This window comes from Serratia sp. H1w (assembly GCF_000633355.1).
Classification (GTDB): Bacteria; Pseudomonadota; Gammaproteobacteria; order Enterobacterales; family Enterobacteriaceae; genus Chania.
The window spans coordinates 57,672-107,549 of the sequence record NZ_AYMQ01000105.1 but is presented as its reverse complement, the minus strand read 5'-3'; the positions used below and the strand labels follow the sequence as shown (position 1 = coordinate 107,549).

General features: G+C 53.2%; 52 protein-coding genes (1 of these 52 cut by a window edge). 17 read left to right on the top strand and 35 right to left on the bottom strand.

The window, feature by feature from the left end; translation table 11 throughout:
- The coding region (locus U869_RS32615) for a hypothetical protein (protein ID WP_232785387.1) at positions 1-212 on the top strand (212 nt) is incomplete at its 5' end.
- 176 nt (positions 213-388) lie between these two features.
- On the opposite strand, the gene U869_RS0123005 is transcribed toward U869_RS32615, so the two are convergent.
- Positions 389-1,279: an SIS domain-containing protein gene (locus tag U869_RS0123005; RefSeq protein ID WP_025120660.1), complete on the bottom strand. Its 891-nt coding sequence runs from the start codon at positions 1,277-1,279 to the stop codon at positions 389-391.
- Between the two features lie 394 nt (positions 1,280-1,673).
- On the opposite strand from U869_RS0123005, the gene U869_RS0123000 reads away from it, so the two are divergent.
- The 3 genes from U869_RS0123000 to rpe all read left to right on the top strand — a co-directional run bounded on the left by U869_RS0123000 (position 1,674) and on the right by rpe (position 4,474).
- Complete coding sequence (locus U869_RS0123000) at positions 1,674-3,263, top strand: PTS transporter subunit EIIC (RefSeq protein ID WP_025120661.1); 1,590 nt, start codon at positions 1,674-1,676, stop codon at positions 3,261-3,263.
- A gap of 78 nt (positions 3,264-3,341) precedes the next feature.
- Positions 3,342-3,785, top strand: a complete 444-nt coding sequence (gene rpiB, locus U869_RS0122995) for a ribose 5-phosphate isomerase B (protein ID WP_025120662.1) — start codon at positions 3,342-3,344, stop codon at positions 3,783-3,785.
- The gene (gene rpe / locus U869_RS0122990) at positions 3,782-4,474 is read left to right on the top strand and encodes a ribulose-phosphate 3-epimerase (RefSeq protein ID WP_025120663.1); all 693 of its coding nucleotides are present in this window, start codon (positions 3,782-3,784) and stop codon (positions 4,472-4,474) included. The genes rpiB and rpe overlap by 4 nt, the downstream gene beginning before the upstream one ends.
- 121 nt (positions 4,475-4,595) lie before the next feature.
- On the opposite strand, the gene U869_RS0122985 is transcribed toward rpe, so the two are convergent.
- The 5 genes from U869_RS0122985 to U869_RS0122965 all read right to left on the bottom strand — a co-directional run bounded on the left by U869_RS0122985 (position 4,596) and on the right by U869_RS0122965 (position 8,608).
- Entirely contained in the window at positions 4,596-5,558 is a 963-nt protein-coding gene (locus U869_RS0122985; RefSeq protein ID WP_025120664.1) for a transketolase family protein, read from the bottom strand.
- Positions 5,551-6,387 (bottom strand): transketolase, encoded by an 837-nt coding sequence (locus U869_RS0122980; protein ID WP_025120665.1) that lies wholly within the window; start codon positions 6,385-6,387, stop codon positions 5,551-5,553. The genes U869_RS0122985 and U869_RS0122980 overlap by 8 nt, the downstream gene beginning before the upstream one ends.
- Complete coding sequence (locus U869_RS0122975; RefSeq protein WP_025120666.1) at positions 6,384-7,766, bottom strand: PTS ascorbate transporter subunit IIC; 1,383 nt, start codon at positions 7,764-7,766, stop codon at positions 6,384-6,386. The genes U869_RS0122980 and U869_RS0122975 overlap by 4 nt, the downstream gene beginning before the upstream one ends.
- Positions 7,767-7,789: 23 nt before the next feature.
- Positions 7,790-8,071 (bottom strand): PTS sugar transporter subunit IIB, encoded by a 282-nt coding sequence (locus U869_RS0122970; protein ID WP_025120667.1) that lies wholly within the window; start codon positions 8,069-8,071, stop codon positions 7,790-7,792.
- 93 nt (positions 8,072-8,164) lie between these two features.
- Positions 8,165-8,608 carry a PTS sugar transporter subunit IIA gene (locus U869_RS0122965; RefSeq protein WP_025120668.1) on the bottom strand — a complete coding sequence of 148 codons (444 nt, stop codon included), beginning with the start codon at positions 8,606-8,608 and terminating at the stop codon, positions 8,165-8,167.
- Between the two features lie 356 nt (positions 8,609-8,964).
- On the opposite strand from U869_RS0122965, the gene U869_RS0122960 reads away from it, so the two are divergent.
- Positions 8,965-9,984: a LacI family DNA-binding transcriptional regulator gene (locus tag U869_RS0122960; protein ID WP_025120669.1), complete on the top strand. Its 1,020-nt coding sequence runs from the start codon at positions 8,965-8,967 to the stop codon at positions 9,982-9,984.
- 57 nt (positions 9,985-10,041) lie between these two features.
- Here the strand turns inward: U869_RS0122960 and U869_RS0122955 are convergent, their stop codons facing one another.
- From U869_RS0122955 to U869_RS0122900, 11 genes are all read right to left on the bottom strand, one after another.
- Positions 10,042-10,734, bottom strand: coding sequence for an oligogalacturonate-specific porin KdgM family protein (locus U869_RS0122955; protein ID WP_025120670.1), 693 nt, complete (start codon positions 10,732-10,734; stop codon positions 10,042-10,044).
- 221 nt (positions 10,735-10,955) lie between these two features.
- The gene (locus U869_RS0122950; RefSeq protein ID WP_025120671.1) at positions 10,956-12,245 is read right to left on the bottom strand and encodes an ABC transporter substrate-binding protein; all 1,290 of its coding nucleotides are present in this window, start codon (positions 12,243-12,245) and stop codon (positions 10,956-10,958) included.
- Between the two features lie 15 nt (positions 12,246-12,260).
- On the bottom strand, positions 12,261-13,388 hold the full coding sequence (locus tag U869_RS0122945; RefSeq protein ID WP_025120672.1) for an ABC transporter ATP-binding protein: 1,128 nt from the start codon (positions 13,386-13,388) through the stop codon (positions 12,261-12,263).
- Between the two features lie 13 nt (positions 13,389-13,401).
- Entirely contained in the window at positions 13,402-14,316 is a 915-nt protein-coding gene (locus U869_RS0122940) for a carbohydrate ABC transporter permease (protein WP_025120673.1), read from the bottom strand.
- Complete coding sequence (locus U869_RS0122935) at positions 14,309-15,199, bottom strand: carbohydrate ABC transporter permease (RefSeq protein ID WP_024485193.1); 891 nt, start codon at positions 15,197-15,199, stop codon at positions 14,309-14,311. Before U869_RS0122935 ends, U869_RS0122940 begins: the two co-directional genes overlap by 8 nt.
- Before the next feature lie 727 nt (positions 15,200-15,926).
- Positions 15,927-16,502: an NUDIX hydrolase YfcD gene (gene yfcD / locus U869_RS0122925; RefSeq protein ID WP_025120674.1), complete on the bottom strand. Its 576-nt coding sequence runs from the start codon at positions 16,500-16,502 to the stop codon at positions 15,927-15,929.
- Between the two features lie 142 nt (positions 16,503-16,644).
- Positions 16,645-17,196, bottom strand: coding sequence for a phosphodiesterase (yfcE, locus tag U869_RS0122920; protein WP_025120675.1), 552 nt, complete (start codon positions 17,194-17,196; stop codon positions 16,645-16,647).
- 103 nt (positions 17,197-17,299) lie between these two features.
- Positions 17,300-17,944, bottom strand: coding sequence for an RpiB/LacA/LacB family sugar-phosphate isomerase (locus tag U869_RS0122915; RefSeq protein ID WP_025120676.1), 645 nt, complete (start codon positions 17,942-17,944; stop codon positions 17,300-17,302).
- 45 nt (positions 17,945-17,989) lie between these two features.
- Positions 17,990-18,751, bottom strand: a complete 762-nt coding sequence (gene kduD, locus U869_RS0122910; RefSeq protein ID WP_025120677.1) for a 2-dehydro-3-deoxy-D-gluconate 5-dehydrogenase KduD — start codon at positions 18,749-18,751, stop codon at positions 17,990-17,992.
- Between the two features lie 302 nt (positions 18,752-19,053).
- Positions 19,054-21,117 carry a right-handed parallel beta-helix repeat-containing protein gene (locus U869_RS0122905; RefSeq protein WP_025120678.1) on the bottom strand — a complete coding sequence of 688 codons (2,064 nt, stop codon included), beginning with the start codon at positions 21,115-21,117 and terminating at the stop codon, positions 19,054-19,056.
- Between the two features lie 90 nt (positions 21,118-21,207).
- A complete protein-coding gene (locus U869_RS0122900; protein WP_025120679.1) occupies positions 21,208-22,773 on the bottom strand; it encodes an MFS transporter in 1,566 nt (521 codons plus the stop codon).
- Between the two features lie 404 nt (positions 22,774-23,177).
- On the opposite strand from U869_RS0122900, the gene U869_RS0122895 reads away from it, so the two are divergent.
- The 3 genes from U869_RS0122895 to U869_RS0122880 all read left to right on the top strand — a co-directional run bounded on the left by U869_RS0122895 (position 23,178) and on the right by U869_RS0122880 (position 25,944).
- Positions 23,178-24,344, top strand: a complete 1,167-nt coding sequence (locus tag U869_RS0122895) for an oligogalacturonate lyase family protein (RefSeq protein WP_025120680.1) — start codon at positions 23,178-23,180, stop codon at positions 24,342-24,344.
- 25 nt (positions 24,345-24,369) lie between these two features.
- Positions 24,370-24,693: a cupin domain-containing protein gene (locus U869_RS0122890; protein ID WP_025120681.1), complete on the top strand. Its 324-nt coding sequence runs from the start codon at positions 24,370-24,372 to the stop codon at positions 24,691-24,693.
- 639 nt (positions 24,694-25,332) lie between these two features.
- Complete coding sequence (locus U869_RS0122880; RefSeq protein ID WP_025120682.1) at positions 25,333-25,944, top strand: LuxR C-terminal-related transcriptional regulator; 612 nt, start codon at positions 25,333-25,335, stop codon at positions 25,942-25,944.
- A 99-nt stretch (positions 25,945-26,043) separates the two neighbouring features.
- On the opposite strand, the gene U869_RS0122875 is transcribed toward U869_RS0122880, so the two are convergent.
- On the bottom strand, positions 26,044-26,334 hold the full coding sequence (locus U869_RS0122875; protein WP_025120683.1) for a chorismate mutase: 291 nt from the start codon (positions 26,332-26,334) through the stop codon (positions 26,044-26,046).
- 309 nt (positions 26,335-26,643) lie between these two features.
- Here U869_RS0122875 and U869_RS0122870 point away from each other — a divergent pair, with 309 nt between their 5' ends.
- From U869_RS0122870 to U869_RS0122855, 4 genes are all read left to right on the top strand, one after another.
- Positions 26,644-27,654 (top strand): hypothetical protein, encoded by a 1,011-nt coding sequence (locus U869_RS0122870; RefSeq protein WP_025120684.1) that lies wholly within the window; start codon positions 26,644-26,646, stop codon positions 27,652-27,654.
- Positions 27,655-27,949: 295 nt separating this feature from the next.
- Entirely contained in the window at positions 27,950-28,579 is a 630-nt protein-coding gene (gene yfcG, locus U869_RS0122865) for a GSH-dependent disulfide bond oxidoreductase (protein ID WP_025120685.1), read from the top strand.
- Between the two features lie 166 nt (positions 28,580-28,745).
- Positions 28,746-29,123: a dihydroneopterin triphosphate 2'-epimerase gene (gene folX, locus U869_RS0122860; RefSeq protein ID WP_025120686.1), complete on the top strand. Its 378-nt coding sequence runs from the start codon at positions 28,746-28,748 to the stop codon at positions 29,121-29,123.
- Positions 29,124-29,150: 27 nt separating this feature from the next.
- A complete protein-coding gene (locus U869_RS0122855) occupies positions 29,151-30,056 on the top strand; it encodes a TIGR01777 family oxidoreductase (protein ID WP_025120687.1) in 906 nt (301 codons plus the stop codon).
- Between the two features lie 100 nt (positions 30,057-30,156).
- On the opposite strand, the gene hisP is transcribed toward U869_RS0122855, so the two are convergent.
- From hisP to hisJ, 4 genes are all read right to left on the bottom strand, one after another.
- Complete coding sequence (gene hisP, locus U869_RS0122850) at positions 30,157-30,930, bottom strand: histidine ABC transporter ATP-binding protein HisP (RefSeq protein WP_029987515.1); 774 nt, start codon at positions 30,928-30,930, stop codon at positions 30,157-30,159.
- A 17-nt stretch (positions 30,931-30,947) separates the two neighbouring features.
- Positions 30,948-31,655 (bottom strand): ABC transporter permease, encoded by a 708-nt coding sequence (locus U869_RS0122845; protein ID WP_025120689.1) that lies wholly within the window; start codon positions 31,653-31,655, stop codon positions 30,948-30,950.
- Entirely contained in the window at positions 31,652-32,338 is a 687-nt protein-coding gene (locus U869_RS0122840; RefSeq protein ID WP_025120690.1) for a histidine ABC transporter permease HisQ, read from the bottom strand. The genes U869_RS0122845 and U869_RS0122840 overlap by 4 nt, the downstream gene beginning before the upstream one ends.
- A gap of 97 nt (positions 32,339-32,435) precedes the next feature.
- Positions 32,436-33,218 (bottom strand): histidine ABC transporter substrate-binding protein HisJ, encoded by a 783-nt coding sequence (gene hisJ, locus U869_RS0122835; protein WP_025120691.1) that lies wholly within the window; start codon positions 33,216-33,218, stop codon positions 32,436-32,438.
- 154 nt (positions 33,219-33,372) lie between these two features.
- Between hisJ and U869_RS32265 the strand changes: the two genes are divergently transcribed.
- Positions 33,373-33,531: a hypothetical protein gene (locus tag U869_RS32265; protein ID WP_157834755.1), complete on the top strand. Its 159-nt coding sequence runs from the start codon at positions 33,373-33,375 to the stop codon at positions 33,529-33,531.
- Here U869_RS32265 and U869_RS0122830 read toward each other — a convergent pair.
- From U869_RS0122830 to pdxB, 10 genes are all read right to left on the bottom strand, one after another.
- On the bottom strand, positions 33,506-34,078 hold the full coding sequence (locus U869_RS0122830; protein ID WP_025120692.1) for a UbiX family flavin prenyltransferase: 573 nt from the start codon (positions 34,076-34,078) through the stop codon (positions 33,506-33,508). The two genes, U869_RS32265 and U869_RS0122830, sit on opposite strands and share 26 nt — an antisense overlap.
- Before the next feature lie 147 nt (positions 34,079-34,225).
- Positions 34,226-35,743, bottom strand: a complete 1,518-nt coding sequence (gene purF, locus U869_RS0122825) for an amidophosphoribosyltransferase (protein WP_025120693.1) — start codon at positions 35,741-35,743, stop codon at positions 34,226-34,228.
- Positions 35,744-35,764: 21 nt separating this feature from the next.
- Positions 35,765-36,265, bottom strand: a complete 501-nt coding sequence (gene cvpA / locus U869_RS0122820) for a colicin V production protein (RefSeq protein WP_025120694.1) — start codon at positions 36,263-36,265, stop codon at positions 35,765-35,767.
- A gap of 456 nt (positions 36,266-36,721) precedes the next feature.
- On the bottom strand, positions 36,722-37,465 hold the full coding sequence (dedD, locus tag U869_RS0122815; RefSeq protein WP_025120695.1) for a cell division protein DedD: 744 nt from the start codon (positions 37,463-37,465) through the stop codon (positions 36,722-36,724).
- Positions 37,466-38,731: a bifunctional tetrahydrofolate synthase/dihydrofolate synthase gene (folC, locus tag U869_RS0122810; protein ID WP_025120696.1), complete on the bottom strand. Its 1,266-nt coding sequence runs from the start codon at positions 38,729-38,731 to the stop codon at positions 37,466-37,468.
- Between the two features lie 155 nt (positions 38,732-38,886).
- On the bottom strand, positions 38,887-39,795 hold the full coding sequence (gene accD / locus U869_RS0122805) for an acetyl-CoA carboxylase, carboxyltransferase subunit beta (RefSeq protein ID WP_025120697.1): 909 nt from the start codon (positions 39,793-39,795) through the stop codon (positions 38,887-38,889).
- Positions 39,796-40,026: 231 nt separating this feature from the next.
- The gene (locus tag U869_RS0122800; protein ID WP_025120698.1) at positions 40,027-40,689 is read right to left on the bottom strand and encodes a DedA family protein; all 663 of its coding nucleotides are present in this window, start codon (positions 40,687-40,689) and stop codon (positions 40,027-40,029) included.
- Between the two features lie 80 nt (positions 40,690-40,769).
- On the bottom strand, positions 40,770-41,591 hold the full coding sequence (gene truA / locus U869_RS0122795) for a tRNA pseudouridine(38-40) synthase TruA (protein ID WP_025120699.1): 822 nt from the start codon (positions 41,589-41,591) through the stop codon (positions 40,770-40,772).
- Positions 41,591-42,601: an aspartate-semialdehyde dehydrogenase gene (locus tag U869_RS0122790; protein WP_025120700.1), complete on the bottom strand. Its 1,011-nt coding sequence runs from the start codon at positions 42,599-42,601 to the stop codon at positions 41,591-41,593. The genes truA and U869_RS0122790 overlap by 1 nt, the downstream gene beginning before the upstream one ends.
- 117 nt (positions 42,602-42,718) lie before the next feature.
- Entirely contained in the window at positions 42,719-43,840 is a 1,122-nt protein-coding gene (pdxB, locus tag U869_RS0122785) for a 4-phosphoerythronate dehydrogenase PdxB (protein ID WP_025120701.1), read from the bottom strand.
- A gap of 208 nt (positions 43,841-44,048) precedes the next feature.
- Here pdxB and U869_RS0122780 point away from each other — a divergent pair, with 208 nt between their 5' ends.
- A complete protein-coding gene (locus U869_RS0122780; protein ID WP_025120702.1) occupies positions 44,049-44,624 on the top strand; it encodes a common pilus major fimbrillin subunit EcpA in 576 nt (191 codons plus the stop codon).
- 16 nt (positions 44,625-44,640) lie between these two features.
- On the opposite strand, the gene U869_RS0122775 is transcribed toward U869_RS0122780, so the two are convergent.
- Positions 44,641-45,414: a helix-turn-helix transcriptional regulator gene (locus U869_RS0122775; RefSeq protein ID WP_025120703.1), complete on the bottom strand. Its 774-nt coding sequence runs from the start codon at positions 45,412-45,414 to the stop codon at positions 44,641-44,643.
- A 108-nt stretch (positions 45,415-45,522) separates the two neighbouring features.
- Between U869_RS0122775 and U869_RS0122770 the strand changes: the two genes are divergently transcribed.
- Positions 45,523-46,416, top strand: coding sequence for a DMT family transporter (locus U869_RS0122770; protein ID WP_025120704.1), 894 nt, complete (start codon positions 45,523-45,525; stop codon positions 46,414-46,416).
- 76 nt (positions 46,417-46,492) lie between these two features.
- Here the strand turns inward: U869_RS0122770 and U869_RS0122765 are convergent, their stop codons facing one another.
- Together U869_RS0122765 and tctD are read right to left on the bottom strand one after the other, a co-directional pair.
- Positions 46,493-47,905 (bottom strand): sensor histidine kinase, encoded by a 1,413-nt coding sequence (locus U869_RS0122765; RefSeq protein WP_025120705.1) that lies wholly within the window; start codon positions 47,903-47,905, stop codon positions 46,493-46,495.
- Positions 47,892-48,566 (bottom strand): transcriptional regulator TctD, encoded by a 675-nt coding sequence (gene tctD / locus U869_RS0122760; RefSeq protein WP_025120706.1) that lies wholly within the window; start codon positions 48,564-48,566, stop codon positions 47,892-47,894. The genes U869_RS0122765 and tctD overlap by 14 nt, the downstream gene beginning before the upstream one ends.
- A gap of 123 nt (positions 48,567-48,689) precedes the next feature.
- Here tctD and U869_RS0122755 point away from each other — a divergent pair, with 123 nt between their 5' ends.
- Both U869_RS0122755 and U869_RS0122750 read left to right on the top strand, forming a co-directional pair.
- Positions 48,690-49,670 (top strand): tripartite tricarboxylate transporter substrate binding protein, encoded by a 981-nt coding sequence (locus U869_RS0122755; RefSeq protein WP_025120707.1) that lies wholly within the window; start codon positions 48,690-48,692, stop codon positions 49,668-49,670.
- A 14-nt stretch (positions 49,671-49,684) separates the two neighbouring features.
- Positions 49,685-49,878 carry the 5' portion of a tripartite tricarboxylate transporter TctB family protein gene (locus U869_RS0122750; RefSeq protein WP_025120708.1) on the top strand. Its footprint extends 238 nt past the window's final position, so only the first 194 of its 432 coding nucleotides appear in the window; it begins with the start codon at positions 49,685-49,687; its stop codon lies beyond the right edge, outside the window.

The following is a 49,878-nucleotide window of genomic DNA, read 5'->3' as shown; positions in this document are numbered from 1 at the left end:
TACACATTGAATACATGACCTCTTACGAACGCCATACTTCTATGAATAGATTGGAACAACAACGCGCCAGATATATAGCACGAATAGAAGCCTTTGAGCGCGCTTTAGAAGCTGGGCAAACAACCCGCGTTGTTTCAGGAAAACCATCTGAAACCTCGGCCGTCTCCAATACAGCGAGTAAAGCGATCACTAATCGTTTAAGCAATGCTTAAACGATCGGTATTATGACATAGCGCTACAATTTAGCTGCGGCATTAGTCCTCAGTATCATTCCGATTTCAGATTAGCGTCTATACCTGAATATAACTCCGGACAGGCACCCTCTCATTTTTGGGGAGAGGGCTGGGTGAGGGGAAAATAACGTTAACTAGCAAGCATGCCCCCGAGGTTAGCTTTTCTTGCCATGCAACGGTTCCACTACTTGTATTCCCCGCTCCAGTCGCTGCTTATTTCCCTGATAATCCTGCAACAAAATGGCGATAAATAGCGTATCCAACAGATTAAGCTGAATGATCCTCGCCACCGCATTCTGCCCCAGCAACGGCCCGCTCATGGCCGGGCTGAAAATCGATAAATCCGCGCACTGCGACAGCGGCGAGGCATTATCGTTGGTAATGCATATCACCTTGGCATGACGGGCATTGGCAATTTCGACTGCCTTCAGCAGTTCGCGAGTCTCTCCTGATTGGGAAATCACGATCACCACATCCTGCTCGTCCAACTGACTGGCCACCATCAACATCAGGTGAAAGTCGCTATAGCTGTGGCTGATGATGCCAATACGCAACAGCTTGTGTTCAAAATCCAGGCATACCGACGCCGAGCCCCCCACACCAAGGATCACCACCCGCCGGGCGCGATAAATCAGGCTGGCAGCCTGCCCAATCACCTGAGTATCCGCGACCGACTGCGCCTCCTTCAGCACCTGGATACTGTTACTGAACACCTTATCCAGCACGGTATCCAGATTGTCATCGGCAGTGATCTCTTCCTCTTTTTCGTAGGGCAAAAAGTTGAAATAACTCACCAACGCGCTTCGCAGTTCGCGAAAGCCGGAATAACCAATTTTCTTGGCTACCTTGACGATCAAGGGTTCAGAGACATCGAGACACCCCGCCACTTCACGCAGCCCGGTAGCCTTTGTGATGTTGCCTTTGGTGATCAACCACTCAACGATACTGCGCTCTGTCGGATTCAGCGAAGAGAGCGACATTTTGATTTTAGCCCCGATGGCCAGTGCATTTTCGGTATCCGGTAACGCTTCCCGCTGATTTGCCATTTATTCCCGCCGCAGTTTTTGTCGATATACGCCAGTAGCTTACCACAGCCCCTCGCCGGACATGAATCCCTATCTACGCATTCACAGTAATAAATTCACAACCACTGACCATAACGTAAAATTTCGAACATCCCACAAAAACATCAGCCTTGGCAATCACTGTTCCAAGCTGGATTACCCCCCTATCTCGTCACGCGCGTCTACTGGAACCTACCCTGTATTCACAAAAGTTTTAGTTTTTGTGAAGTCGATCTCCTCAGGCTATTGCATTGATGATAACTTCACACCAATAATATATTCCGTGAAGTTCATGGTATTCCGGTTCAGGATGAAGCCACTTTGCTCCGGGAAAAAAATCACTATGCGATACCAGATCTGCTTTGAGGGAACATAAATGAAATCGTCATTCTTCGGTATTCTTCAGCGTATAGGGCACTCTTTTATGCTGCCCATCGCCCTGCTCCCCGTCGCCGGGTTGCTGCTTGGCATTGGCGCGTCATTCACCAACGCCACCACCATCGAATCCTACGGCCTGCAATCCCTGTTGGGTGACGGCACGATACTTCACGCATTACTGACCGTGATGAAAAGTGCTGGCAGCGTGGTGTTCTCCAACTTGCCCATGTTGTTTGCCATCGGCGTCGCGATGGGTATGGCCACCAAAGAGAAACAGGTTGCCGCCATCTCCGGTGCCGTCGGCTTCTTTGCCATGCACGCCACCATCAATGCCATGCTGCAACTCAACGGGTTATTAACTCCCGGAGCCTTGCCTGACGGATCGCTGGGAATGAGCGTGGGGATCAACTCATTGCAGATGGGCGTGTTCGGTGGGGTGCTGGTTGGCCTAGGCGTTGCTGCTCTGCACAACCGTTTTTACCGTATCGAGTTGCCGGCAACGTTTTCCTTCTTTGGCGGTACCCGCTTTGTCCCTATCGTTACCGCGCTGACTTACGTGGGTGTGGGTATCCTGATGTTCTATATCTGGCCAACGATCCAGGAAGGGATCATGCATCTCGGCGGATTGGTCAACCGCGCCGGTTATGCGGGCACCTTCATCTACGGCTTTATCGAACGTGCGCTGATACCGTTTGGCCTGCACCACGTGTTCTATATGCCATTCTGGCAAACCGGGCTGGGCGGAACCGAAATTATCGACGGTATCTCGGTCTCCGGCGCGCAGAACATCTTCTTTGCCGAGCTGGCCAGCCCTAATACCAAGGAGTTCTCAGTAGAAGCCACCCGCTTTATGGCCGGTAAATTCCCGTTCTACCTGTTTGGTATCCCAGGGGCCGCCTTGGCTATCTACCACTGCGCCAAACCTGAACACCGCAAGTTGGTGTTGGGTCTGCTGCTGTCCGCCACGCTGACCGCCGTGTTGACCGGAATCACCGAACCTATCGAGTTCTCATTCCTGTTCGCAGCCCCACTGCTGTATGTACTGCACTGCGTGCTGGCAGGCCTGTCATTCATGCTGTGCCACATCTTTAACGTCGGCGTTGGGCAAACCTTCTCCGGCAGCCTGATTGACTTCGTCCTGTTTGGCGTGCTGCAAGGCAACGCCAAAAGCCATTGGATCAATGCCATCCTGATCGGCATTCCACTGTTCCCGATTTACTACTTCAGCTTCCGCTTCCTGATCCTGCGCTTCAACTTCAAAACCCCGGGGCGTGAAGACGAAGGTCAGGAAACCAAGCTCTATACCCGCAAAGATGTCGAGGCCGCCAAAGGCAATGTGCCAGCAGCGGATCAGGTATCCGAGTTGATTGTTGCGGGCCTGGGTGGCAAAGCCAACATCACCAATATCGACTGTTGCGCCACACGGCTGCGCATCACCGTCGCCGATGAAAATCTGGTGGACGATAGCCTGCTTAAAAGCTCAGGAGCACGGGGAGTGATCCGCAGAGGCCAAGGGATCCAGGTAATTTATGGTCCACATGTGACACTGATTAAATCGAATCTGGAAGACAGCCTGCAAGGCGCTTAACCACTAAAAACTCCCATTATTAATGCATTACTGTGAATTTGTCGCTGCCGGTGAGGCAGCGATAACAGAGGATAAACGATGAAAATTGCCATTGGCTGTGACCATGTAGGGATCATTTTAAAACCCACCATTATTCAGCATCTGGAAGCGAAAGGGATCGAGGTGATGGACAAAGGCACTTATGGGGAACTGCGTACCGATTACCCGCTGTACGCCAAAGCTGTCGCCGACGCGGTGGTTTCGCAAGAGGCCGAGCTTGGCATCCTCATCTGTGGTTCAGGTATCGGTATCTCCATTGCCGCCAACAAGGTCAACGGCATCCGCGCGGTGGTATGCAGCGAGCCTTACTCGGCCAAGCTGTCCCGCCAGCACAATAACACCAATATTCTGGCCTTTGGTTCACGGGTCATCGGTGCCGAGCTGGCAAAAATGATCGTCGACGAGTGGCTTAACGCCCGGTTCGAAGGAGATCGTCATCAGAAACGCGTGGCAATGATCGCCGCACTGGAGACCCAGTCATGAGTAACGCATTCTGCCCTTCACTGATGTGTGTAGATTTCTCCCGTCTGGCTGAAGAGCTGGCCGAACTGGAAGCTGCGGGAGCCGCGATGTTCCACATCGATATTATGGATGGCCATTTTGTTCCCAATTTGGCGCTGGGGCCGGAAGATATCAAAGCCGTCGCCAAGCTGGCGACCATCCCTTATGACGCCCATCTGATGATGAGCAACCCGGACGCGTATATCGACAAGTTTGCCGATCTGGGCTGCAACATTATTTACGTTCACGCCGAAGCTCCGACGCATCTGCACCGAACCCTGAGCAATATTCGCCAGCGTGGCGTCAAGGCTGGCGTGGCCATTAATCCTGGCACGCCCCTGAGTTGCTTGAGCGAGGTACTCGATGTGGTCGATGTCGTGTTGGTGATGTCGGTCAACCCTGGCTTTGCCGGCCAGCCGTTTATCCACAATGCCATCGATAAAACCCGCCGCTTGCGCCAGATGCTGAAGGAACATCACAGCGGAGCAAAAATCGCCATCGATGGGGCTATCTCACCCGCTATCGTCAAAACGTTGGCTGCCGATGTGGATATGTTCATCTTGGGCACCGCCGGGCTGTTCCGCAAAGAGATGAACTACCAGCAAGCGATGCAGATATTGCAGGAGCAGGCAGAATTGGGGACACATTGCGCCGGGCAATACACTGCCTGATCCCCCTCACTCACGGGCGCAGCATGCGGCGCCCCTACACAGTAGCACTGATTAGCTTACCTACCTGCCCACGACCCCGGACTAACTCCCTCTCCCTGTGGGAGAGGGTTGGGGTGAGGGACTAGCCAAGCGCTAACAGTTCATCCGCTGCCGCCACAATATGCCTAGCCGTCAAACCATACTCCTGTTGTAAGAACTCCTGAGTGCCCACTTGCCCATAGCGTCCTTTTACCCCCACCCGCCGCATCGGCACCGGATACTCTTCCACCAGCACTTCCGCCACTGCCGAGCCAAGCCCGTTATGGATGCTATGGTTCTCGCAGGTGACGATTTTGCCGGTTTTCGCCGCAAAGGTTTTGATAATGTCCCGGTCGATAGGCTTGAGCGTGAACATATCAATCACCGCCGCGCTGATACCTCGCTGCGCCAACTCCTGCGCCGCCTGCAACGCTTCGGCAACCATAATACCGTTGGCAATCAGTGTGATATCACTGCCATCACGCAGCAGGTTGGCCTTGCCGATGGTGAAGCGATAGTCTGCAGGATAAATGCGTGTCGCCTGCTTACGGATAGTTCGCACCCAGTAGAAGCCTTGCAGCTCCACCAGTTGCTGCAAAATAGCCTGGAACATGGTGGCGTCGGTCACTTCCAGCACCACCGAATGTGCCAGACCACGCACGATCCCCATGTCTTCAAACGACATATGCGTCCCCCCGTTATGGCAGGCACTGACCCCGGCATCGGAAGCGATCACTTTGACGTTGTTGCGCTGATAGTCCAACGACATAAACAGCTGATCAAAACAGCGACGGCTGGCAAAAGCGGTGAAGGTATGGACAAAAGGCACCCGGCCAGTCAGTGACAAACCGGCGGCTACACCAATCACATTAGCCTCCATAATGCCGCAGTTGATGACCCGTTCCGGGTGATCCTGATGGACGCTATCCATCGCCATCGAACCCATCAGGTCGGCTTCCAGTGCAATCACCGGCGTACCGGCCTCGGCCTGCTGGCGGATCGCGCTGGCGTAGACCTTACGCATTTCGACAGCATCTTTTTCCAACGGCATGTCCAGGTTAAACATAACTAGCCTCCAGCTCGGCAATGGCCTTTTCAATTTCACTGCGCACATCTGACGTCAATCGCAGGTGGTGTGAGTTTTTCAGGTTCTCCAGATATGCCACGCCCTGCCCCTTGATGCTATCGAGGATCACCACCAACGGCCGCTGCTCACCACTGCGCTCCGGCAGCACGGCATCACGGATCGCCGCGATATCATCTCCGCGCACGGTTTGTACTTCAAAACCGAAGGCGCGGAATTTACCAGCCAGATCGAAGGGTTTGATCACCTCATCCAACGTCCCGTCCAGTTGCTGCTTGTTGTAATCAATAAACAGCGTCAGATTATGCAGGTTGTGGTGGGCGATAAACTGGAAGGCTTCCCAGCATTGGCCTTCGTTCAACTCACCATCCCCCAGGATGCAGAATACCCGGTTGCTGCGCTTCGCCAGTTGGTGTGACAGCGCCATACCGGCAGCGATAGAAACGCCCTGTCCAAGCGATCCAGTAGTGGCATCTACCCCACGGGTCAGCAAACGGTCCGGGTGACTGGGCAGCCGGGTGCCATTCTGGTTAAGCGTTTGCAGTTGCTCCAACGGGAAGTAGCCCTTAAGCGCCAACACGCTATACAGCGCCGGGCCAGCATGGCCTTTCGACAGTATGAAATAGTCACGCTCGGGCCAATCCGGGTCGCCCGGATCGATACGCATCACCTCGCCGTACAGCACTGCCAGCGTTTCGACCACCGACATACAGCCGCCGTAATGGCCAAATCCTAGTCCGGTCAGCGCCTTCAGCGTTTGCAAACGGATCGCGGCGGCCATGTGAGTCAAATCGGTCACGCTATTGCTCATGAGCTTTCCTCTTTATTTCGGGCTGGAGCACCTTTGCGTTTCCCCAGGTAGTTATGTGCGACCAGCAGGCCAAAAATAGCCACGATCGCCACCATGATCATTTCCTTGGTCATAAAGCGCGCCATATTGCCCAACACGATACCCACTACGCCAAAGTCCGCGTCGGAGAAGGTGGTGTTGGCAAAACCCAGCGCTCCCAGCACCGGTAGCAACAGCACCGGCAGGAAGGTAATCAACAGACCGTTGGCAAACGCACCCAGCATGGCACCGCGCCGCCCGCCAGTCGCATTACCGAATACCCCGGCCGTGGCCCCAGTGAAGAAGTGCGGCACCACACCCGGCAGGATCAGTACCATTTTCATTTGGCCGAGCAGGAACAGACCGGCCAAACCACCCAGGAAGCTGAACAGAAAACCAATCAATACCGCATTGGGGGCGTAGGGATAGACCACCGGGCAATCCAGCGCCGGACGGGCATTGGGCACCAGTTTTTCCGAGAAACCGGTAAAGGCCGGGACGATCTCGGCCAGGATCAGCCGCACCCCTTGCAGAATGATGAATACCCCAGCGGCAAAAGTGATCGCCTGAATAATCGAGTACACCAGGTAGTTCTGCCCACCGCTCAATTGGCTTTCGACGTACGCCTGCCCTGCGCAAATTGCCAGGATCAGGTAGATCACGATCATGGTCATTGAGATGGAAATCGAGCTGTCACGCAGGAAGCTGAGGTTTTTCGGTAGGTTCATCTCCTCGGTGGAACGTGAGCTTTTCCCTACCTTGGTGCCGATCCAGCCGGAAAGGACATAGCCCAGGGTGCCGAAATGGCCAAAGGCAATGTCGTCGTTACCGGTGATGCGGCGCATATAGCGCTGGGCGATTGCCGGGAAGAACGCCATGACCAACCCCAGCGTCAGTGCACCGGTGAATACCAGCTGTACACCCTCAAATCCAGCCACGGTAAGGATGATGCCAATCATACAAGCCATGTAGAACGTGTGGTGGCCGGTCAGGAAGATGTATTTCAGACGGGTAAAGCGAGCCACGACGATGTTGGCCACCATGCCAAACGCCATGATCAGCGCGGTAGATGCTCCGTACTTCTCTAACGCGATAGAAACAATGGCCTCGTTATTGGGGATAATTCCCTGAATATTGAACGCATGCTCAAACATGCCACCTAATGGATTCAGCGAGCCGACTAATACCGTCGCCCCACCGCCCAGTACAATAAAGCCCAGAATGGTTTTAACCGTGCCTTTGACCACATCAGAAAATGATTTCTTTTGCGCCAACAGCCCAATCAAGGCAATCACCCCGACCAATACCGCCGGGACCTTTAATATATCAACCACAAACTTGAGCGTTTCCTGGATAAACATATCCACCTCGCCAACGGGTTAGATTAAATAATCGAGTGGGCTTCGAAGTAAGCACGCAGCTTGACTTCAAGCTCATTAATATCAATGATATTGCTGATCACCACCAACTGTTCAGCGGGCACGCTCGCACTATCGGCAATATCTTTCGCCATCACGAAGATGTCTGCCGCACCCGGCGTGGCAGAGGAAAGATCGGAATGCTCTACCTCTGCCTCGATATTCATTTTCTTCAGCACCTTCTTGATGTTCATTTCCACCATAAAGCTGCTACCTAATCCGGATCCACAAATAGCCATGATTTTCATTATTATTACCTGCTGATTATTGCGTGTAGAGTAACGTCACCCGAAATAAATCGGATGCTTGATGTTGAAGCGCGTGGGTATAACGGTTAGCAATTAATAATTGGCGATAACGTCCTCAATTTGCCGTTTGGTTTGTGCCTGGAACAGTTTCTCCATGGCCTCGCTATCCGAAAATAATTCGGCCAGTTGCGAAATCAATTCAATGTGGCTGCTGCCGTCTGGAGCAGAAAGCATCACCACGACGAATACCGGGTCGTTATCTTCGGAATGAAAAGGCACCCCCTGGTTTACCTTCAACAGCGAAAGCCCCAGCGCTTTAGCCCCCTCCTCTGGTCTGGCATGTGGCATGGCAATACCCGGTGCCAAGACAAAATAGGGCCCCAGCGCCTGATGCTGACGAAAAATTGCCGTCAGGTAGTCGGCTGTGATCGCTTCACGTTGCAGCAGCGGCTGAGCACTCAGCGTTACCGCCTCTTGCCAATCGGCGACACGATCGCACAGTTGAATATGGTCGGCGTTCAGCCAGTCGTTGAGCACATCTCCTCCTTATGGTTTTCTCCCTTAAGCCGCCAGAGTTTCCGAGCCGATACGCGACGAAATCTGTTGGCTATGGATCGTTTGATGGCGCGTAGCCGTCATGGAATAGCCCGGCGACGATAAAACTTTAATCAACGGGCCGGGGTTAAACCGTGACCAAGCCCACAAAGATAGCGCTACCAAAAGGCTATCATCCAGATCTGTGATAGCGCTATCAAAATGATGGGGGCTGGAAGCGGACGACTCAGTTTTTTGATCGTTCACCAAAGGAACGGGATAGAATGGGCGAAGAATCAGGAATGTCGAACCCATTAGCTCATTTATGCGTGATGCGCGCATTTCAGTCAGGATCAGCAATGTCGATCGGTAGAAAACGACGCAGTACCGGCCGGGTAACCCTGGCCGACGTGGCCCAATTGGCAGGCGTGGGCACCATGACCGTCTCACGGGCGCTCCGCACACCGGAGCAGGTTTCAGATAAGCTGAGGGAAAAAATTGAGGCGGCGGTCAGTGAGTTGGGTTATCTCCCCAACCTGGCGGCCAGTTCGTTAGCCTCGGCGTCTTCTTATACCATCGCCATGGTGGTGCCGAGTTTCTCCGAGTCCGGCTGTGCGGATATGTTTGCCGGGCTACAGCGGGTATTACAACCGGCGGGCTACCAGATCATGCTGGCCGAGTCACAGCATCACATTGAGCGTGAAGAAACGTTGCTGGAAACCCTGCTCTCTTACAACCTGGCTGCCGCCGTGCTGTTGAGCGTGGAGCACTCAGAGAATACCCGCCAGGCATTAACCACGGCCAATATTCCGGTGGTGGAGATCGGAGCAATGCGCACCGATCCGATCGACATCAATATCGGCATCGATTACGTCGCCGCCATGTATCAACTGACCCAGACGGTGATTAACAGCGGCTATCAGAACGTTGGCCTGATGTGTGCCAATCAGGAACAGTGGATTTTCCAGCAGCATTTGCAGGGCTGGCACAAGGCGTTACTACACCATCACATGTCCCCTCATCGGGTCATTAATGCCGCACAACCCGCCAGTTTCAGCACCGGTGCACAACAATTGCCGGAGTTTTTGCTGGCCTGGCCAGAGTTGGATGCGCTGGTGTGTGCGTCAGATGAGTTGGCCTGTGGCGCGCTGTATGAATGCCAGCGGCGGCGGATCAAGGTACCCGATCAACTGGCTATCGTGGGGTTTGGTAACAGTGAATTCAGCCAGGTCTGCCAGCCACCGCTGACGACCATGACCGTGCCGCACAAAGAGATTGGTATCCAGGCGGGCAAGGCATTGCTGGCTCGTTTGAACGGCCAGGAGTGGCAGCTCGAAGGGTCGATTCCGTCTACGCTGTGCCGTCGTAGCAGTTGTTAGTTGTGATGATACCGGGAACCCGCTGACAAGACGGCATCCCCGGTATCTCAGCATTGCTTACCAGCTATAGTTGATACCGACACGGTAGCGCGTCTGGCGGTTATCATTTTTGCTGTCCTGCTTCACGTTCCCCACTTCAACATAAGGCTTCCAGTTTTTATCCCATTTGTAGGCCAGCTTGACGTTATGTTCATAATCGGTTTTGCCGTCGTCAAAAATAACCTTGTTGCTGCTCTTATAAACGTAGTTATATTCGGCTGACCAGTCCTTATAGAAGTTATAACCTAACCAGAAATCACCACGGTTGGTTTTCTCATCAAAATCTGCCCCTTTTGAGGTGGTACGCTTATATTCATAGCGATATCGACCCGCCACATAAAGGTCTTTGGTAAAGTTATACTGCGCACGCAGGTAAGGACGATAGCCATTATTATTACTGCTGGACTCGATCGAGAATCCCGGTTGCAGGGTGATCGCATCAAATTTATGTTGATAACTGACCACGGCTTCAGTTCCGTTACTAACATGCTCGTGGAAAGGTTTATCAGGCGTCGAGTCTGATGAATCCTGACGCCATTTCGCTTCCAGAGAGAATCCCAGGCCGTTATCGAAGCGATGGGAAACCAGCATGCGATCTTTATGGTCGCCTTTGCCGGTATCTTGCCATTCGTGGCGCAGATCGAGCGACATGGCCATTGCACTAAAGTTGGCTACAGAGGCTAACACCAGAGTCAATAATTTAAATTTCATTATTACTACCCTTATCATTTAATTATAAAAAAGATAGCCCCCCTGCTATCAAGAGGGGTTATAGAGTTATTTGAAATACTTATTATTTAAAAATGGGCAAAGCGTCATTGCTATTTAATACAAGTTTATTTTTTCTTACGGCTTCCCTGTTTGCGTTAATGAATATAATGATTAACAGATAAAATATGCCCCCACCCAAGATAAGATGGGGACAATGCTGCTTAGCGCATTGCGCGTTTCAGAATACGGTCGCCCTGGCGCTGGAAGTCAGCTGCGACTTCTGCCACCGTTTTTTTACCGTAATCGATATTCTGAATGGCATCCTGGAACAGCACCACGATCTGCGGATCGTCAAAATACGGTGAAGCGCTGATGGCATGCGGCAATGACAGCGCCAGTTTCAATCCTGAAACGGCCGGATCGCTATCCTGGATCACACCACTTTCGGTCAATTGGCTGACCGCCGCTTTACTTAATGGTACGCCCCGCTCCAGTTTCAGAGCCTCAACGCCTTCCTTGCTGTTGAGCAGGAAGTTAATCAACATTGCAGCTTCTTTTGGATGCTTACTGCTTTTGCCAATCGAGAACATCTGCGACGGCTTGAAGAATAGCCCCGCATCCTTGGCACCCGGCAGCATAGGATATGGGCCTAAAACCAACTTGGCCGGTGCCTTCAGGTTGTCGGAATATTTGTTGATGGTGGAGTTCCACATATAGGTTCCGCCCCACTCCCCGGCAATCCAGGGCTTCATCTCATACATGTTGTTTTTGCCAAACGAGGCGAAGTATTTCGATGATGGCATGACGTGACTGTCGACCATATTTTTATACATCTGGAAGAAGTCGACCCATTGTGCTTCGCTATAGGCAAACTTTTTCTGCGCTTCATCGATAATGTCGACGTTATATTTTTGGATCATGTAGGAACGTAGCAGCGCGAAAGTGTCCTGGTGCTCAAACACCACCGGGTAATATTTATCCCCCAATTTTTCTTTAAAGGTTTTACCCGCGGCGAGCAACTCATCCCAGTTATTCGGGTATTGCACACCGGCATCTTTCCAGGTGACGTCGTTATAATAGAAAACGCGCGAGGTGACCGAAATCGGGATGCCGTTCAGCTTGCCGTCGATGGTGGTCGTTTGCAGCTCTTTCGGGTCAAACTGGGTCAGGTCCAGATACTCGCTGACCTTGTTCAAATCGTAGAACCCGGTGCCCGTTTTAGAAAAGATCGGCAGCCAGTTCCAGTTGGTCTGCATCACGTCCGGCTCGGTGCCCCCGGCAATCTGGGTGGTCAGGCGTGAAAGATGGCCGTCCCAACCGGTATATTCGGATTTCACCTTGATATCCGGGTTCTGCTTCTGAAACTCCTCAATCGCTTTCAATGTGACCTGATGGCGGCCATTGCCTCCCCACCAGGACATACGTAAGTCAACCTGCTCAGCGGCAAAAGCCTGATGGGCAAATATCGCCATAGATGAGGCTACCAGAGTACGTAAGACTATTTTTTTCATGGTTTACAACCCCTGTTAAAGAGAAATGTTCTTTTCCGTTTTCGCATCAAAAATGTGGCACTTATCCATATCGAACCTGAAGTAAACCGGACGATGCAGGCCATTTTTCAGGATTGGTTTGACATCATCGGAAGGAATACGGCAGGTCAGTTCAAAATCATTCACCTTCAAGTAAACAAAGAACTCATGGCCCATATTCTCGACACGTACCAATTCCCCTTGGGAGTGGTTACCCTCAAACGGCGATTCCGAAATGGATATAAACTCTGGACGCACGCCGAAGAACACATCCTGCCCGACAAAGCTGATGACTTTATCCTGCTGATGCTGATTGAGCGTCAGGGTGTAATTACCGACGGTGAGGCCGATTTTGCCGTCTTGCTCAACCAGCTTGCTCGGCTTGATGTTCATTTCTGGCGCACCGATAAAGCCGGCCACGAACATGTTTTTCGGGAAGTGGTACAGGTTGTCTGGCGTATCCACCTGCATGATATGGCCCAGCTTCATCACGCAGATACGGTCGCCCATGGTCATGGCTTCGGTTTGATCGTGGGTGACATACACGGTGGTCGCCGGTTTGCCGCTCTTTTTCAACTGCTTGTGCAAATCGGAGATACGAATACGCATCGAGGCACGCAGCTTGGCATCCAGGTTGGACAACGGTTCATCGAACAGGAACACGTCCGGCTTTTTCACAATCGCACGGCCAACGGCCACACGCTGCGCCTGCCCACCGGAGAGCTGGCGTGGCAAACGATCCAGCAACTCTTCCAGCTCGAGGATCTTGGCGGCTTCGTTGACCTGCTCTTCAATTTGCTCTTTAGGTAGCTTGCTCAGCTTCAAGCCAAAGGCCAGGTTATCTTTGACCGTCATATGCGGATACAGCGCATAGTTCTGGAACACCATGGCAATACCACGGGATTTAGGAGCCAGGTTATTCACCACGCGATCGCCAATGCGCACTTCGCCACCGCTAATGGTTTCCAGCCCTGCCAGCATCCGCAGCGTGGTCGATTTAGCGCAGCCGGAAGGGCCGACAATCACCATAAACTCGCCGTCGGCAATGGTCAGATTGATGCCATGCACTGCCTTGTAACCGTTGCTGTACACTTTCTGCAGATTATTAAAAATGACTTCAGCCATGATAAATCCTCAATTAACCTTTAATTCCGCTGCTGGTAACGCCCTGCACAAAGTAGCGTTGGGCCAGGAAGAACACGATGATGGACGGCAGAATAGAGATGCTTGCCATTGCCAGGATTTCGTTCCACGGCGCACCTTCTGTCACGTCGATAGACATTTTCAACGCCAGCGCAATTGGATATTTATCGACGCTGTAGACGTAGATCAACGGGCCAATAAAATCATTCATCGACCACATGAACTGGAACAGCGCGACGGAGATAATCGCCGGTTTCAGGATCGGCACCACCACGTACCACAGCACCTGGAACGAGTTGCAACCATCGATCTGCGCCGCCTCTTCCATATCCCGTGGCACACCGCGCAGGAACTGGATCAACATAAAGACGAAGAACCCCTGCGTCGCAAATGCCAGTGGCAGATACAGCGGCAGATAGCTGTCCAACATGCCCATTTCACGGAACATGATGTATTGCGGGATCAACAGCACCGTGCTTGGCAGCAACATGGTGGTGATCAGCGTGGCAAACCAGAATTTCTTCCACGGGATCTCAAAGCGGGCAAAGCCGTAGGCGACAATGGTCGAAGAGATAATGGTTAATAACACCTTGGGGATCACAAACTTAAAGGTATTAAGCATGTAGTGGCCAAAGTTATATTCCGTACCGGTTTTCCAGCCGTTGACGAAACCATCCGAGGTCGCATTATCTGGCCACAGCCCCAGGGTGGTGAAAATCTCCTGGTTAGGTTTAAACGATGCCGAGAACATCCACACCAGCGGATAAAGCATCAGCAGACCCACCAGCAACAGCACTATGTAACGAATAGCGGCGCTGATTTTTTCCTTGCGCAATGTGCGCTGGACCTCAAGCTCCGCCATTTCCTGCGCATTGGACAGGGGTAATTGGTTCTGTTGCATGTCAGCCATTTTTGCCACCCTTGTCTGCCGAGTAGAAGACCCAATACTTCGATGATTTAAAGGCGATTGAGGCAAACAGGGCCACAACCAGGAACAGGATCCACGCCAAGGCGGCACCGTAACCCATATCAAAATATTTAAAGGCGGTATCGTAAATATACAGTGAGAACAGGTAGGTGTAATGGGTTGGCCCGCCGCCGGTAATAACATACGGGGCCGTAAACTCCTGGAACGCCTGCGTGGTTTGCATAATAAAGTTAAAGAAAATCACCGGCGTAATCAGCGGTACCGTGACCTTCATAAACATCTGCCACTTGGAGGCACCATCGATCATGGCCGCTTCATATTGTGACTGAGGCACGTTCTGCAGCGCCGCCAGGAAAATCACCATCGCGGAACCGAACTGCCATACGCGCAGCAAGGTTACCGACATTAATGCCAGTGAAGGCTCGCCCAGCCAGTTGATCGGATCCATGCCAAAGACACCGATAAAGCTGTTCAGCAGCCCGTCGATGGCAAATAGCGCACGCCACAGCACGGCAATCGCCACGCTGCTGCCAAGAATAGAAGGAACGTAATAAGCCGTGCGGAAAAAACCGATACCGCGCAGTTTAAAATTAAGGACAAAAGCGATACCCAAGGCAAACGCCAATTTTAACGGGATGGTCAGAAACACATATGCAAAGGTGACGCCCATCGATTTCCAAAAAAGATGGTCTTCCATCAGCATATAGCGATAGTTTTCCACCCCGTTAAACACCGGGGGGTTCATCAGGTCATATTCCGTAAAGCTGAGCAAGAATGATGACACAAAGGGGAACGCCGTAAATATGATCAACCCTATTATATAAGGTGATATATAGGCTAACCCCAGCATTCTGTTTTCATTCATGGTTGTTACCCATAGCCATTTAAATAGAAAAAGAAATGAAATTAGTTAAGTAAAATTTAAGTCAGATTAAACAATAGAAATGAAAAGCCAGGCAGTCTGCCCAGATTCAGCATCCTCCCCGTAGTGATAAAGCCATAAATCTTTTCAGACGATCGCTGGCCAAACTCAGCCAGTCATCAGCGGCCAATGTTCGCGCTGTCGCTATGCTGTCAGGTTGCTTGCTACTGAAGGCTAAGTCCATTCTTTGCTCTCCCTGATGCCCTGGCATCTACCAACCAACAAACTGAAACACTATTTCAAATTATTATATCTGAAAATTTTCCAACGTCATTCAGTGGATGGCAAAAGTGTGACCAAAGTAGAAACGTTGTTTTGAATTTTTTATTTAAAGATGTGAATTATCAAAACCGCCCGCACAACAAATCATAACCTGATGATAAATATAGATATTTTATCTTGATTGATTTGTAACGCCAAGGATAGGAATTTTGAATAGATCGGTTAGCTAATTGTAGGTAGATAGGATCAGCGGATTTGGGGCAGGAAGACAGGTATGAATGACGTCATTGATGGTTACATTTCTGATTTCAGGGAGTTGGTAAGGCCATCTGATTTGATAATAAAGCGGCAAGGTTGCTGAATTTGTAGGGGTCGAACATGTTCGACCCTATCTAACCTATTGATTGTTAAGACGGACGCAGCTATGGCAGCAAGGCCGAACGCTAAATCAGGCGTCTTCCTCGCCAGGGCCAACTCTACTTTCACGCGGTAGCGGCTTACCGTAGTCCTGGCCGTTATTACGCGTCAGCCATAGAGATAAAGCCTTCAGTGAGTCGGGGGTGAACTCATCGCAACGGGCGGTGATCTCCTCTGGCAGCAGCCAGCTCACTTCGGCCACTTCTTCTTCCTGCAGAGCAAACGGGCCATTGGCGACGCAGCTGAACAACGCGCCCCAAACACGGCACTCCGTTTCTTCAAAGTAGAACAGGCCATGCTCGGCAAACGGGATCCCGGCAATGCCTAGCTCCTCTTCCGCCTCACGGCGAGCAGAGTCCAACACGTTTTCCCCGCTTTGTACCACACCGCCAGCGGTGGCATCCATCCAGCCCGGGTAAAAATCTTTGGTATCGGTGCGCCGCTGCACCAAAATTTTCCCCATGCCGTCATGCACCACAATATAGGTCGCACGATGACGCAGCCGTTGGGCACGCATCTGTTGACGACTGGACTGAGCAATCACTTCATTTTGCTCGTTGACGATATCAACCCACTCGGTATCTGCAGTCTGATCCTGTTCCGCCATCCTGTAAAACCTTCTATTTTGGGCGCGATGCATGCCGCGCACTGGTTAATCAATGAGATTGCTTCAATGATTGTTATGGTGTTCCCCTGCTCTGCCAAGCCACAGCCATGGCCGTCATTTCCGAGCTACCGGGTCTATAAAATTAGTGCGTTAACGCCATCTCTGCAACAACCTTGCCGTTGTGCAATTCGAGTACGCTCAAGACATCATCTGCCAGTATGCCATAGCTGGCAGGAAAACCCCCTTTCGGGATGCTGACCGAGCCTGGATTAAAGCAGTAGATTTCCCCCTGCCTTTGTGCATGAGGCAGATGCGTATGGCCATAGACCAGCACGTCGCCACCCGTTAATGGCGGCAATGTATTGGGATGATAAAGGTGCCCGTGGGTTAAAAACAATCGTCTTTTCGGTAACAGCACCTGTTGGTAAGGTGCCATCATGGGAAACGTGAGCAGCATCTGATCGACTTCGCTGTCGCAATTACCGCGAACGGCAACGATCTTGTCACTAACGTGATTCAACTGTTCGGCTACCCGTGCGGGCTGATAGTTATCCGGCAAGGCATTACGCGGGCCATGATTGAGCAAATCGCCCAGCAGTATCAACCAGTCGGCCTGGCTTTGGGCAAACAATTCGAGGATTTTGTCAGTGGCGGAGAGCGAACCATGCAGGTCCGAGGCGAACATCAGCTTCATAACCTTTCCTTTGCGGCGGAAGAGGAAACCATTTTAACTGAGCTGAGAGATACAACAAAGGATGGGATAAACAGGTGGCCGATATTCGGCCACCTGAAGAACATTAGGCGTGGGCCAGCAGTTCTTTGACAAACGCCACGATCTCCGGCTTTTTGCCGTTGGAGAACAGGCATTCTTGGAAGCGAGGGCCGCTGACCGCGGTCTTCACCAGCTCCGGATCGATGGCACGCAGCGTATCCAGGTAGTTATCTTTGATCACCGCTTGCTTAACCTGATTGAGGATCCCGGCGTTACGCACCTGAGGTTCCTTACGCTCCACCGGATAACCTTCACCTTTACGCCCGGTAAAGGCTTTCTCAAAGATATAGCGCACGTTCAGCTCTGCGCCCCAGCCGAAGCCTTTGGCAAACGGCAGAGACAGCGCATTACCGTTGTTGATCTGCGCGAACAGGAAGGCATCCGCAGGATCGATACAGTAGCCGCATACCACGCCAGGATGAATGTTCAGTGACATCAAGGCGCCCTGTCCGGTACCGCAGCCGGTGACCACAAAATCAACCGCTTCCGCGTTCAACAGAATGCTGGCCATAATCCCCAGATGGATATAGGTCAGATGGTGATCCTGCTCATCGCTCATCCCCACGTTGAACACCGCATCATGATTGCCAGCCGCAACCGCCTGCAGTTGTTCGAGAACCAGCGCATTTTTACCCGCCTGGCTGTTTTCCATCATCAGTGCAATATTCATCTTCTGCTCTCCGCAAGTAAAATCAATCGGTTATTCTTTATCGAGTTAGCGAGCCAACCAGCCGCCATCCACCGCAATGGTGTAGCCATTGATGTAATCCGAAGCCGGCGAAGCCAGGAATACCGCCGGCCCCATCAGATCTTCTGGCAGGCCCCAACGGCCAGCCGGGATACGCTCGAGGATTTCTTCGCTGCGAGCCTGATCGTCGCGCAGTTGGCGAGTATTGTTCGTTGCCATATAGCCCGGAGCCAACGCGTTGACGTTGATACCGTGGCTGGCCCATTCGTTGGCCAACAGACGGGTGACACCCATCACGGCACTTTTCGATGCGGTGTAAGATGGCACACGGATGCCCCCTTGATAAGACAGCATGGAGGCGATGTTGATGATCTTGCCGCCGGTGCCTTGGGCAATAAACTGGCGGGCCACCGCCTGAGACATGAAGAACACCGTCTTGATGTTCAGGTTCATCACGTCATCCCAATCTTTTTCGCTAAATTGCAGCGCATCCTGGCGGCGAATGATGCCGGCGTTATTGACTAGAATATCGATATGGCCGAATTCGGCCACCGCACGTTCCAGCACTTCAGGCAGCACTTCCAGCTTGCTCAGGTCGGCTTTCAGGCTCAGAAAACGACGACCCAACGCGGTCACTTTGGCGATAGTTTCTTCCGGCTCGACCACGTTGACACCCACGATATCACAGCCTGCCTGGGCCAGCCCAATCGCCATCCCCTGTCCCAACCCGGTATCGCAACCGGTCACAATCGCCACTTTACCCTGTAATGAAAAATTATCGAGAATCATGCTCTTGTCCTTAGTACTCAGGGCATCAGCGGCCCTTGTCAAAAGTGGGGATAGCGTTGCAATCCCGTCAGTGTCCGCAGCTTGCTGCCGTACAGGGGGAACGATATTGCCCGCCCCTGTCATCATGATGGCGCAAGTCTAACGCTTATCGCTGACGCAATCAATAAAATTGAAACAATGTTTTATTTTAAATGAAAGTAATTTTTGGTTATGTGACGTACGCCGTTTTCAGCAGGTCAAAAACTACATTCGTAGGGGCGCCGCATGCTGCGCCCGATTAGCCGCAGCGCCCCCATGGCGTTTTATTTCCCTGCTGACAACATAAAGGCATTGTTGTCGGCGATATTCCCCACCACCGCGTCGGCATATTCTCCCGGCTTGCTACGCAGCGAGACGTTACCGCTGAATACGCCTTGCTTATCCTGGGTGGTATAAGGGCCTGGGCGGAAGATGTAGTTAAACCGCTGGTTATCAATCGCCGTATTGTTGGTTACTTGCAGTGCGCCAGGGTTAAAGTTGTCGGTAAACCCATCCATGCCGTTTTCCATGGCGAGGCTATTGGTCACCTGGTGGGCCACTGGCAACCCTTCGCCTCCCAGTTTGAAACCATTATTGACATTGCGCAGCGCGACGCTGTTTTCAATGATCACCCGCCCGTTCGGTCCATCCTCGATCTTGTTAAACAGGTCGAAACCGTCATCCACGTTGTCATGGGAGAAGCAGGCAACCAGTCGGTTCCCCTCACCCACGCGCATTTTGACGGCAAAGCCATCCGCATTGATCAGACCTGGATCCTTGTTGGCGTACGACTCCGCATGAGTGATCAGGTTATGGCTGGCCCACAGCGGGCGATCGGCGTTGGCCGGGGAGGAAATAACAATCCCAGTATCATCCGCATGGTGTGCCACCACCCGGTCGAGGTGGTTATGGCTACCGGTAATACGCAGGCTTTTTTCCGTCACGGTGATGCCCTGGATATCCCAATAGCTGGCTTCCAGTTCCATCCCGTGCAACACCACGCCCTCCCCAAGCGGCCGGAGTTTTTTGGCATTCTTGGCCGTTCCACTGGCAACGGCAGGTATGACCGCCAAGGGGTAGTCCCCCGCAGCCAGCCAAAGTGTGCCACCTGGCGTTAACGATTGTACTGCGGTGGCGAAATCCAGCGGATGCTGCTGGCTGCCATCATTTTCAGCTTTGCCCTGTGGCGAAACATGCAGGTTAGCGGCATCGGCATAGCGCACTTTACGCACCATCAGCTTATCGCTCTGGGCGCTGCCTTTTGGTCCGGTGAAACTGTAATCCAGCGCAGTTTCCGCCTTCTTCAGCGCAACCTTCACCGCCAGCATCTCTCCGGCCTGCACCTTACGCTCTGCGGCAATGACCACGCCGTCCTGGCTCAGCGACAGAGTGCCACTCTCATTACTTCGCAGTTGGAAGACGTAATTGTCCGTGGCGGATAGTGGCGCAGAGCCAATTTCGATCTGCAACGGCATCGCTTTAACCACAAACGCCTGCGCCGCCGGAAGCTGGCTTTCACTCAGCGTCAGGCTGGCCTGATTGACGGTAATGCGTGCGTTACGTGAAGCAAAGAAGCCCACGTAGTAGCCTTCAGGATCCAGCTTGGTAACGCGGTGCGGATCGTTGGCCGTTTTACTGACCCAGTTGTCACTGCCCAATGGGGCATAAGCCGCGGTAAATCCCTGATCCGTCCGAGCCAAGCGCAGCCGGAAGCTTGGCGTTTTCTGCAAATCCACCCCAGGCTGATAGCCTTCACGCTTGATCTCGACGCCCGCATTGCCCCAGGAATTGAGCACGCCGTTGCGGGATATCATAGTCATTTTGACCCGCTGATGATCTTTCTTATCCTGCGTCATGATGGCATTCATCACCATGTTGGACGCCGCCGGAAACTCCTCATAACCCTGCTGAACCTTCTCCAACCTTGGTTTGCCGAGGATATCGCGGATCAGCAACCCCGCGCCTTCCTGCCCGGCTGGCAGTGCCGCGTTTTCAGGGCCAAACTGATCGACCGTTACCTCCGCCTCCAGGACCACATTGGCATTGGCCGGAATACGGGTGTAATAGAAGGTCAGGCCATCATGACTATTGCCGATTTTGCCACCCCGGCTCTCGACGTGGAACGGTGTTTTCAGCGGTCCGGCGGGCATCGGTTTGCCATCAGCCATCGTTACCTGGTTGGTGCCCACCTTGCCCGGCAGAACGTTGGTAGCAAAGTTGACGTCCGTTGACTGGCCGAAAGCAATGGCCTGCCAAACCAGTTGATTAGCAGCGGGCAGCGGCGCAGCGACACCGTTATGGCAAACGCTGGCCAGAGCAACTAATAACGACAGAGGTACGATCTTCATTTCCCTTTCCTTGTTTTTAATATGTAGGGATCCCCCCGCCGCGTTGGCGAGAGGATCCCATCACTGGGTTATTGGGGGAGATCTGGCCTGTTAGGCCGGTTTGTACACGGGGGTAGAGACTTCGGGAGTGATATTCATCTTCTGGCAGATCTTGCTGTTGCCCCAGCATTGCTCGTAAGGCAGCCCTACCAGGTTCTCGATCACCAGACGGACTTCGGGTTTGATGTCGCCGATTTTGCCACCCGCCTTGATACGGGAGACTTCGTATAACACCACCTGGTGGGTCTGGCGGTTAAGCTTCATCTGGCTGCTGAACACGATCGCCATCAGTGCCAGCAAAATCACACCAGCAAAGAACACCCAGGAGATCGCAGTAATCGCGGTTTCGGGCTGAGTGTGGGACTTCGACTGGAAGCCGTAGTAACTGAGAATGGACCCCATGGTGAAGACGATAATCGCGCGCATTACTTTGCCGGAAAACGTCATCGCACCGGCGTAGATCCCTTCGCGGCGGCGGCCGGTAAAGACTTCGTCCACGTCTGCCAGGAAGGTGTACACCGTCCAGGGAATGTAATACACACCGCCGGTGCCCAGACCGAATATCACGGTGATGCCGATAATGGCTGCAGTAGCGATATGCGCAGGCAAGTTAAAGAAGTGCAGCAGGGAGTAACAGCAGACCGCAAACATCACAATGCCAAGCGCCCAACTGTAAGGTTTACTGAAGCCTTTCTTCACGCACAAGCCAATAAAGATGGCCGTTGATATCAACTGCAAGATGGCATTCAGGCTGTTCAAGCCGGCCAGAATGGCGGGATCGTATTGCAGCACGAAGATCACGAAATAGGTAAATACCGAGGCAAACAGCCATTCCGCACCGAAACCGAACAGATACATGCCCAGATGCTTGCGGAAAACCCGCAGGTAGAAGGTCGATTGCATATCGCGCGCCAGCGCAACCAGCGTTTTCAACAGTGATTTCTTATGCTTGACCTGTTCCACTGCCTCATCTTTGCGTTCCCAGGAAAACAGATACAGCACGGTGATGGCAATAAACAGGATCACGCCGTAAGTGATCCCGGTGTACAGAAACGGCTGTGCCGACTCTTTACCGTAGAGCAGAATAAATTGCCCTGGAATAAACGCTGCCAGGAAGTTGGCCATCTTGCCAAAAATCGCTTTATAGCCGGTCAGCTTGGAGCGCACGGCAAAATCATCGGTCATTTCGGTAGCCAACGTTTCGTATGGCACCATTATCGAGGTATATATCAGCTCGAAAATCACATAGGTGGCAAGGTAGTACCAAAAACCGAAGCCCTCAACCCACAGCAGCGGGTAAAAGACCATCAGTGGCGCACCAATCAGCAGGAAAAAGCGCCGCCGTCCAAAGCGCTTACCAAGCCAGGTATTGCCGAAGTTATCGGTCAGATATCCCATTACCGGATTACTGATAGCATCGATGACGCTCGCAACCGAGAAGATGAAGGACGCCTCCAACAGCGTCAAACCACAGAATGTGGTGTAAAAATAGAGCAACCAGGCCCCGCTGATCGCCAGCGCACCGCTGCCCAGCAGGTTACCCCCACCATAAGCCAGCTGATGCCCTAACCTGACCGTTCTTCCCTTACCCAGAGCGTTAATACCATTAGTTGTCATCGTTTCTTCTCGCAAACAAAAATAATGAACCGAAATTTCATTTTTACAGGAATAACGTTTTATACTTTTAGGTGAGTTATAATGTTGTGATGAAAGTCACATAAAAAATAAGGAGATGTTTTTAAACCCGCTTTAAAACGTGGGAAGCCTCTGGCCGTCAAGGATTAGTGTGATCGTGAGCATGCAACGGCGTGGCGCAGGTTGGCTATGAGCAAAACCGCTATCTGATACTCATTGGGCAAACAGCAACGATTTATGCGATACAGCTCTCATAAATCACCCGTTCGGGTTGGCCTTATTCGTCACTTTGATATCATTTTTCTAAATTTATGAAACGATGTTTTATTTAATGAGAAAATCGTCTGAACAGCGGCGGTTTATCGATAAGGTCAAGGGAGGCCATCGTGGCTAAAGGTTCAATCCACAAGTTCAATTTCCATCGTACAACCGATGCCGGTACTGGCGCACAAATCACCCGCCTGACACCGCCTGAAGTGCTGTGCCACCGCAACTACTTCTACCAGAAGTGTTTCACCAACAACGGCAGCAAGCTGCTGTTTGCCGGCGAATTTGACGGTAACCGCAACTACTACCTGTTGGATCTGCAACTCCAGCAGGCAGTACAGCTGACCGAAGGCCCAGGCGACAACACCTTCGGCGGCTTTTTATCCCCGGACGATCGCTTCCTGTATTACGTGAAAAATGAGCGTGAGCTGCGTCGGGTAGAGTTGAGCAGTTGCGATGAACAAACCGTTTATCGCGTGCCTGAAGAGTGGGTTGGCTACGGCACTTGGGTTGCCAATAGTGAATGTACCAGCCTGGTGGGCATCGAAATCGATCGCCAGGATTGGCAACCGCTGACCGACTGGAAAATTTTCCACAGCTTCTTCACCAAAAATCCGCATTGCCGCCTGCTGCGTGTCGATCTGGCCAGCGGTGAATCACGCGTGATCTATGAAGACCGCCTCTGGTTAGGCCACCCAATTTATCGCCCACACCATAGTGACTGTGTCGCTTTCTGCCACGAAGGGCCACACGATCTGGTCGATGCCCGCATGTGGCTTATCAATGAAGACGGCAGCAATATGCGTAAGGTAAAAGATCACGCTCCAGGCGAGAGCTGCACGCACGAATTCTGGGTACCAGACGGTTCGGCCCTGATGTACGTCTCTTATATGAAAGGCCAGCAGCAACGCAATATCTGCCGTTACGATCCGCAAACCGGCCAGGATGAGGTGGTCATGAGTATGCCTGCCTGTTCCCATCTGATGAGCAACTACGATGGTAGCCTGCTGGTTGGCGATGGCTCGGCAACCCCAGTTGATATCAAGGATGCTCAGGGCTACACCATTGAGAACGATCCGTGGCTTTACGTATTCGACGCCAAACAACAGCGCCAGGCACGTCTGGCCGCGCATAACAGCTCATGGCGTGTGCTGAATGGTGACCGTCAGGTTACGCATCCACACCCATCCTTTACCCCGGATAACCGGCAAGTGTTGTTCACCTCCGATTTTGAAGGTGAACCTGCGCTGTATCTGGCACGCTTGCCAGAAGATCTGTTTGCTTGATAGCTCTTTTTACTGAGGAACAACCATGTTTATCTATAAACAGGATTGTGCGCTGGAAGATTTGGGGAACGGCGTTACACGCCGTATTCTGGCTCATGGCGGCACCATGATGGCGGTAGAAGTCAACTTTGCTCAAGGCGCTGTCGGCCCGTTGCACAGCCACCCACACGAGCAACTGACCTACGTACTCTCCGGCCGCTTTAGTTTCACCATTGATGGCGTCACCCAGGAAGTGGGGGCCGGAGATACCTTGTACAAAAAGCCCGACGTGGTACATGGCTGCGTATGTCTGGAGGCCGGTACGTTACTGGATACCTTCACCCCGCAGCGTGAAGATTTTCTGAAGTAATCCCCTCTGCCCCCGCTCATCATCGGGGGCAATATAGATCCATCATCCAACTGCAATTCCCTTCATCCAACCGGCTTATTCCACAGGATATTATTCAGTTTCTCCTGGTTTTCAGCGGCAATATGCCAGCCGAAAAACCACGCCCTGACGGGCACGATGAACAATCCATATTTCCCATAATAAAAGCTGAACATATACCCCAAACGGATATATAAGATTATTCTCACCCATTCGTTAGCCAGTGATGATACACGATCTTATCTTTTGATTTTATTGAAATAATGAGCAACTTATCGATAAAATTAATTGTTTTTATCTAATCGATCTATTTTATTGATCATTAAAATCAACTCTGCTATCCTGTGCAATATAACTTATCAATATAAATCAATGGAATGAGTGAAACCAATGGCTTGCTGCGAGTATGTCGCCTATTGCCCACATTGTGATATTTCCATCGAGTTAGCAGGGAAAGCTCCCGTCTACGCGGAGGGTGTGGGCTGCTGCAGCGCATGCGGTAAAAAACGCATTCTGATTGGCAAAAAGTCGGCAAAAAACCGAGCACACAATCGACCCGATTGCGGCTCATCCACCAAAGCGCACGCCAGATAGGATTATTACTGATTAGGATGATCAACTATGCCTGATATTCATATCTACACGGTGAGTAATGACCGTTATTATGCCGCTGGTTTGCACGCGCTGCTCAGGCACGGTGAAACGTTGGCCCATGATAAAATAGCGCTGCATGAATTACCTTTTGAAAAAGAGACATTCGAGACCCACACGCTGCTGGAACTGAAAAATAACGCCTGTGACTTCCTTGTTCTGGACTGCAGCTGCGGCTTTATTAATTACTACGGTGCCTGTTCTGCCCTCTATAGCGCGCTGGAACAGGGTACGCTGAATGCCAAGATCATCTTGCTGTATGAAAACAGCCTGTGCCTGACCAATCCGGATATGTACAACCACTTTATCACTCTGGATAAAAATGCCCGCGTAGAGGATATCTTGCTATCGATGTTCCCTGTCACAACGATGCCGGATGAGTCTGATAGCGAGGAAACGGAAACCACGATCCGCCAGTATCTGACCTGCCGAGAGCTGATCATCATTAACGAAATCTACAGTGGTGCATTGCCCTGTGAGATAGCTAAAAAACTCAAACTCAGGTTAAAAACCATCAACTGCTATAAAAACCGGGCAATGAAGAAGATCAGCAGTAAAAGGCCACAGTATTTGCATCCTTGAGACTGATGACAGACCGGATAGGCGCAGCATGTAGCTGCCTCAAGGTTAGGGATTCCACTAAAACCGCATCGTCAGCACTCAGACGACAAAACTTATGTTTCACTTTTGTACCAGACTTTGGTGCTGCTCCAGTTCAAAATCAATAAATGCATTAATCATCGCTCGGTAAACTTTTTCAATAATGTCTTCGGGAAGCCCAGCCTCTGCGGCTTCAGCCCTAACCTTATCAATAACTATCTGGACTCTGTCAGGAGCTCGGACAGCATCCTGATCTCTTTTGAATCCAGCGGCAACTTTCACCAACCGACCACGTTGGGCAATGAGCGAGACAAGTTGGGAATCGATACCATCTATGCTCTTTCTTACGTCTTCGATAGAAGAGAAATCCATGTCGTACTCCATAACTAGTTTAGAAGTACAAACTATCATACCTATCGATGCCTGCCCTATCGTTTTTTAGCCCCCATTTAGTTCCCTCGATCTACTACGCTATTTGGTCATGCTGGTGCTGACTATGATCTATTAGCTCGATAGGTGTATAGGATCCCTGTGTAACAACAGAGATAGTCACTTATACATACACTTTCAAACGGAACTACGGCAGGATAGTCTCTGTGTGCCACGTAGGCGGAGTAGCGTCTCTGTCTAAGTAAAAGGAGATTGATACGGCCAATGAAAACTTAAGGAGCAGAGCATCCCATGTCGCAGCAGAACACACATGAGCAAGAAATTATTGCGGCCATAAAGCAATTTGCCAGGTCAGCCACGTCAAAAGGCGAGGCGCTAGCGGACATCTCTATGTTGGTCGCAGCCACCTCAACGCTGCCGTTAACCAACCTCGATAATTGGGAACGTTTGATTCGTTGGCAACTAGCTGCTGCACTTCGAGTTAATAAGCCATCAAATGAGGGGATTAGCAGTGAAGCGCCTTCTTCGCTTGCCTGGATTGACCTCTGTAGCGGTGATGGTTTCAAACGAGAAAAGGCCTTGCAAACCCTATCCGGAGCTGCGCCAAACAGCTTTTACTTTGCCTTGGCGGTTCGTCGTTTAAATGATTGGGTGCCGGAAATCAGAAAGGCAACATGTGACGTATTGCCATCCATAGCAAAAGCCACAGATCCCGAAATCATCGTCGACGTACTCTTTATCACACTCCCCTATTGGTACTCTTGGGGCAGGATGGGCGATGTGGAGAGGCAAGTATTACTGCAGGTTATATCATTGGAAAAAGTGACCGCGTGCCTTAAGCAACGCCTTATCTCAGCCACCTCAGGACCGATGTCTTCAATATTGACACAGATTGGTCGTGCCAAAACGCTAGATAATTATTTAGCAGATATTGCTCAATCAGCCATTCAACCCTCTTTGCGTGCAAAAGCCTATCGTTGCCAATTTGAAGGGAAATTCGTTTGGCGTGAGGGGGAAAAATGGGTATGGACAGATAAGGTATACGGTCGAGGTCGTTACATGCCTTTATTAGGAGAACGTGCGATTGATGTTTTAAAGCCATTTATGGAAAACCTCACCATGGCAATCAACGACCGTTCCCCCATCGTACGTCGTATCGCAGGTGAAATGCTTATCAAGGAGTTAGATAATATTGGCGAACAGGCCAGCATCTTGGCAAAAATTTTGGCATCCGATCCTTCTCCTTCAGTATCCGAACGCGGTAAATTTGCACTGAAAACGCTTGGCGTACACGTAGATTAAATGATGAAGCCTATCTACATAGCCATAACTTTGCTTTGGGGAGATGGCATTGTTGCTTGCCAATCGTGGTTAACCTTTCATCCCCCCCATTCGGGGAACCCCACATGACCAAAGCCTGGATCCAACATCACGCGATCGTATAAGCTGTAACAGCACCCTCTGCACTCTCAGATAAGGCCATTGTGGCGTATGTTCGACAGACCCCGCTGGCACTTTCAGGGGGGCGCCATAGCCTCAAACGTACCAACCAATCCATGCTCATCTTATCATGCTGTTTTATAAGGAGTATTAACATATGATTGATCTGTATTACGCACCGACTCCCAACGGGCACAAAATTACCCTGTTTCTGGAGGAGGTTGGTTTACCTTATCGTATCCATCGCGTAAATATCAGTGCTGGCGATCAATTCACCCCAGCGTTTCTGGCCATTTCCCCCAACAACAAAATCCCCGCTATCGTCGATCATCAACCCGTGGACGGTGGTGCTCCAATCAGCCTGTTTGAATCGGGCGAGATCCTGCTCTATCTGGCAGAGAAAACCGGCAAACTGCTGAGTAAAGGGGTGCGCGAACGGGCTGCGACGCTGCAATGGTTATTCTGGCAGGTCGCCGGATTTGGGCCGATGCTTGGTCAAAACCATCACTTCAATCACTATGCTCCGCAACCTGTCCCCTACGCGATAGAACGCTACCAGCAGGAAACCAAACGTCTGTATAGCGTATTGGAAACCGAGTTGCAACGGCACCCTTATCTGGGCGGCGACAACTACAGCATTGCCGATGTTGCTACCTATCCCTGGGTCGTGTCTCATCCGCGCCAACGCATCGATCTGGCAGATTATCCGGCGGTACGTAACTGGTTTGAACGCATCCGCAACCGCCCGGCAACGGAACGTGCTTACAAACTGGCTGAGCCAGCCTGACGCTAGCCCCCTCTCCAGCGCGTACCTGATACCCCGGAGAGGGGATGCCGCCCGAAACCGATGTGATCTCCCCCGCGTTGCTCTCTTTAAGCTGCTGGCTACATTATCTTTTCTTCACTTTCCGTGTATTCTGAGTACAAACAATCAGACCTCCGGAGAATCTCTGATGCCATGCCTGCAACCCGATGCCATTATCCGTATTAAAAACCTGCGGTTACGCACCTTCATCGGTATCAAGGAAGAAGAAATCAACAACCGTCAGGACGTTCTGATTAACGTGGCGATCCACTACCCGGCGGATAAGGCGCGTAACAGCGAAGACATTAGCGACGCCCTCAACTATCGCACCATCACCAAGGCGATCATTCGCCATATTGAAGACAACCGCTTCGCGCTGCTGGAAAAATTAACTCAGGATGTGCTCGACATAGTGAAACAACATCCATGGGTAACCTATGCTGAAGTAGAGATAGATAAATTGCTGGCCCTACGTTATGCCGACTCGGTTTCCATGACCATGAGTTACCGACGGGAAACCGCTTAGCACTTACCCCTACCAGGGAGGCCGACCATGAAGATCCTGATTACCGGCGCAACTGGGTTGATCGGCAGTAGCCTGACCCGGCAACTGCTGCACCTTTCGCATGAGCTCACCCTGTTGACGCGCGACGTCGCCAAGGCACGGGACAAGTTCGGCGATCGGCTCAGCTACTGGCCTTCACTCGATGCACAGCGTTCTTTGGACGGTTTTGATGCCGTGATCAACCTGGCAGGTGAACCGATTGCCGACAAACGTTGGAGCAAGGCACAAAAAGAGCTGCTGTGTCACAGCCGGTGGGATTTGACCGAACGGCTGGCCACGCTGATTACGGCCAGCCAGACGCCGCCAGCGGTGCTGATTTCCGGCTCGGCGGTCGGTTATTACGGCGATCAGGGTCAGGCGGTGGTGACAGAAGACGAAACTCCGCACGATGAATTTACCCATCAGTTGTGTCAACGCTGGGAGGCGCTGGCCCTGCGGGCACAAAGTAGCTATACCCGCGTCTGCCTGCTGCGTACCGGCGTTGTCTTGTCGCCCAAGGGTGGGGCGCTGGCGAAGATGCTGCCTCCATTCCGCCTGGGTTTAGGCGGGCCGATCGGCAATGGTCGTCAGTATCTGCCCTGGATCCATATTGACGATATGGTCAATGCCATCATCTACCTGCTGGACAATCCCCCGCTGCGTGGCCCATTCAATATGGTGGCACCGTATCCGGTTCATAATGAACAGTTCACCGCCACCCTGTCCAAGGTACTGGATCGTCCGGCATTTATACGGGCCCCCGCCTTTGCCATGAAGTTATTGATGGGCGAAGCGGCTGTGTTGGTACTGGGTGGGCAACGGGCGGTGCCGAGGAGGTTGGAAGAAGCGGGGTTTGTTTTCCGTTTCTTTGAACTGGAACAAGCGTTGGATGATGTGATCAATCAGCAGGCTTAGCCACTGCTCAATTGCAAGTACTCAACAGGTACATCACCGAACTTTCAAACTCACTCGATCGGTTCCCTCTCCTTTTGGGAGAGGGTTAGGATGAGAGGGATTACTTCAGAGCACCAGAAAGGAACTGCTGTAAACGCATGCTTTTGGGGTTGCCAAAGAGTTCCGCTGGCGGCCCCTGCTCTTCAATCAGCCCCTGATGCAGGAAAATGACGTGGCTTGAAACATGACGCGCAAATTCCATCTCATGCGTCACCACCACCATGGTTTTCCCCTCTTCCGCCAGCTTCTGCATAATGCGCAACACTTCGCCCACCAATTCAGGATCCAGCGCCGATGTCGGCTCATCAAACAGCAAGACTTCTGGCTCCATCGCCAAGGCTCGGGCAATCGAAACACGCTGCTGTTGTCCACCGGAGAGGTGTACCGGGTATTTAATTTGCGCACGCGCGTCAATGCCGACCTTATCCAGATAGTGCACCGCTCGTTCGCGCGCCTCGGCTTTGCTCAACCCTAATACCTGGATCGGGGCTTCCATTACGTTTTCCAACACCGTCATGTGGCTCCACAGGTTGAAATGCTGGAACACCATCGTCAGACGGGTACGCAGCAGTTGCAGCTGTTTTTTGTCGAAGACCCTTAGCTGGCCGTCCTTGTCCCGCACCATACGAATATTTTCATTATTCAGGCTGATAGAGCCTTCGCTGGGTTTTTCCAGGAAGTTGATGCAACGCAGAAAGGTACTTTTGCCGGAGCCGGAAGAACCGATAATGCTAATCACATCGCCCGCATTGGCCGCCAGGGATACCCCTTTCAGCACTTCATGGTCACCATAACGCTTGTGCAGTTCGGTGACGGCTAATTTTTGTTCAGGCATAGTGAATTCCCCGTCATTCATCGATGAGTTACGTGTGCCATCCAGCGTTTTTCTGCCCTGCGGAACAGGCTGATCAACGTATAGGAGATTATCAGATACAACACGGCCGCAATGCCGAAGGCATAAAACGGCTGGTAGGTTGCCGCATTGATATCGCGAGCCACCTTCAACAGGTCCGGCACCGTGGCGGTAAAGGCCAGCGCGGTTGAGTGCAGCATCAGAATGACTTCATTGCTGTACATCGGCAGGGCCGAGCGCAGCGCCGAAGGCAAAATAATGCAGCGATACAGTTTAAAGCTGGAAAACCCATAGGCTCTGGCCGCTTCAATTTCCCCATGAGGCACTGCACGAATGGCTCCGGCGAAAATCTCAGTGGTATAGGCGCAGGTATTCAGCGTTAACGCCAGGATCGTACAGTTTAATCCGCTGCGGAAAAACGCATTGAGCAGCTCGGTGCCCCGCACGATCTCCAGGCTGTACATGCCGGAATAAAACACCAATAGCTGTACGTACAGCGGCGTGCCGCGAAAAACGTAGGTATACAGCCATACCGGGTAGCGCACCCAACGGATAGAAGAGACCCGCGCTACCGCCATCGGGATGGCCAGCAGGCCGCCCATCACCACCGATGAGATCAGCAACCACAGCGTCACCGCCACGCCGGTATAGCGATAACCATCGGTCCACAGCAGTTGCTGCCAGTACTGATGCAGGATATCGATCATAGTTCGGCCCTTTTGACACCCAGTGAATAACGCCGCTCAAGCCACAGCAATACGCCGTTGGAAAGGGTGGTGAAAAGCAGATACACCAAGCCTGCAACAATGGCGTAGAAGAAAGGCTGATAGGTGCCCTTGCCTGCCAGTTGCGTGGCTTTTACCAGATCGTTGAGACCAAGAATGGAGACCAAGGCCGTTGCCTTGAGGATCACCTGCCAGTTATTGCCGATGCCGGGTAACGCAAAGCGCATCATGGCCGGAAACAGAATACGGCGGAAAATCTGCCCGTTAGAAAAGCCGAAGGCGGTAGCCGCCTCGATCTGACCACGTGGCACCGCCAGGTAGGCTCCCCGGAAGGTCTCGGTAAAATAAGCTCCGTAGATAAAGCCCAGGGTTATGATGCCAGCCCCCAGCGGATCGATATCTATCTGTGAGAAACCAATAAACTCCGTGACGGTGTTGAGGGCAATTTGCAGACCGTAGAAGATCAACAGCATCAGCACCAGATCGGGTACACCACGGATCAAGGTGGTATAGGCACCAAAGATCGTGGCAATAACAGGGTTTTGTGAAAGTTTACCGCCAGCGCCGATCAAACCAATCACCACCGCCAGCAATACGGAACTGAGGGCCAGCTCCAGCGTCACCAGAGCCCCCTCAAATATCAGTTGGGAGTAACCTTGTAGCATTTACGTCACCCTGTCGTCATTGAGCACGTCGTGACACTCCAGCCAGAACAGGCCCGGAAAACCGGGCCTGTCACCATAGCAGAGTACAAAACAGGTATTAGCCGCCGTAAACGTCAAAGTCGAAGTATTTTTTCGCGAACTTGTCGTAGGTGCCGTCTTTGCGCATTTCGGCAAAGGCTTTGTCCAACGCCGCCTTCAGCTCGGTTTCATCCTTACGTAAGCCCATGCCGGTACCCACACCAAAGAACTTGTCGTCTTTTACCGACTCACCGGCAAACGCGTAATCCTTGCCTGGAGGCTGTTTCAGGAAGCCTTCACTTGCCGCCACTTCATCTTGAAACGCGGCATCGATACGCCCGGAAGCCAGATCCGCATACACCAGATCCTGATTCTGGTAAGGCACCACGGTCACGCCTTTTGGCTGCCAGTTGGCAATCGCGAAAGCTTCCTGAGTGGTCCCCTGCAATACGCCAATGCTTTTGCCCTTCAGCGCATCGACGGTAGGCAGGATCTTGGAGCCTTTTGGTGCGATCAGGCGTGAGTTAGCCGCAAACAGCTTGTCGGTAAAGGCAATTTCCTGCTGACGTTTTTCGGTAATGGACAGAGAAGAGATGATAGCGTCGATTTTCTTCGCTTTCAGGGAGGGGATCAGCGCGTCAAAATCGCTTTCCACAAAGGTACATTTGGTGTTTATGCGTTTGCACAGTTCGGTAGCCAGATCGATATCGAACCCGACCAGTTGACCCTGCGCATTTTTCGACTCAAAAGGCGCATAGGTAGGGTCGGTACCAATTTTCAGCGTGGAAGGTAATGCGGCAAACGCACTGCTAACCGCGCTCAAAGCCAAGACCAAAGGGAGAACCTTAACAAGCTTTTTCATAATTACCCTCAAATGGATATTTTTGCCGATGCCACTACGGGCATTACTTTCATCACACACAGGATCTGCAGTAATCATGCCACTTTGTCGTTATCGAGCGTGGGGAACGGCCACGCTCTGTTCAAGCCTCTTCCCAGAGTCAATGAACGACAAAATGAACGGCAAACTCAAGCTTCGCCTGCAAGATATGGCAACAGAGTGCATGGTGAAGCTGGATCATTATGATGCATCAATCGCACTAAATCAGTGCGATGTTGCACAAATGTATAAATTTGAGGGTGAAATAGTTAATTGGCACCTTGCCAACGCGTGAAGAGATCTTGCGGCAGTTCGATATCAAACTGGTCGATCACCCGGTTAACGGTCTGATCGATAATGTCCTCAACGGTTTGCGGACGATGGTAGAAGGCCGGGACCGGCGGCATAATCACCGCCCCCAGCTCCGCAGCCTGCGTCATCAGCCGCAGATGGCCCAGATGCAGCGGCGTTTCGCGTACACAGAGCACCAGTGGCCGACGCTCTTTGAGCACCACATCGGCGGCGCGGGTCAGCAACCCATCGCTATAACTGTTGACGATGCCAGATAACGTCTTGATGGAGCAGGGTAAAATCACCATCCCCATGGTTTTGAAAGAGCCGGAGGAGATGCTGGCGGCAATATCGCGCGCATCGTACACCACATCGGCCAAGGCCTGAACGTCACGCAGGCTGAGTGAAGTTTCCAACGCCAGCGTCTGGCGGGCCGCGTTGCTCATTACCAGATGAGTTTCCACCCCTTCTACGCCACGCAGCACCTGTAATAAACGCGCGCCGTAGATAGCGCCGCTGGCGCCGGAAATACCGATAATGAGTCTTTTCATCAAGCTGGCCTCTGCCGGGAATATCCGGTAAGAATAGCCGAATCGGGGTAGGTTTTGCAGCAACCTTCGCAGATTAGCCGCCGGAAAAAGACAATGCACCGTAACTAACGCTACGGTGCACCGTTTTGGTGACACAGGGCAGGCAAATCAGCCCTCGTTGTGCATTTCCAGATTTTCTGCCTCGGTCTGGCCGCGCAACGCTTTGGCGTCGTCATTACGCAGCGTTTCCAGATATTCCAGATAGCTCTGGTCAACATCTTTGGTCACGTAGATACCATTAAATACCGAGCATTCGAACTGGGCAATATCCGGGTTCTCTTCGCGAACGGCGGCAATCAGGTCTTCCAGATCCTGGAAAATCAGGCCGTCTGCGCCGATAATCTGGCGGATTTCGTCCACTTCGCGCCCATGGGCAATCAACTCCGTCGCGCTCGGCATATCGATGCCGTAAACGTTAGGGAAGCGGATCTCCGGGGCCGCAGAAGCCAGATAAACCCGTTTGGCCCCGGCGTCACGCGCCATCTCCACGATCTGCTCTGAAGTAGTACCACGGACGATGGAGTCATCCACCAGCAGCACGTTCTTATCACGGAACTCGGCACGGTTGGCGTTCAGCTTACGGCGTACCGACTTACGGCGCGCCTGCTGGCCCGGCATGATAAAGGTGCGGCCAACATAGCGGTTCTTGACGAAACCCTGGCGATACGGCTTATCCAGAATACGGGCAATCTCCAGCGCGATATCGCAAGAGGTTTCCGGGATCGGGATCACCACGTCGATATCCAGATCTTCCCATTCGCGCGCAATCTTCTCACCCAATTTCTGCCCCATACGCACGCGGGCGCTGTAGACGGAGATCTTGTCCATAAAGGAGTCAGGACGGGCAAAATAGACATATTCGAACAGGCAGGGATTGGTTTTTGGATTTTCCGCGCACTGGCGAGTGAACAGTTGGCCCTTTTCGGTGATATACACCGCTTCGCCCGGCGCAACGTCACGCAGGAAGTCGAAGCCCAGGGTATCCAGCGCCACGCTCTCAGAGGCCACCATGTACTCACAGCGGCCATCTTCCAGCTCACGTTTACCGATCACCAGCGGACGAATGCCGTTGGGATCGCGGAACGCCACCAGACCGTGGCCGATGATCATCGCCACGCAGGCGTAAGCGCCACGCAGTTGCTGGTGCATCGCGGCAACGGCGGTAAAAATGTTGTCAGACTCCAGAGGATAATGCGGGAAACGATCCAGCTCGGTGGCCAGCACGTTCAGCAGGATCTCGGAATCAGAGGTGGTGTTGACATGACGACGGCCACGTTCAAACAGCTGTTGGCGTAGTTCGTGGGCGTTGGTCAGGTTGCCGTTGTGTGCCAGCGTAATGCCGAACGGCGAGTTGACATAAAAAGGTTGAGCTTCTGAAGCGCTGGAGCTGCCAGCCGTTGGGTAACGCACATGACCGATGCCCATATTGCCTTGCAAACGCAGCATATGGCGGGCTTCAAATACATCCTTCACCAGACCATTGGCCTTGCGCAGGCGGAACCCATTATGGGCATCAATAGTGACGATGCCAGCGGCATCCTGTCCACGATGCTGAAGCACCATCAATGCATCATAAATCGACTGGTTTACCGGCATAAAACCGGCGATACCGACAATACCGCACATGTTGTCTTTTCCTCTAAGCCGCTACCGCCCCGGTAATTGGGTTGGTAAGAAACTCGACGTGCTTTGCAGATAGTCAAAGAACCATCTGATGATGTAACTGAACTGGGGGACCAGCTGTGACTGTTTCCAGTCCGCACTTTGCGACAGGCTGGTAAAGGTATCCAGGAAGAACAGTATCGCCGCGACGATCAACACGCCGCGCAGTGCGCCGAAACACACGCCCAGCACCCGATCGGTGCCCGATAACCCGGTTTTCTCTACCAGTGACCCAATCACATAGTTAACGATAGCGCCCACAATCAGCGTTGCGATAAACAAAATGGCAATCGCAATGCCGTTACGTACCAGCTCATCTTCAAAACGGGTGAAGTAGGCTGCAAGGTATGGGTAGAAATGGCTGGCGACAAAGAACGCACATCCCCATGTCACAAGTGACAATGCTTCGCGAACAAAACCTCGGATCAGGCTCACCAGAGCCGAAAATCCAATCAACGCTATAATGACGTAATCAATCCAGACCATGAACTATTCCAATGATGAATCGCCCCTGCATCCAATCGCGGCGAATTCTAACAGAAAAAGAAAACGTTTGCGTAGCGGATTTCCCACCACGTAACAAATAAAAAACGGCGATGCAAAAATTGCTAATCGCCGCACCTACATAGGATCTTGGGCCTGTGTAGGCACATTTTTAATGGTGATTTGCCAATGACTCCTCCTTGAGCGCGTTAAGGGCATTCACTTCAGCGATCGGCCCCTCACCCTAACCCTCTCCCACAGGGAGAGGGGATCGTCCGAGTCGCTGTGAGCTGCGGTGACACAATCTCTGCACCATGCCGGAAGATACGCCCCCTCTCCCACAGGGAGAGGGGATTGTCCGAGTCGCTGTGAGCCACAGTGACACAATCTTTGCACCATGCCGGAAGATACGCCCCCTCGCCCTATGGGAGAGGGTCGGGGTGAGGGGTAAGCGACGGATTAACGCGCGCTATACGCCTTCACCTGGCCACTCAAGCCACTGATGCCATTCAGCTCCGGCAGTGACGCCTGTAGCTTCTGCTTCGAGGCATCCGGGCCAACGAAGATGCGGGTGATTTCACCCTGCACTGGTGTGGATGGCACGGTATACGCCCGATGCCCAGACAGACGCAACGAAGCGACGATCTCATTGACCTTGGCGGCATTCTTCAACGCCCCCAACTGCACTACGTAAGCCTGACCCACCGGTGCCTTTTCCTCAACCGCGGGTTTGGTTTCCGGCTTCGGCTCTGGTTTCACTTCCGGCTTTGGCTCTACCCTTGGCGGCGGTGGCACCGGCTTGGGTTTCACTTCCACGGGCTTCACTTCCACCGGTTTGGTTTCTACTGGCTTGGGTTTAGCTGGCTGAACCGGTTTGGTTTCGATTGGCGGCGGAGCAACGACCACAGGCTGCTGCGGCTGGGCAGTTTGATTTGCTGCCTGCTGGGCGGAAGCCTCTGCGGCGGCCTGCTGTTGCTCAACCAAAGCACCAGCGCCCTCCGGTGGCACTGCCGGTAGCGCCTGATTGGCCGGTGGGATCACATCGATTTCATGCGCATCGCCCGGCTTGGGCACCAGCGGGATCGCCGCAAACTCATCCTCATAATGCTTCTTTTTGCCGTCAAGCAGCCCTGGCAGGACAATCACCCCCAGGGCAACCAAAATCACGGTACCAACCAGTCGATTCTGAAATTTACTTGCCACTCACACTCCCCGCCTCTCGTCTAACGCCGCCATGACATGTGCCACGGTGTGGAACGAACCACAGACGATCACAATATCCTGAATATCCGCGTCCTGCATAGCCTGACGCCAGGCAGTTTCGACATCGGCAAACTGGCGTGGTTCCGTCAAATACTGCGCCAGCAGCTCAACGCTGGCCCCGCGCGGGCCTTCCAGCGGTGCGCAGTACCACTCGTCCACCTGTTCACTCAGGCAGGCCAGCGTACCGGCAATGTCTTTGTCCGACAGCATACCCACCACAGCGCGTACCACACCGCCATTGCGTGGCAGCTTGGCCAGCCTGCCAGCCAGATAGGCCGCCGCATGCGGGTTATGGGCAACGTCGAGGATCAGCTGCGGGTTGTGCTGCACGATCTGAAAACGCCCTGGCAAAGCGGCCTGCTGCAAACCGGCAAAAATCGCTTTCTCATCGATTTCCAGCGCTGAGTAGTGTAGCGCAGCCAGTGCCGTCGCCGCATTCGCCAAGGGGACGTTAGGCATAGGCAGATCGGTCAGGCGTGTGCCGTCCCCTTCCCATTGCCAGCGTTCACCCTGCTCGTTGAACGACCAGGCTTCATCACGGCGATACAGTTGCGCGTTGAGATCTTCCGCGACCTGTTGAATGCTGTGCGGCATATCCGGCTCACCGACCACGGCAGGCTTGCCACCACGGAATATCCCCGCCTTCTCACGGCCGATGCTTTCACGATCGTGGCCTAGCCAGTCGGTGTGATCCAGCGCAATGCTGGTTACCACGGCAACTCTGGGTTCAACGATATTGGTCGCATCGAGGCGCCCACCCAGCCCCACTTCCAGGATCACCACGTCAAGCTTGGCTTGCTTAAACAGCTGCAGCGCCGACAGCGTGCCAAACTCGAAATAGGTCAGTGAAGTTGCGCCCCGGCCAGCCTCAATCGCGGCAAAGGAGCGGCTGTGTTCGGCCTCGCTCAGCTCTTCGCCCTGTATACGCACCCGTTCGGTATAACGGACCAGATGCGGTGAGCTGTAAACCCCAACCCGCAACCCGGCAGCCAGTAAAATGGCCTCTAACGTGCGGCAGGTGGTGCCCTTGCCGTTAGTACCGGCAACGGTAAATACCGTAGGAGCAGGAGTGAGGAGGTCAAGGTGTGCCGCAACGTGTTGTACACGCTCCAGGCCGAGTTCGATCGCCTGGCTGTGCAGACGTTCCAGATAGTAAAGCCACGAGCTCAATGGCGACGTGGCTTGGGGAATTTGGTGGTTTTGCATGAGTCCCATCACTGACTTTGGGTTCATAAATCCGTAAGACGCAGCGCCCTGACGATGTCAAAAGCGATGCTCTTCATTTCCCGCTGCGACTTAGCCACAAAATGGCAGCGGAACCCGGCACGGGCTTGCACCTATGCCGGGCCTCTGTCTGTTTCTCAGGCGTCGGCCTGATTTTCCTGAGCGACGACCGGCGCGCTCTCATCGAAATGAGGCTGCGGCTGATTGGTCAGCTTGGACAGAATGCTGGCCAGGGTCTGACGCATCACCGGACGGCGTACGATCATGTCGATAGCGCCCTTTTCAATCAGGAACTCACTACGCTGGAAGCCCGGCGGCAGTTTTTCACGTACGGTCTGTTCGATCACGCGTGGCCCGGCAAAGCCGATCAACGCTTTTGGCTCGGCAATGTTGATATCGCCCAGCATCGCCAGGCTGGCAGACACGCCACCCATGGTCGGATCGGTCAACACCGAAATGTACGGCAGGCCACGCTCTTGCAGCTTGGCCAACGCGGCGCTGGTTTTTGCCATCTGCATCAGCGACATCAGCGCTTCCTGCATACGCGCACCGCCACTGGCAGAGAAACACACCAGCGGGCAGTTATCTTCCAGCGCCTGCTCAACCGCACGCACAAAGCGCGCGCCGACTACGGAAGACATCGAACCACCGATAAAGGCGAATTCGAAGGACGCGGCGACAATCGGCATGCCATACAGCGTGCCCTTCATCACCACCAGCGCGTCTTTCTCACCGGTGGCTTTCTGTGCAGCAACCAGACGATCCTTGTACTTTTTGGAATCCTTGAACTTCAGAACGTCTTTCGGCTCCAGTTCGCTGCCCAGTTCCACTTCACTGCCTTCGTCCAGCAGGGTATGCAAACGCATACGGGCTGACATACGCATGTGGTGGTCGCACTTAGGGCACACCTCAAGATTACGCTCCAATTCGGCGCGATAGAGGACCTGACCACAGCTATCGCATTTGGTCCAGACCCCTTCAGGAATGCTCACCTTACGGGTTTGCGTAACATTGCTTTTGTTGAGAATTCGTTCAATCCAGCTCATCGATGACCTTTCTGTTTGAACCAGGCAGACACTCGTCCACTGTTCATGCTTTAACAATCCCCCCGAAAACCTACCCAATGCAAAATGCCGAGTTCAGCGCAGCGGGTGCGCTACCAGGGCATTGGCCTCAGGGCCGTTCGCGGGAACAGACCATAAATGTCGCTCATTAAACCATATCGGCCCGACACTGTGGATAAAAAACTGGTCGAACCGACGGGTTAAGCGGTGTTTTTACTGTTTTTGTTGGCGGGCAGCCGCGCGTTTATGGCGCCAGATTTCAATCACGCCGGGCAAAATGGATACCAGGATGATGCCCACAATCAACAACTTCAAGTTTTCCTGCACGATCGGTAAGTCGCCAAACAGGTAGCCAGCATAAGTGAACAGCAGCACCCAAAGTAGCGCACCAATCACGTTATAGGCAGCAAAGTGGCGATAGGACATATGCCCCATACCGGCAACGAACGGCGCAAAGGTACGCACGATCGGCACAAATCGCGCCAGAATGATCGTTTTCCCACCGTGTTTCTCGTAAAACTGGTGGGTTTTATCCAGGTAGCTACGACGGAAAATTTTCGAATCCGGGTTGCTAAACAGCTTTTCGCCGAACAGCCGTCCGATAGTGTAGTTGACGGCATCGCCGATCACCGCCGCAACCACCATCAACGCCACCATGGTATGCACGTTGAGATCGTTGGAAGGCAGCGCAGCCAGCGCACCGGCGACAAACAGCAGAGAGTCCCCCGGAAGGAACGGCGTAACCACCAGCCCGGTTTCACAAAACAGGATCAGGAACAGAATAGCGTAAACCCACATGCCGTATTGAGCGACCAGTTCTGCCAGGTGCACGTCAATATGCAAAATAAAATCAATCAGAAACTTGATGATGTCCATAAACTCTCTCAATTGACCGGATGTCTCTCCCACCCGGCGTTTGCACCAGAAAATAACGCATTAATCTGCCATCGTGCCAGTTAATCGTCGGCTAAAAACAGCGGCCCCATCGGTGGCCGGGGTAATGCAAACGACTCTGGATAATCAACCGCGACCAGATACAGGCCTTCGGCCCGGGCGGTAGCGGCCGCCAGGCTGCGATCTTTCAGCGCCAACAGCTCGCCCATCCAGCTCTCATCCTGATTGCCACAGCCAATCTCCATCAGGCTGCCCACAATATTGCGCACCATATGATGAACAAAAGCGTTGGCCTTTATATCTACCACGATATATTCGCCATAGCGCGCAACCTTAACGTGTTTTACGTTTCGCCACGGCGTACGCGACTGGCATTGCACCGCCCGGAATGAGGTAAAGTCGTTTTCCCCCAACAGGGCCTGGGCGGCACGCTGCATTCGATCGACGTCCAGCGGATGATAAAAGTGCGTCACCCCCTGCTGTAATACCGCCGGGCGATAACGGTGATTATAAATAATGTAGCGATAACGCCGCGCGGTGGCGCTGAAACGAGCGTGAAAATCACTGCTGACCTCTTTCACCCAGCGAACCGCGATATCCGGCGGCAAATGGCTATTCACTCCCATCGTCCAGGCGGCGTCTTTGCGCTGTGCGGCGGTTTCGAAATGCACCACCTGCCCGGTAGCGTGCACTCCGGCATCGGTTCGCCCGGCACAGAATACGCCGATCGGCGCATCCGCTACCTTGCTTAACGCTTTTTCCAGACAGGCCTGAACGCTGGTGACCTCTTGCTGACGCTGCCAGCCGTAATAACGGCTGCCGTCATACTCGATCCCCAGCGCAATTTTCAGCATTGGCTGGGTTGGCAACTCCACCTCGGACATCAGTACATCTGCTCCTGCAACAGCCGCTCAGCGGTTTCGATCGCCATCAACGCGCCACCAAAGCGCACGTTATCGGCCACCGACCAGAATTGCAGCATCTCAGGGATACCGTAATCATTGCGCAGGCAACCAATGCTCAGCATATCGCTGCCAGAGGCTTCGGTAACCTGAGTAGGGTAATCGTCTTCTTCGCTCAGTTGAATATCTTCGGCCTGCTCCAGCTCGCTGCGGGCTTCTTCTGCAGCGATCGGGCGCAACGCTTCCAGATGCACCACTTGCGCGTGGCCGTAGAAGACCGGTGACTGAACACAGCTTACCGAAATCGGCAGTCCTTCATCTTGCAACACCTTGCGTACCTGATCGACGATCAGACGCTCTTCACGCACGCTGCCCTGCTCATCGGTCATCAATGGCAGCAGGTTAAACGCCAACTGCTTGGCAAACACGCCCGGCTCCGCAGGGATGCCGTTCAGCAGACGCGCACTTTGGCCAGCCAGATCGTCGACGGCAACTTTACCGCGCGCCGAAACTGACATCAGCGTGGTGACGTGCAGGCGGGACAGCCCAGCCTGTTCGGTCAATGGCTTAATCGCCGTCAACAGTTGGCTCACCATACTGTCGGCCACCGCCACGATATTACGGTTACGGTAATCCGCCAGTACCTGCGGGTTAACGCCTGGCACCACCAATGGGACATCCGGCTCCAGGGCAAAGTAACCGCTGGTATCGATCACCAGGCAGCCCATATTGCCAGCATCATCCGCATAACGGGCAGAGGCTTCGCTACCGGCAACAAAAAACGCCAACTGCGCCTGCGACCAGTCGAATTCTTCTACGTTTTCGACCAACAGGGACTTGCCGTTGAAGCGCACCGTCGCACCAGCGCTACGTTCGCTGGCTAAAGGAAAGAGTTCACCCACCGGGAACTGGCGTTCCTGTAGCAATTCCAGCAACGCTTCACCTACTGCGCCAGTGGCACCGAGCAGAGCGATATTCCAGCCGTCAGACATTGGGTTTCTCCAGAGTATTTGATTCAAATGCAGACGGGCGGTGCAATCACCGCCCGATAAACTTTAACGCTTATTGCTTAAGGCAACCTTACGATGCGGGGCGGACATGTGCGCCCCCTACAAAACGCCGAAGCCCAGTTTGTGCAACAGTTCGGCACTGGCGCTGTCATCACACTGTACCAGCAGTGAAGACCACTCGCGGCGTTCCTGATAATGCTTGCGCAGGCGATCAAACTCACCCGGCAGCCCGGCCACTTGCCGCAGCGGCGCATCATCGCGGCGCACATCATACACCAAGTGCATCAATCGTTTTAACTTGGCTTCATCCAGCGGGCCATTGAGACGAATTTCGCTGAACTCTGGCACCGGCAGCAGCGAGGCCAGCTCAATATGTTGTGGCCGCCCCAGATGGTGGGCAAAGGCTTCAAACACCTGCGTGGTGCCGCGTGCCTTACCTTCCAGCGTATAACCGGCGATATGGGCAGTACCGATATCCACCCGATCCAGCAACGACACGCTGAGACCCGGCTCCGGTTCCCACACGTCCAGTACCGTACTCAGCCTTTTCCCACGCTCCAACACATTCAGCAACGCGGCGTTATGCACCACGGCACCACGACAAGCGTTGATCAGAATGCAATCGTCCGGCAAAGCATCCAGCAGATCCGCGTTGGCCAGATGCAATGATTTATACGGGCCGGTTTTGTTCAACGGGGTATGGAACGTCAGTACATCCGCCTCTGCCACCAGCTTTTCCAATGGCCAGAATTCACCGCTATCGCCACGATCGGCGCGCGGTGGATCACACAGCAGAGTACGCACGCCCAACGCTTGCAAACGAGCATCCAGGCGGGAACCGACGTTACCGACCCCGACGATCCCAACGGTTTTATCACGCAAAGCGAAGCCATCACGTTCCGCCAATAGCATTAATGACGACAGCACATACTCCACCACCGCAATGGCATTACAGCCCGGTGCGGCCGAGAAACCAATCCCCGCCTGCTGCAACCACGCTTCGTCCACATGGTCGGTCCCCGCCGTAGCGGTACCCACAAAGCCTACCTTGGTGCCAGACAGCAGTTCCTGATTCACTTTGGTTACCGAGCGCACCATCAAGGCGTCGGCTTCTGCCAGCGCATCGGTTGGGATCGGGCGACCTGGGACAGCCTGCACATCCCCCAAACGGCTAAACAGATCCACCGCATAGGGCATATTTTCATCAACCAAAATCTTCACGTAATTCTCCAGGAATGAATGCTCAAGCTACAAAATAGTGTGCCACCGAATGGCTTGGAAACCCAAGCTAGTTATGCCCGGTGAAATAGCGATTTTTTCTTCTAAGCTTTATGGAGTTCTTTCCGATAGATCATCACGCAGGGAGGCGATCTTTGGCGTTAGCTACCGACTAACGGATAACAACCAATCGAACATCAAAGGCGTAACTATGAAAAAAGTGACACTTGTTCTGGCGATCGTTGCAACATTGACCACCGTAGGCACCACTCAGGCAGAGGAGGTGACCACACAAGCCGTCGCCACCTGGCCTGCGATAGCGGTGAAAGACACCGTCAGTCAATTGGTCGTTACGCCTGTTGGCAGCCTGTATTTTCACTATGCCGAAGGCAACAAGCGCTTCAACAGCCAGCAAGGCCTGTTCGACGTAGCACTCGAAGGCGAAGGAAGCGCGGTTAAACTGACCGCCAAACTGGTTTCCAATACCCTGACTCAGTTAGACACCACCGGTTCTACCCTGGAAGTGGGGGTTAAACACCACGGCGCGGCAATAACAAAAACTGCCGAAACGACCCTGATTGATACCTCTACCGGGAAATCAGGCGGCAACCTGAAGAAACTTGCGTCCCCCCAGCCTGGTCGTGTGAGTGCGCAAGACCACTTCGATTTCAGCATCATTGATGCGACGGCTGATGGCACCACGCCGGTCACCGACTTCAGCACCTTGCCAGCAGGTACCTGGAGTGGCGATGTCAACGTGCGGTTCGATGTCGTCTGGGCCAGTTGATGGCCCAACAGCATGGTTATGTCCGGCGGAAACGCTCTGGCGTGGTGCCGGCGATCTGCTGGAACATCACAATAAACGCGGAAGCCGAGCTGTAACCCACATCGAGCGCCACCTCCTGCACGGTTTTCCCCTGTTCGAGCAACGACAGCGCATGTAAGAAACGCAGGCGCTGACGCCACTCGCTAAACGACATTCCCAACTCCTGCTGGCAGCGGCGCGACAACGTACGTTCGGTGGTATACACCTTGCTGGCCCACACCGCCAAAGAGGTGTTGTCCGATGGGCAACGCTCCAGCGCCTGTAGCACCGGGCCGAGGAATTTATCTTGCGTGGTAGGCAGATAGGTTTGCTGAACCGGGGAAATACGCAGTTGGTCGATCAACACCCGGCACAGGCGCAGATCCTCTTCGCTGGTCGGCTCCAGCATCTTGCGCAGCAGGCAGTCCTCAACAATGGCGCTGAACACTGGCGATACGTTGATTAAGCAGGCCTCCTCCGGCAATCCCGCGCACAACGACTTGGCGATATTGATGGTACGAAACAGTACCGGTTTGCGGTTATGGCTGGAATGCTCCATCCCCGGTGGCAGCCAGACGGCAAACTCCGGCGGGGCTAAAAAGCGCTGTCCGGCGATATTCAGTGCGATCACCCCGGTTTTAACACAAATCAGCTGACCCCAGTTGTGGCTATGCGGCGAGTATTCGGTATCCGCATTGGTTTCTTCACAGCGGAAAAATAGCGTGCGCGGTGCAGCGACGTCTGCGGTAGGGTAGTTACGAGTTTCGGCCATGATGAAGTTGTCTTGATTTCGCGAAATGCTGTCTGGTTTTGACTATATATAATAAACCGGACACGGGTAGACTAGCCAGCATGTTATAAGTTGTTGAGAATAATTATCATGAACGTGCTTTTTCCCCTGTTGGCAGTGCTGATTTGGTCAATTAACGCCGTAGTCAGCAAAGTGTCGGCAACCGCTATCGATCCGGCGGCTATCTCCTTCTATCGTTGGGTATTGGCGTTGATCGTGCTTACCCCCTTCGTGCTGCCTGGCGCGATCCGCAATTGGCCTGCCATACGCGCCAACTGGTGGAAACTACTGATCCTCGGTCTGTTGGGGATGGTGCTCTACCAAAGCCTGGCCTATTACGCCGCGCATAGCGTCAGCGCGCTGTTTATGGGCATCCTCAATTCCCTGATCCCCCTGCTGACGGTGTTAATCGGCATCTTTGTCCTGCGAGTTGCCCCCACCGTGGGTATCGCACTGGGCAGTATTCTGTCGCTGGGTGGGCTGGTGTGGTTGGTGAGCGCGGGTCAGCCGGGGCTGCTACTGCAACATGGCATCGGCAAAGGTGAACTGATGATGTTTGGCGCCTCGGCCTCCTACGCCCTGTACGGCGTGTTGACCAAACGCTGGGCGATCCCGCTACCCAACTGGCAGTCGCTGTATGTGCAGATCGTTTTTGGCGTGCTGTTGCTGTTGCCGAACTTCCTGATGGCGCACGATGTACAGCTCAATAGCCAGAACATCCCGCTGGTGCTGTTTGCTGGTATCCCGGCCTCGATTGCTGCGCCGTTCCTGTGGATCCAGGGTGTTATGCGCCTGGGAGCCAACAAGGCGTCGATATTTATGAATCTGGCACCGGTATTCACCGCCGTTATCGCAGTATTGTTCCTGCACGAACATTTGCAGAGCTATCATCTGATCGGCGGCGGAGTCGCGCTACTCGGGGTGATCTTGTCGCAACGCTTGCGCACGCCGTTGGGACGCAAGAAAAGCGCCGTCACACCATAAGGCAACCCCTCACCCTAACCCTCTCCCACAGGGAGAGGGGACTGAACGTGCCACGGTTTGACTCCATTAATCCCTATCAATCCAGCAATTTAAACCTTACACGAACCAATAACCCCCCTAGCACGTCAGAACTCAGTAATTCCGGGCGGGTAGCGTGATAAGCGGTAATATCTTTTACCAACGCCAATCCCAATCCGGCACCAGGCTGGTCGACGACGTTATCCAGCCGGCGAAACGGCTGCAGCGCGGCTACCCTCTGATCCTGAGCAATACCCGGACCGCTGTCTTCGATTTCCAACAGTCCCTGCTCATTCACCATCAACAAACGCGCGGTGACTATTCCCCGAACCGGAGTGTATTTCAGCGCGTTATCCAGCAGGTTGGCGCAAAGCTCCGCCAGCAGCAACGCCTCACCGGCCACCCAACAAACGCCTACCCCTTCATAACCAAGATCGATCCGCTTGCTGCGGGCCTGTGGCAGGCGAGAAAAACAGGCATCGCGTAGCACCTGTGCCAGATTAACCGGCTGCAATTTACGCTCGGCTTGATGCTCGTGCGCCTTCAGCCGCGAGAGGTACAGCAGGCGATCGGTCAGCGCGAACGTGCTGTCCAGAGTCGCGCTCATCCCTTCCAGGCTTTCACGCCACTGTTCTGGCCTTTCACTGGCCAATGCCACACCCACCTGGGTTTTCAACACCGTGAGCGGCGTACGCAACTGGTGGGAAGCATCGGCACTAAAGCGTTCCTGACGTGCCACCATCAACCGCAGCCGCTCAATATAGCGATTGAATGCCAACAACAGCGGCTGCATTTCCGACCAGTGCAACACCATCGGCAACGGGGTCAGTTCCCCCGGATCGCGCCGCAGCATAATGCTGGAAAGCTTGCGCAACGGTTGCAGTAGCTTTTTCAGCAAGATGTAAGCCAGTATCAAGGTCAATACCACCACCGTCCCCTGACTGAACAACGCCGCCAGCAGCATCTGTCGTGCCAGATAGCGCCGCGACTCCAGCGTTTCCGCCACCAGTATGGTCGCTATTCCCATCACCCCACCTTCATTGACCGGTTGGAACAACGCGGCTACTCGAATAGGGTGGTCACGATAGTGTGCATCGTAAAAATGTACCAGGGCCGGATACAGGTTAGAACGGGGAACATAGGGCGGCATCTTGGGCAAATCGTTATAGCCCGCGATATTTTTGCCCTCGGGTGAAATCACCTGGTAGTACAATCGATCGTTCATATTACGCTCGAAACTGTCCAGCACCACATAGGGCACATCCACCTCCAACCGCTGATTTCGCACCACTAACTGCTCTGCCACCGTGCGTGCCGACGCCAGCAAGGTACGATCGTAGGCCAACGTTGCCGCACGCATGGCGCTGAAATAGTGGGTGTAGATCGAGATCCCGCCCAACACCAGCAATGGCAAGCCAAAGAACAACAGCAACTGATTAAACAACGATCGCGGCGCTTTAAACCACCTCATCACACAACTCCAGGCTGTAACCCAGGCCACGCAACGTCACGATCGCCACGTTGCTGCCCTGGAGTTTCTTACGCACGCGATGGACGTAAAGTTCGATGCTTTCGGGATTGGCCTCGTCAGAGAGCGTAAATACTTGTTCAAACAGTTGTTGCTTGGCCACCGGACGGCCACGGCGAAGCATCAAAGTGGTCAATACCGCCAGCTCGCGGGGGGTTAACGACAGGGGTTTTTCTGCCAGCAGGAAATAGCCCTCGTCGTGATAAGTCAGCAAACCGAATTCCAGTGCCTGTTGTGTCACGCCAACGCTGCGGCGCAGCAACGCCCGGATGCGAGCCTCCAACTCATCAAGTTCGAAGGGCTTGGTGAGGTAATCATCGGCCCCCAGATTTAACCCCTTGACCCGATCGGCGACCTCGGTGCGGGCCGTCAATAGCAACACTGACAAGGCCTGACCACGCTTACGCAACCGCGCCAACAGCTCCAGCCCGTTGAGCCGCGGTAGCGCCACATCCAACACCACCAGCGCATATTGCTCATTCAATAGCAGATGGTCTGCCGCCACGCCATCTATCGCGACATCCACCGCAAACCCAAGACCGGTAAGCGCTTTTTGCAACCAATGAGCCAGTTCGGGGTGATCTTCCACTAACAAGAGACGCATATCACATCCTGTAAACTTTCCCAGGCACTGAAAGGTAAATGAAAGGTTTCTGTTTTAACAATTTAGCAACCCCGTGTCAGCGGGGATTCTCACAAACTGAAATAAAACCGATGGGGAAACGTCATGAAAAGAATAATTACCTGTACGCTTACCACCACTGTTCTGCTGTTCGCCGCTAACCAGGCGTTCGCCGTGGAAGCACCAAAACGCACCGAATGTATCGCCCCAGCCAAACCCGGCGGAGGCTTCGACCTCACCTGCAAACTGATCCAGATCTCCTTACAAGAAACCAAGGCCATTGATAAACCGATGCGCGTCACCTACATGCCTGGCGGCGTGGGAGCGGTGGCCTATAACGCTATCGTTGCCCAGCGACCCGCAGAATTTGGCACCATGGTGGCGTTTTCTGGCGGTTCGCTGTTGAACCTGTCACAGGGCAAGTTTGGCCGTTACAACGTGGATGATGTGAAATGGCTGGCAGCTGTGGGTACCGACTACGGCATGATCGCCGTCCGCGCCGACTCACCTTACAAGACGCTGAAAGAGCTGATGAGCGCCTTCCGAAAAGATCCCAACAGCGTGGTGTTTGGTGCCGGAGCCTCCATTGGTAGTCAGGACTGGATGAAAACCGCGCTGCTGGCCCGTGAGGTTGGCGTCAATCCCCACAAGATGCGCTATGTGGCGTTTGAAGGCGGTGGCGAGTCGGTGACAGCACTGCTGGGCAACCACATTCAAGCGGTCTCCGGCGATCTGAGCGAGATGGTGCCTTACCTGAAGGGCGATAAGTTGCGGGTACTGGCCGTCTATGCCGAAGAACGCCTGCCGGGCGAACTGGCCAACGTGCCTACTGCCAAAGAGCAAGGGTTCAACCTGGTGTGGCCAATCATCCGCGGCTTCTACCTTGGCCCCAAAGTCACCGAAGCCGAGTATCAATGGTGGATAGATACCTTCAAAACCATGATGACAACCGAGGAATTCAAGCAACAGCGCGATCTGCGTGGTCTGTTTGAATTCAACCTGACCGGCAAGGAGTTGGATGCCTACGTGAAAACTCAGGTTACCCAGTACCGTGAACAGGCCAAAGCGTTCGGGCTGGCCAAATAACCCAGAGGTATTGTATGAGCGATCGTATTTTTGCGGGTCTGTGGTTGTTGCTGTGTGGCGGCGGTCTGTTTATCGGTTGGGGTATCCAGAGCGAATACAGTTACGAACCCTTGGGGCCACGCCCCTTCCCGTTGACCATTTTAAGCCTGATGTCCCTGTGTGCCGCACTCTTGTTGTTACGTCAGCCGCAGTGGGTCGAGTGGCCACA

Excerpts from the sequence above, each read along its gene's own strand:
- U869_RS0123005 (WP_025120660.1), bottom strand. The coding sequence starts at position 1,279 with ATGGCAAATCAGCGGGAAGCGTTACCGGATACCGAAAATGCACTGGCC.
- U869_RS0123000 (WP_025120661.1), top strand. The coding sequence starts at position 1,674 with ATGAAATCGTCATTCTTCGGTATTCTTCAGCGTATAGGGCACTCTTTT.
- rpiB (WP_025120662.1), top strand. The coding sequence starts at position 3,342 with ATGAAAATTGCCATTGGCTGTGACCATGTAGGGATCATTTTAAAACCC.
- rpe (WP_025120663.1), top strand. The coding sequence starts at position 3,782 with ATGAGTAACGCATTCTGCCCTTCACTGATGTGTGTAGATTTCTCCCGT.
- U869_RS0122985 (WP_025120664.1), bottom strand. The coding sequence starts at position 5,558 with ATGTTTAACCTGGACATGCCGTTGGAAAAAGATGCTGTCGAAATGCGT.
- U869_RS0122980 (WP_025120665.1), bottom strand. The coding sequence starts at position 6,387 with ATGAGCAATAGCGTGACCGATTTGACTCACATGGCCGCCGCGATCCGT.
- U869_RS0122975 (WP_025120666.1), bottom strand. The coding sequence starts at position 7,766 with ATGTTTATCCAGGAAACGCTCAAGTTTGTGGTTGATATATTAAAGGTC.
- U869_RS0122970 (WP_025120667.1), bottom strand. The coding sequence starts at position 8,071 with ATGAAAATCATGGCTATTTGTGGATCCGGATTAGGTAGCAGCTTTATG.
- U869_RS0122960 (WP_025120669.1), top strand. The coding sequence starts at position 8,965 with ATGTCGATCGGTAGAAAACGACGCAGTACCGGCCGGGTAACCCTGGCC.
- U869_RS0122955 (WP_025120670.1), bottom strand. The coding sequence starts at position 10,734 with ATGAAATTTAAATTATTGACTCTGGTGTTAGCCTCTGTAGCCAACTTT.
- U869_RS0122950 (WP_025120671.1), bottom strand. The coding sequence starts at position 12,245 with ATGAAAAAAATAGTCTTACGTACTCTGGTAGCCTCATCTATGGCGATA.
- U869_RS0122945 (WP_025120672.1), bottom strand. The coding sequence starts at position 13,388 with ATGGCTGAAGTCATTTTTAATAATCTGCAGAAAGTGTACAGCAACGGT.
- U869_RS0122940 (WP_025120673.1), bottom strand. The coding sequence starts at position 14,316 with ATGGCTGACATGCAACAGAACCAATTACCCCTGTCCAATGCGCAGGAA.
- U869_RS0122935 (WP_024485193.1), bottom strand. The coding sequence starts at position 15,199 with ATGAATGAAAACAGAATGCTGGGGTTAGCCTATATATCACCTTATATA.
- yfcD (WP_025120674.1), bottom strand. The coding sequence starts at position 16,502 with ATGGCGGAACAGGATCAGACTGCAGATACCGAGTGGGTTGATATCGTC.
- yfcE (WP_025120675.1), bottom strand. The coding sequence starts at position 17,196 with ATGAAGCTGATGTTCGCCTCGGACCTGCATGGTTCGCTCTCCGCCACT.
- U869_RS0122915 (WP_025120676.1), bottom strand. The coding sequence starts at position 17,944 with ATGAATATTGCACTGATGATGGAAAACAGCCAGGCGGGTAAAAATGCG.
- kduD (WP_025120677.1), bottom strand. The coding sequence starts at position 18,751 with ATGATTCTCGATAATTTTTCATTACAGGGTAAAGTGGCGATTGTGACC.
- U869_RS0122905 (WP_025120678.1), bottom strand. The coding sequence starts at position 21,117 with ATGAAGATCGTACCTCTGTCGTTATTAGTTGCTCTGGCCAGCGTTTGC.
- U869_RS0122900 (WP_025120679.1), bottom strand. The coding sequence starts at position 22,773 with ATGACAACTAATGGTATTAACGCTCTGGGTAAGGGAAGAACGGTCAGG.
- U869_RS0122890 (WP_025120681.1), top strand. The coding sequence starts at position 24,370 with ATGTTTATCTATAAACAGGATTGTGCGCTGGAAGATTTGGGGAACGGC.
- U869_RS0122880 (WP_025120682.1), top strand. The coding sequence starts at position 25,333 with ATGCCTGATATTCATATCTACACGGTGAGTAATGACCGTTATTATGCC.
- U869_RS0122875 (WP_025120683.1), bottom strand. The coding sequence starts at position 26,334 with ATGGATTTCTCTTCTATCGAAGACGTAAGAAAGAGCATAGATGGTATC.
- U869_RS0122870 (WP_025120684.1), top strand. The coding sequence starts at position 26,644 with ATGTCGCAGCAGAACACACATGAGCAAGAAATTATTGCGGCCATAAAG.
- yfcG (WP_025120685.1), top strand. The coding sequence starts at position 27,950 with ATGATTGATCTGTATTACGCACCGACTCCCAACGGGCACAAAATTACC.
- folX (WP_025120686.1), top strand. The coding sequence starts at position 28,746 with ATGCCATGCCTGCAACCCGATGCCATTATCCGTATTAAAAACCTGCGG.
- U869_RS0122855 (WP_025120687.1), top strand. The coding sequence starts at position 29,151 with ATGAAGATCCTGATTACCGGCGCAACTGGGTTGATCGGCAGTAGCCTG.
- hisP (WP_029987515.1), bottom strand. The coding sequence starts at position 30,930 with ATGCCTGAACAAAAATTAGCCGTCACCGAACTGCACAAGCGTTATGGT.
- U869_RS0122845 (WP_025120689.1), bottom strand. The coding sequence starts at position 31,655 with ATGATCGATATCCTGCATCAGTACTGGCAGCAACTGCTGTGGACCGAT.
- U869_RS0122840 (WP_025120690.1), bottom strand. The coding sequence starts at position 32,338 with ATGCTACAAGGTTACTCCCAACTGATATTTGAGGGGGCTCTGGTGACG.
- hisJ (WP_025120691.1), bottom strand. The coding sequence starts at position 33,218 with ATGAAAAAGCTTGTTAAGGTTCTCCCTTTGGTCTTGGCTTTGAGCGCG.
- U869_RS32265 (WP_157834755.1), top strand. The coding sequence starts at position 33,373 with ATGAACGGCAAACTCAAGCTTCGCCTGCAAGATATGGCAACAGAGTGC.
- U869_RS0122830 (WP_025120692.1), bottom strand. The coding sequence starts at position 34,078 with ATGAAAAGACTCATTATCGGTATTTCCGGCGCCAGCGGCGCTATCTAC.
- purF (WP_025120693.1), bottom strand. The coding sequence starts at position 35,743 with ATGTGCGGTATTGTCGGTATCGCCGGTTTTATGCCGGTAAACCAGTCG.
- cvpA (WP_025120694.1), bottom strand. The coding sequence starts at position 36,265 with ATGGTCTGGATTGATTACGTCATTATAGCGTTGATTGGATTTTCGGCT.
- folC (WP_025120696.1), bottom strand. The coding sequence starts at position 38,731 with ATGCAAAACCACCAAATTCCCCAAGCCACGTCGCCATTGAGCTCGTGG.
- accD (WP_025120697.1), bottom strand. The coding sequence starts at position 39,795 with ATGAGCTGGATTGAACGAATTCTCAACAAAAGCAATGTTACGCAAACC.
- U869_RS0122800 (WP_025120698.1), bottom strand. The coding sequence starts at position 40,689 with ATGGACATCATCAAGTTTCTGATTGATTTTATTTTGCATATTGACGTG.
- truA (WP_025120699.1), bottom strand. The coding sequence starts at position 41,591 with ATGTCCGAGGTGGAGTTGCCAACCCAGCCAATGCTGAAAATTGCGCTG.
- U869_RS0122790 (WP_025120700.1), bottom strand. The coding sequence starts at position 42,601 with ATGTCTGACGGCTGGAATATCGCTCTGCTCGGTGCCACTGGCGCAGTA.
- U869_RS0122780 (WP_025120702.1), top strand. The coding sequence starts at position 44,049 with ATGAAAAAAGTGACACTTGTTCTGGCGATCGTTGCAACATTGACCACC.
- U869_RS0122775 (WP_025120703.1), bottom strand. The coding sequence starts at position 45,414 with ATGGCCGAAACTCGTAACTACCCTACCGCAGACGTCGCTGCACCGCGC.
- U869_RS0122770 (WP_025120704.1), top strand. The coding sequence starts at position 45,523 with ATGAACGTGCTTTTTCCCCTGTTGGCAGTGCTGATTTGGTCAATTAAC.
- U869_RS0122765 (WP_025120705.1), bottom strand. The coding sequence starts at position 47,905 with ATGAGGTGGTTTAAAGCGCCGCGATCGTTGTTTAATCAGTTGCTGTTG.
- tctD (WP_025120706.1), bottom strand. The coding sequence starts at position 48,566 with ATGCGTCTCTTGTTAGTGGAAGATCACCCCGAACTGGCTCATTGGTTG.
- U869_RS0122755 (WP_025120707.1), top strand. The coding sequence starts at position 48,690 with ATGAAAAGAATAATTACCTGTACGCTTACCACCACTGTTCTGCTGTTC.